The organism is Marinobacter pelagius (assembly GCF_900114925.1).
In the GTDB taxonomy this organism is placed as follows: domain Bacteria; phylum Pseudomonadota; class Gammaproteobacteria; order Pseudomonadales; family Oleiphilaceae; genus Marinobacter; species Marinobacter pelagius.
In genome coordinates this window covers 227,163-284,558 of record NZ_FOUR01000005.1, presented here as the reverse complement: position 1 = coordinate 284,558, position 57,396 = coordinate 227,163, and the positions used below count along the sequence as shown (strand labels likewise).

53 protein-coding genes and 1 other RNA gene (2 of these 54 running past the window's edge) are annotated in these 57,396 nt (G+C 60.3%); 18 read left to right on the top strand and 36 right to left on the bottom strand.

Annotated features, from left to right (window positions below; all coding sequences use genetic code 11):
* The 5 genes from carA to grpE all read right to left on the bottom strand — a co-directional run.
* On the bottom strand, positions 1-683 hold the 5' portion of the coding sequence (gene carA / locus BM254_RS12275; protein ID WP_175497264.1) for a glutamine-hydrolyzing carbamoyl-phosphate synthase small subunit. Its footprint begins 448 nt before the window's first position; 683 of the gene's 1,131 nt are visible here — the first part of the coding sequence; its start codon is at positions 681-683; its stop codon lies off the left edge, out of view.
* 362 nt (positions 684-1,045) lie between these two features.
* Positions 1,046-1,849, bottom strand: a complete 804-nt coding sequence (gene dapB / locus BM254_RS12270) for a 4-hydroxy-tetrahydrodipicolinate reductase (RefSeq protein ID WP_092003878.1) — start codon at positions 1,847-1,849, stop codon at positions 1,046-1,048.
* Between the two features lie 28 nt (positions 1,850-1,877).
* Positions 1,878-3,002, bottom strand: coding sequence for a molecular chaperone DnaJ (dnaJ, locus tag BM254_RS12265; protein ID WP_092003875.1), 1,125 nt, complete (start codon positions 3,000-3,002; stop codon positions 1,878-1,880).
* Positions 3,003-3,080: 78 nt separating this feature from the next.
* Positions 3,081-5,006: a molecular chaperone DnaK gene (gene dnaK / locus BM254_RS12260; RefSeq protein ID WP_092003872.1), complete on the bottom strand. Its 1,926-nt coding sequence runs from the start codon at positions 5,004-5,006 to the stop codon at positions 3,081-3,083.
* A gap of 116 nt (positions 5,007-5,122) precedes the next feature.
* Positions 5,123-5,701 (bottom strand): nucleotide exchange factor GrpE, encoded by a 579-nt coding sequence (grpE, locus tag BM254_RS12255; protein ID WP_092003869.1) that lies wholly within the window; start codon positions 5,699-5,701, stop codon positions 5,123-5,125.
* A 279-nt stretch (positions 5,702-5,980) separates the two neighbouring features.
* Here grpE and recN point away from each other — a divergent pair, with 279 nt between their 5' ends.
* Positions 5,981-7,660 (top strand): DNA repair protein RecN, encoded by a 1,680-nt coding sequence (gene recN, locus BM254_RS12250; protein WP_092003866.1) that lies wholly within the window; start codon positions 5,981-5,983, stop codon positions 7,658-7,660.
* An 87-nt stretch (positions 7,661-7,747) separates the two neighbouring features.
* On the opposite strand, the gene fur is transcribed toward recN, so the two are convergent.
* Positions 7,748-8,170, bottom strand: coding sequence for a ferric iron uptake transcriptional regulator (gene fur, locus BM254_RS12245; RefSeq protein WP_092003863.1), 423 nt, complete (start codon positions 8,168-8,170; stop codon positions 7,748-7,750).
* A 122-nt stretch (positions 8,171-8,292) separates the two neighbouring features.
* Here fur and BM254_RS12240 point away from each other — a divergent pair, with 122 nt between their 5' ends.
* Positions 8,293-8,619 (top strand): outer membrane protein assembly factor BamE, encoded by a 327-nt coding sequence (locus BM254_RS12240; RefSeq protein ID WP_092003860.1) that lies wholly within the window; start codon positions 8,293-8,295, stop codon positions 8,617-8,619.
* A gap of 7 nt (positions 8,620-8,626) precedes the next feature.
* Here the strand turns inward: BM254_RS12240 and BM254_RS12235 are convergent, their stop codons facing one another.
* The 3 genes from BM254_RS12235 to BM254_RS12225 are packed head-to-tail and all read right to left on the bottom strand — an operon-like array spanning position 8,627 to position 11,003.
* Positions 8,627-8,911, bottom strand: coding sequence for an RnfH family protein (locus BM254_RS12235; protein ID WP_175497263.1), 285 nt, complete (start codon positions 8,909-8,911; stop codon positions 8,627-8,629).
* The gene (locus tag BM254_RS12230; protein ID WP_092003857.1) at positions 8,911-9,354 is read right to left on the bottom strand and encodes a type II toxin-antitoxin system RatA family toxin; all 444 of its coding nucleotides are present in this window, start codon (positions 9,352-9,354) and stop codon (positions 8,911-8,913) included. The genes BM254_RS12235 and BM254_RS12230 overlap by 1 nt, the downstream gene beginning before the upstream one ends.
* A gap of 29 nt (positions 9,355-9,383) precedes the next feature.
* Positions 9,384-11,003, bottom strand: coding sequence for a sodium-dependent transporter (locus BM254_RS12225; protein WP_092003854.1), 1,620 nt, complete (start codon positions 11,001-11,003; stop codon positions 9,384-9,386).
* Between BM254_RS12225 and BM254_RS12220 the strand changes: the two genes are divergently transcribed.
* The 7 genes from BM254_RS12220 to BM254_RS12190 all read left to right on the top strand — a co-directional run bounded on the left by BM254_RS12220 (position 11,002) and on the right by BM254_RS12190 (position 15,537).
* Positions 11,002-11,184, top strand: coding sequence for a hypothetical protein (locus BM254_RS12220; RefSeq protein ID WP_092003851.1), 183 nt, complete (start codon positions 11,002-11,004; stop codon positions 11,182-11,184). The genes BM254_RS12225 and BM254_RS12220 overlap by 2 nt on opposite strands.
* Complete coding sequence (gene smpB, locus BM254_RS12215) at positions 11,181-11,660, top strand: SsrA-binding protein SmpB (RefSeq protein ID WP_092003848.1); 480 nt, start codon at positions 11,181-11,183, stop codon at positions 11,658-11,660. Before BM254_RS12220 ends, smpB begins: the two co-directional genes overlap by 4 nt.
* A 140-nt stretch (positions 11,661-11,800) precedes the next feature.
* Positions 11,801-13,219: a wax ester/triacylglycerol synthase family O-acyltransferase gene (locus BM254_RS12210; RefSeq protein WP_092003845.1), complete on the top strand. Its 1,419-nt coding sequence runs from the start codon at positions 11,801-11,803 to the stop codon at positions 13,217-13,219.
* A gap of 73 nt (positions 13,220-13,292) precedes the next feature.
* Positions 13,293-13,657: a transfer-messenger RNA gene (gene ssrA / locus BM254_RS12205) on the top strand.
* Positions 13,658-13,873: 216 nt separating this feature from the next.
* Positions 13,874-14,119, top strand: coding sequence for a hypothetical protein (locus BM254_RS12200; RefSeq protein WP_092003842.1), 246 nt, complete (start codon positions 13,874-13,876; stop codon positions 14,117-14,119).
* A gap of 142 nt (positions 14,120-14,261) precedes the next feature.
* On the top strand, positions 14,262-14,918 hold the full coding sequence (locus BM254_RS12195) for an SDR family NAD(P)-dependent oxidoreductase (protein ID WP_092003839.1): 657 nt from the start codon (positions 14,262-14,264) through the stop codon (positions 14,916-14,918).
* A gap of 22 nt (positions 14,919-14,940) precedes the next feature.
* Positions 14,941-15,537, top strand: coding sequence for an exopolysaccharide biosynthesis protein (locus tag BM254_RS12190; protein WP_092003835.1), 597 nt, complete (start codon positions 14,941-14,943; stop codon positions 15,535-15,537).
* A gap of 42 nt (positions 15,538-15,579) precedes the next feature.
* Here the strand turns inward: BM254_RS12190 and BM254_RS12185 are convergent, their stop codons facing one another.
* The 11 genes from BM254_RS12185 to BM254_RS12135 form a co-directional block, all read right to left on the bottom strand.
* Complete coding sequence (locus tag BM254_RS12185; RefSeq protein ID WP_092003832.1) at positions 15,580-16,257, bottom strand: hypothetical protein; 678 nt, start codon at positions 16,255-16,257, stop codon at positions 15,580-15,582.
* A 19-nt stretch (positions 16,258-16,276) separates the two neighbouring features.
* Positions 16,277-19,195 (bottom strand): PD40 domain-containing protein, encoded by a 2,919-nt coding sequence (locus BM254_RS12180; protein WP_139227069.1) that lies wholly within the window; start codon positions 19,193-19,195, stop codon positions 16,277-16,279.
* Between the two features lie 66 nt (positions 19,196-19,261).
* Positions 19,262-20,209: an AgmX/PglI C-terminal domain-containing protein gene (locus BM254_RS12175; RefSeq protein WP_139227067.1), complete on the bottom strand. Its 948-nt coding sequence runs from the start codon at positions 20,207-20,209 to the stop codon at positions 19,262-19,264.
* A gap of 13 nt (positions 20,210-20,222) precedes the next feature.
* Positions 20,223-20,732 carry an ExbD/TolR family protein gene (locus BM254_RS12170; RefSeq protein ID WP_217647751.1) on the bottom strand — a complete coding sequence of 170 codons (510 nt, stop codon included), beginning with the start codon at positions 20,730-20,732 and terminating at the stop codon, positions 20,223-20,225.
* Positions 20,729-21,259 (bottom strand): ExbD/TolR family protein, encoded by a 531-nt coding sequence (locus BM254_RS12165; RefSeq protein ID WP_092003823.1) that lies wholly within the window; start codon positions 21,257-21,259, stop codon positions 20,729-20,731. Before BM254_RS12165 ends, BM254_RS12170 begins: the two co-directional genes overlap by 4 nt.
* 19 nt (positions 21,260-21,278) lie before the next feature.
* Positions 21,279-21,944, bottom strand: coding sequence for a MotA/TolQ/ExbB proton channel family protein (locus BM254_RS12160; protein ID WP_092003820.1), 666 nt, complete (start codon positions 21,942-21,944; stop codon positions 21,279-21,281).
* 41 nt (positions 21,945-21,985) lie between these two features.
* Positions 21,986-22,306: a hypothetical protein gene (locus BM254_RS12155; RefSeq protein WP_092003818.1), complete on the bottom strand. Its 321-nt coding sequence runs from the start codon at positions 22,304-22,306 to the stop codon at positions 21,986-21,988.
* A 26-nt stretch (positions 22,307-22,332) separates the two neighbouring features.
* A complete protein-coding gene (locus BM254_RS12150) occupies positions 22,333-23,190 on the bottom strand; it encodes a tetratricopeptide repeat protein (protein WP_175497262.1) in 858 nt (285 codons plus the stop codon).
* On the bottom strand, positions 23,177-26,026 hold the full coding sequence (locus tag BM254_RS12145; protein WP_092003812.1) for a tetratricopeptide repeat protein: 2,850 nt from the start codon (positions 26,024-26,026) through the stop codon (positions 23,177-23,179). Before BM254_RS12145 ends, BM254_RS12150 begins: the two co-directional genes overlap by 14 nt.
* The gene (locus BM254_RS12140; protein WP_139227065.1) at positions 26,013-27,791 is read right to left on the bottom strand and encodes a tetratricopeptide repeat protein; all 1,779 of its coding nucleotides are present in this window, start codon (positions 27,789-27,791) and stop codon (positions 26,013-26,015) included. The genes BM254_RS12145 and BM254_RS12140 overlap by 14 nt, the downstream gene beginning before the upstream one ends.
* Positions 27,792-27,794: 3 nt before the next feature.
* Positions 27,795-28,472 carry a hypothetical protein gene (locus tag BM254_RS12135; protein ID WP_217647750.1) on the bottom strand — a complete coding sequence of 226 codons (678 nt, stop codon included), beginning with the start codon at positions 28,470-28,472 and terminating at the stop codon, positions 27,795-27,797.
* Positions 28,473-28,933: 461 nt separating this feature from the next.
* Between BM254_RS12135 and BM254_RS12130 the strand changes: the two genes are divergently transcribed.
* Both BM254_RS12130 and BM254_RS12125 read left to right on the top strand, forming a co-directional pair.
* Positions 28,934-29,662 (top strand): outer membrane beta-barrel protein, encoded by a 729-nt coding sequence (locus tag BM254_RS12130; RefSeq protein WP_175497261.1) that lies wholly within the window; start codon positions 28,934-28,936, stop codon positions 29,660-29,662.
* Positions 29,632-30,315: an outer membrane beta-barrel domain-containing protein gene (locus BM254_RS12125; RefSeq protein WP_092003802.1), complete on the top strand. Its 684-nt coding sequence runs from the start codon at positions 29,632-29,634 to the stop codon at positions 30,313-30,315. Before BM254_RS12130 ends, BM254_RS12125 begins: the two co-directional genes overlap by 31 nt.
* A gap of 32 nt (positions 30,316-30,347) precedes the next feature.
* On the opposite strand, the gene BM254_RS12120 is transcribed toward BM254_RS12125, so the two are convergent.
* The 5 genes from BM254_RS12120 to mqo form a co-directional block, all read right to left on the bottom strand.
* The gene (locus tag BM254_RS12120) at positions 30,348-31,214 is read right to left on the bottom strand and encodes a hypothetical protein (protein WP_092003799.1); all 867 of its coding nucleotides are present in this window, start codon (positions 31,212-31,214) and stop codon (positions 30,348-30,350) included.
* A gap of 41 nt (positions 31,215-31,255) precedes the next feature.
* Complete coding sequence (locus BM254_RS12115; protein ID WP_092003795.1) at positions 31,256-32,926, bottom strand: acetolactate synthase large subunit; 1,671 nt, start codon at positions 32,924-32,926, stop codon at positions 31,256-31,258.
* Positions 32,927-32,990: 64 nt separating this feature from the next.
* Positions 32,991-35,015 (bottom strand): hypothetical protein, encoded by a 2,025-nt coding sequence (locus BM254_RS12110; RefSeq protein WP_092003792.1) that lies wholly within the window; start codon positions 35,013-35,015, stop codon positions 32,991-32,993.
* Between the two features lie 56 nt (positions 35,016-35,071).
* A complete protein-coding gene (locus BM254_RS12105) occupies positions 35,072-36,304 on the bottom strand; it encodes an ATP-grasp domain-containing protein (RefSeq protein WP_092003789.1) in 1,233 nt (410 codons plus the stop codon).
* Between the two features lie 158 nt (positions 36,305-36,462).
* A complete protein-coding gene (mqo, locus tag BM254_RS12100; protein ID WP_092003786.1) occupies positions 36,463-37,944 on the bottom strand; it encodes a malate dehydrogenase (quinone) in 1,482 nt (493 codons plus the stop codon).
* A 321-nt stretch (positions 37,945-38,265) separates the two neighbouring features.
* On the opposite strand from mqo, the gene nhaD reads away from it, so the two are divergent.
* Both nhaD and BM254_RS12090 read left to right on the top strand, forming a co-directional pair.
* On the top strand, positions 38,266-39,516 hold the full coding sequence (gene nhaD, locus BM254_RS12095; protein WP_092003970.1) for a sodium:proton antiporter NhaD: 1,251 nt from the start codon (positions 38,266-38,268) through the stop codon (positions 39,514-39,516).
* 12 nt (positions 39,517-39,528) lie between these two features.
* Positions 39,529-40,518 (top strand): calcium/sodium antiporter, encoded by a 990-nt coding sequence (locus BM254_RS12090; protein WP_175497260.1) that lies wholly within the window; start codon positions 39,529-39,531, stop codon positions 40,516-40,518.
* 17 nt (positions 40,519-40,535) lie between these two features.
* On the opposite strand, the gene BM254_RS12085 is transcribed toward BM254_RS12090, so the two are convergent.
* A complete protein-coding gene (locus BM254_RS12085) occupies positions 40,536-41,300 on the bottom strand; it encodes a lysophospholipid acyltransferase family protein (protein ID WP_092003783.1) in 765 nt (254 codons plus the stop codon).
* 206 nt (positions 41,301-41,506) lie between these two features.
* Between BM254_RS12085 and sorT the strand changes: the two genes are divergently transcribed.
* Positions 41,507-42,733: a SorT family sulfite dehydrogenase catalytic subunit gene (gene sorT, locus BM254_RS12080; protein WP_092003780.1), complete on the top strand. Its 1,227-nt coding sequence runs from the start codon at positions 41,507-41,509 to the stop codon at positions 42,731-42,733.
* 66 nt (positions 42,734-42,799) lie between these two features.
* Positions 42,800-43,120, top strand: coding sequence for a SorU family sulfite dehydrogenase c-type cytochrome subunit (sorU, locus tag BM254_RS12075; protein ID WP_175497259.1), 321 nt, complete (start codon positions 42,800-42,802; stop codon positions 43,118-43,120).
* Positions 43,121-43,170: 50 nt separating this feature from the next.
* Here sorU and msrB read toward each other — a convergent pair whose 3' ends face one another.
* Positions 43,171-43,596, bottom strand: a complete 426-nt coding sequence (msrB, locus tag BM254_RS12070; RefSeq protein ID WP_092003777.1) for a peptide-methionine (R)-S-oxide reductase MsrB — start codon at positions 43,594-43,596, stop codon at positions 43,171-43,173.
* Between the two features lie 11 nt (positions 43,597-43,607).
* On the bottom strand, positions 43,608-44,258 hold the full coding sequence (gene msrA / locus BM254_RS12065) for a peptide-methionine (S)-S-oxide reductase MsrA (protein WP_092003774.1): 651 nt from the start codon (positions 44,256-44,258) through the stop codon (positions 43,608-43,610).
* A 202-nt stretch (positions 44,259-44,460) separates the two neighbouring features.
* On the opposite strand from msrA, the gene BM254_RS12060 reads away from it, so the two are divergent.
* Positions 44,461-45,435, top strand: a complete 975-nt coding sequence (locus tag BM254_RS12060; protein ID WP_092003771.1) for a metallophosphoesterase — start codon at positions 44,461-44,463, stop codon at positions 45,433-45,435.
* 6 nt (positions 45,436-45,441) lie between these two features.
* Here the strand turns inward: BM254_RS12060 and BM254_RS12055 are convergent, their stop codons facing one another.
* The 4 genes from BM254_RS12055 to exaC all read right to left on the bottom strand — a co-directional run bounded on the left by BM254_RS12055 (position 45,442) and on the right by exaC (position 49,324).
* Positions 45,442-45,924, bottom strand: coding sequence for a CDP-archaeol synthase (locus BM254_RS12055; RefSeq protein WP_092003768.1), 483 nt, complete (start codon positions 45,922-45,924; stop codon positions 45,442-45,444).
* Positions 45,925-45,947: 23 nt separating this feature from the next.
* Positions 45,948-47,324: a class II fumarate hydratase gene (locus tag BM254_RS12050; protein ID WP_092003765.1), complete on the bottom strand. Its 1,377-nt coding sequence runs from the start codon at positions 47,322-47,324 to the stop codon at positions 45,948-45,950.
* Between the two features lie 83 nt (positions 47,325-47,407).
* Positions 47,408-47,692: a hypothetical protein gene (locus tag BM254_RS12045; protein ID WP_092003762.1), complete on the bottom strand. Its 285-nt coding sequence runs from the start codon at positions 47,690-47,692 to the stop codon at positions 47,408-47,410.
* Between the two features lie 111 nt (positions 47,693-47,803).
* Entirely contained in the window at positions 47,804-49,324 is a 1,521-nt protein-coding gene (gene exaC / locus BM254_RS12040) for an acetaldehyde dehydrogenase ExaC (protein ID WP_092003759.1), read from the bottom strand.
* Between the two features lie 279 nt (positions 49,325-49,603).
* Between exaC and BM254_RS12035 the strand changes: the two genes are divergently transcribed.
* A complete protein-coding gene (locus tag BM254_RS12035; RefSeq protein WP_092003755.1) occupies positions 49,604-50,713 on the top strand; it encodes a helix-turn-helix transcriptional regulator in 1,110 nt (369 codons plus the stop codon).
* Between the two features lie 93 nt (positions 50,714-50,806).
* Here BM254_RS12035 and BM254_RS12030 read toward each other — a convergent pair whose 3' ends face one another.
* Together BM254_RS12030 and BM254_RS12025 are read right to left on the bottom strand one after the other, a co-directional pair.
* Entirely contained in the window at positions 50,807-52,453 is a 1,647-nt protein-coding gene (locus BM254_RS12030; RefSeq protein ID WP_092003752.1) for a hypothetical protein, read from the bottom strand.
* A 128-nt stretch (positions 52,454-52,581) separates the two neighbouring features.
* A complete protein-coding gene (locus BM254_RS12025; protein WP_092003749.1) occupies positions 52,582-53,451 on the bottom strand; it encodes a bile acid:sodium symporter family protein in 870 nt (289 codons plus the stop codon).
* A gap of 191 nt (positions 53,452-53,642) precedes the next feature.
* Between BM254_RS12025 and BM254_RS12020 the strand changes: the two genes are divergently transcribed.
* Positions 53,643-54,320, top strand: coding sequence for a response regulator (locus BM254_RS12020; RefSeq protein WP_092003745.1), 678 nt, complete (start codon positions 53,643-53,645; stop codon positions 54,318-54,320).
* A 201-nt stretch (positions 54,321-54,521) separates the two neighbouring features.
* Here BM254_RS12020 and BM254_RS12015 read toward each other — a convergent pair whose 3' ends face one another.
* Both BM254_RS12015 and nosP read right to left on the bottom strand, forming a co-directional pair.
* Complete coding sequence (locus tag BM254_RS12015) at positions 54,522-56,783, bottom strand: hybrid sensor histidine kinase/response regulator (RefSeq protein WP_092003957.1); 2,262 nt, start codon at positions 56,781-56,783, stop codon at positions 54,522-54,524.
* Positions 56,761-57,396 carry the 3' portion of a nitric oxide-sensing protein NosP gene (nosP, locus tag BM254_RS12010; protein WP_092003960.1) on the bottom strand. The gene runs 534 nt beyond the window's last position, so the window shows 636 of its 1,170 coding nt (coding positions 535-1,170); the start codon falls outside the window, past its right edge; the stop codon is at positions 56,761-56,763. The genes BM254_RS12015 and nosP overlap by 23 nt, the downstream gene beginning before the upstream one ends.

The window sequence follows — 57,396 nt, the reverse complement described above, 5'->3', positions numbered from 1 at the left end:
ATGGCCAGCACTTCCGAAGCCGGGGTCTGGGCCGGTACTACGGTGATGTCGCAACCGCGGGCGGCGAGCATGCGCAGGATGTTGAGCTTGACGCCGTAATCCCAGGCCACCACCTTGAACTTCGCTTCGGTGCGCTCACCATAGCCGGAGTCGAGGCTCCACTCGGTCTGGCTCCATTGCCAGGTTTTGTCACAGGTGACTTCCTTGGCAAGGTCCATGCCCTTGAGTCCCGGGAACGCCTTGGCCAGCTCCAGGGCGCGCTCGGCGGTGGCATTTTCGCCGGCGACGATGGCACCATTCTGGGAGCCCTTGTCCCGGAGGATGCGGGTCAGGCGGCGGGTGTCGATGTCGGCAATTCCAACAATGTTGTTGCTTCGCAGGTAGTCCTGGAGGCTACCCTGGCTGCGCCAGTTGCTGGCCAACAGGGGCAGGTCCCGGATAATGAGGCCGGCGGCCTGGATGCGGTCGGATTCGATATCCTCTTCGTTGACACCGGTGTTGCCGATGTGCGGATACGTCAGGGTGACGATCTGGCGGGAGTAAGACGGATCGGTCAGGATTTCCTGGTAGCCGGTCATGGCGGTGTTGAATACCACCTCGCCGCTGGTTTCTCCGTCAGCGCCCATGGCGGTGCCGTAGAAGAGGCTTCCGTCTGCGAGTGCAAGGATTGCTGGTGTGCTCAAGGCTTGTATCCTCATCGAGTGGCGGATAAGTTCGTCACGAACAGGAACGCAAGCGCAAATTCAGGTCGCAAAAAAGCGAGAGGGAGTAGAGACTCCGTCCCGCTTTTCATAAAACTCTTTTAGCTTCTCAAAGCTACGCTTGGTGCAGTTAAATCGCCTTATTGTAGGAAATTTGGCGCTTTCTGTCCACGAGAAATGTATTCAATCGGGTTAGGCCGAGAGCCCGGCGGGCGCTTGGTATCTCTTTTCCGGGAACCGCTACGAGCACGTCCATGTGCGCTTGTTTCAGGCCATCCCTGGCCTTCAACATTCCCGGAAAAGAGATACCAATCCCCCGCCTCCGAGCATGCGATCAAACAAAGTCAGCCCTTCAGACTCAGTACGTCCTGCATATCGTACAGACCAGCCGGCTTACCCTCTAGCCACAGCGCCGCCCGCATCGCGCCCTTGGCAAACGTCATGCGACTGCTGGCCTTGTGGGTTACCTCGATGCGCTCGCCTTCGGTGGCGAAGAGGACGGTGTGGTCGCCGACCACGTCACCGGCGCGGATGGTTTCGAAGCCGATTTCCTTGCGGGTGCGCTCGCCGGTGAAGCCTTCGCGGCCGTACACGGCGCATTCTTTCAGGTCGCGACCGAGGGCGTCGGCAACCACTTCGCCCATGCGCAGGGCGGTGCCGGAAGGCGCGTCCTTTTTGTGGCGGTGGTGGGCTTCGATGATTTCGACGTCGTAGTCGTCGCCCAGGGTTGCCGCGGCGGTGCGCAGCAGGTTGAGGACGACGTTGACGCCGACACTCATGTTGGGCGCGAACACCACCGGGATGGATTCTGCGGCCATGGCCAGCTGCTCTTTTTCGGCGTCGGACATGCCGGTGGTGCCGATGATGAGCATTTTGCCGTTGGCCTTGCAGAATTCGGCGTTTTCCAGGGTCAGGTCCGGGAAGGTGAAGTCGATGAGTACATCGAAGTCGTCCTTCGCGTCTGCCAGGCTGCCGACCATTTTCACGCCGGTTTTTCCGATGCCGCTGAGTTCGCCGGCGTCGGCGCCAACGAGGCTGCTGCCGGGCTCGACGATGGCAGCGCCCAGTTCCAGGCCTTCCGTGCCGTCGACGGCTTCGATCAGGACTTTGCCCATGCGCCCGGCGGCGCCGATGATTGCTACCCTCATGTTCGCTTTTCCCTTGTTTGGCTCACGCTCAGAATTTCATTTCGTCGAAGAAGCTTTTCACACCCTCGAACCAGGAGGTTTTCTTCGGAGCATGATGGGTGCCGTTGCTGCCGTCCAGTGTTTGCTGGAATTCTTCCAGCAGCTCTTTCTGGCGCTTGGTGAGGTTGATCGGGGTTTCCACCACCACACGACACAGCAGGTCACCGGCCGGGCCACCACGGACCGGGCTCACGCCTTTGTTGCGCAGGCGGAACAGCTTGCCGGTCTGGGTTTCGGCCGGGATCTTGAGCTTCACGCGGCCATCAAGCGTGGGCACTTCCAGTTCGCCGCCGAGGGTGGCGTCCACGATGCTGATGGGCACTTCGCAATACAGGTTGCGGCCCTCGCGGGTGAAGATGGAGTGTTCACGCACCGCGATCTGGACGTACAGGTCGCCGGGAGGGCCACCGTCGACACCCATTTCCCCTTCACCGGAGAGGCGGATGCGGTCACCGGTATCGACACCGGGCGGCACTTTGACGGAGAGGGTTTTCTCTTTGCGTACCCGGCCCTGGCCATGGCATACCTTGCACGGGTTCTTGATGATCTGGCCGGAACCCCGGCAGGTCGGGCAGGCCTGTTGTACGGCGAAGAAGCCCTGCTGCATGCGTACCTGGCCCATGCCCTTACAGGTACCGCAGGTTTCGACACCGGAACCTTTCTCGGCGCCACTGCCATCACAGGCTTCGCATTCCTCGTGCCCGGGAATGGTGATATTGACGGACTTGCCTTTGACGGCCTCTTCGAGGTCCAGCTCGAGGGTGTAGCGCAGGTCGGCACCGCGGGTGTTGCGGCCGCGACCACCGCCGCCGAAGATGTCTCCGAACACATCGCCGAAGATGTCGGAGAAGCTGGCACCACCACCGCCGAAGCCGCCTCCGGCCTGGCCGTCAACGCCGGCGTGGCCGAACTGGTCATAGGCGGCACGCTTACTGGAATCCGCCAATACGTCGTAGGCTTCGCTGGCCTCTTTGAATTTATTCTCGGCGTCTTCATCGTCCGGGTTACGGTCCGGATGGTATTTCATGGCGAGCTTTCGGTACGCCCGCTTGATGTCCTTCTCGTCCGCGTCCCGGGATACACCGAGAACTTCGTAATAATCGCGCTTGGCCATGCTATAAAACCCTGTATTTATAACGCGGAAAACGCGGGGAAGCCCCCGCGTTTTCCAACTACCTGATGTACGTCAGATTTACTTCTTGTCGTCGTCTTTGACTTCCTCGAACTCGGCGTCGACGGCGTCGTCAGCTGACTGGGACTGGGCACCCTCCTGCCCGCCAGCCTGCTGCGCCTGGTCGGCCTGATCCGCGTACATCTTCTGGGCCAGCTCGGAAGACACTTCGGTCAGCTTCTGGGTCTTGGTCTCGATGGCTTCCTTGTCGGAACCTTCCAGTGCTTCCTCAAGGTCCTTGATGGCAGCCTCGATAGACTCTTTCTCGCTGTCGCTGACCTTGTCACCGGCTTCGCTCAGGGTCTTGCGCACGGCGTGAACCATGGCGTCACCCTGATTGCGGACCTGGACCAGTTCCTCGAACTTGCGATCTTCCTCGGCATTGGCCTCGGCGTCCCGCACCATCTTTTCGATCTCGTCATCGTTCAGACCGGAAGAGGCCTTGATCACGATGGACTGCTCTTTGCCGGTAGCCTTGTCCTTCGCGGACACGTTCAGGATGCCGTTCGCGTCGATGTCGAAGGTAACTTCGATCTGCGGCACACCGCGAGGCGCCGGCGGGATGTCCGCCAGGTCGAAACGGCCCAGGGACTTGTTTCCGGACGCTTGCTTGCGCTCACCCTGAACCACGTGGATGGTCACGGCAGTCTGGTTGTCTTCCGCTGTGGAGAAGGTCTGCGACTTCTTGGTCGGGATCGTGGTGTTCTTCTCGATCAGCGGAGTCGCCACGCCACCCATGGTTTCGATACCCAGGGTCAGCGGGGTTACGTCCAGCAGCAGAACGTCTTTCACATCGCCGGAGAGCACGGCCGCCTGGATAGCAGCACCCATGGCCACGGCTTCGTCCGGGTTAACGTCCTTGCGCGCTTCTTTGCCGAAGAACTCTTTTACCTTCTCCTGCACCAGCGGCATACGGGTCTGACCACCGACCAGGATAACCTCGTCGATTTCAGACGCCTTCATGCCGGCATCCTGCAGAGCCACTTTACAGGGCTCGAGGCTGCGCTGGACCAGGTCTTCGACCAGGGATTCCAGCTTGGCGCGAGTCAGCTTCACGTTCATGTGCTTGGGACCGGAGGCGTCTGCAGTAATGTACGGCAGGTTCACGTCGGTCTGCTGGCTGCTGGACAGCTCGATCTTGGCTTTCTCGCCAGCTTCCTTCAGACGCTGCATCGCCAGGGAATCACCACGCAGGTCGATACCGCTGTCTTTCTTGAACTGGTCCGCCAGGTACTCGATGATCTTCAGGTCGAAGTCTTCACCACCCAGGAAGGTGTCACCGTTGGTGGCCAGTACTTCGAACTGGTGCTCACCGTCCACGTCGGCGATTTCGATGATGGACAGGTCGAAGGTACCACCACCCAGGTCATAGACTGCGACAGTGCGATCGCCGCTCTTCTTGTCCAGGCCATAGGCCAGGGCAGCAGCGGTCGGCTCGTTGATGATCCGCTTCACTTCCAGACCGGCAATCTTGCCGGCGTCCTTGGTGGCCTGGCGCTGGCTGTCGTTGAAGTAGGCCGGCACGGTGATAACCGCTTCGGTCACTTTCTCGCCCAGGTAGTCTTCTGCAGTCTTCTTCATCTTCTTCAGAACTTCTGCAGACACCTGCGGCGGCGCCATCTTCTGGCCCTTCACTTCGACCCAGGCGTCGCCATTGTCGGCCTTGGTGATCTTGTAGGGCACCATCTTGATGTCTTTCTGAACCACGTCGTCTTCAAAGCGACGACCGATCAGACGCTTGATGGCGTAGAGGGTGTTGTTCGGGTTGGTTACCGCCTGACGCTTGGCAGACTGGCCAACCAGGGTTTCGCCATCATCGGTGTAGGCGATGATGGACGGGGTGGTGCGATCACCCTCGGCGTTCTCGATTACCTTTACCTTGTCACCATCCATGATGGCCACACAGGAGTTTGTGGTTCCCAGGTCGATACCAATAATCTTGCTCATCGAATCACTCCAAATCTTCTGAATGCTTTCCCGGAGAATGTCGCCCCGGCTTCTCGCTATTTACTCGCTATATTGGCGCTTTAATCGGCTTTTCAAGCCTGCCGGCGAATTTTTCGTTACTCGGCCTTGGCAACGATGACCATCGCCGGGCGCACCACACGGCCGTTAAGCAGGTAACCCTTCTGGACAACATTGACCACGCTGTTGGGCTCGGCATCCGGCGCCGGCACCATGGACATGGCCTCGTGCTGCTGCGGATCAAACGGCTCACCCACAGGGTTCAGCTGCTCGACATTGAACTTCGCCAGGCTCTTCATGAACAGCTCGAGGGTCATTTCCACACCCTCGCGGATGGAAGCCACCAGTTCACCGGAGTTTTCCTGGCCTTCGGTGCTTTCCACCGCTTTCTCCAGGCTGTCAGCCACCGGCAGCAACTCCTTCACGAACTTCTCGAGAGCGAACTTGTGGGCCTTTTCCACATCGATCTCGGAGCGACGACGCACGTTCTGCATTTCCGCCTGGGTGCGCAGCATCTGGTCCTTGAGCTCCTGGACCTGGGCGTTGAGGGCTTCCACTTCGGAAACCTCCTCGCCTTCCGGGGCAGCTTCCCCGGTTGCCTGCGCTTCCTCGGCAGCCGCCTCAGTCGCTTCCTTCAATTCCTCTGCCTGTTCGTTGCGGTTCTCGTCAGTGCTCATGACTTCTCCTGCTAGATCTCCAGCGGCCTGACAACACGGCCGATTGAAATGTGCTCCCGGCCGAAGCGAGCCGGAAAACTGTATTTGCGAACGGATATGGGGCCCACTTGGCCGGTTTCAACCATTTTGCTCCGTATTCGTGAAGAAATTCCCGCCGGTCAGTTTGCAAACAGGAAAAACCCTGTATATATTCACAGTCACTGTATGTAAAACCAGTATTCCAGACAGGCACCGCCGAGCACTCAACAACGGATTCTGAATCGGGAACGGAGGTTATCCATGCTCACACAACTTACGGTTTCCAATTACGCCATTGCCGAAAGAGTGGAACTCCAGTTCAACAAGGGCATGACGGCCCTGACCGGGGAGACCGGTGCGGGCAAATCCATCGTCCTTGATGCCCTCGGGCTGGCCATGGGTGGCCGCGCGGATGCCGGGGCGGTCCGTCATGGCGCCAAGCGGGCGGATATCACCGCGACTTTCGACGTCAGCGACATTCCCGAAGCCGTGGAGTGGCTCGACCAGCACGAACTGGACGATGACAACGACTGCATCCTGCGCCGGGTAATCAGCAAGGACGGCCGCTCCCGGGCCTATATCAACGGCCAGCCCTGCCCCCTGGCTCACCTGAAGGAACTGGGTGGCTTGCTAATGGATATCCACAGCCAGCACCAGCATCAGTCCCTGCTGCGCAAGGAAACCCACCGCAAACTGCTCGACGAGTTCGCCGGCATCGAAACCCTGGCGGCCGATACCCGCGCGGCCTGGAAAACCTGGCACCAGACCCGTCAGCGCCTGACCGAGCGGCAACAGAACGCCGATGAAGCCGAAGCCCGGCTGCAACTGCTGCGCTACCAGGTGGAAGAACTGGACCGGCTGGCTCTCGAAGACGGCGAACAGGAAGCCCTGGAACAGGAACAGGCGCAACTGAGCCAGGCGGATTCGGTACTGCACAGCAGCCACCAGGCCGCCCTGCTCTGTACCGAGGAGGAGACCAGCGCCTCGGACCTGATCCGCCAGGCCCTGCAACAACTGGAGCAGCTGCCGGTGGAAGTGCCCGCTCTGGCGGACACCATCCAGATGCTGAACGAGGCCCAGATCCAGGTATCCGAAGCCGGCGACAACCTGCGCCGGTTTGTTGAGGATTACGAAGCGGATCCGGCCCGCCTCGCCGAGGTGGAGGAACGCCTGAGCGCCATCTACCAGATGGCGCGCAAACACCGCATCACACCCGAAGAGTTGCCGGAGCTGCACGAGCGCCTGAGCAACGAACTGGCGGAACTCGACGGTGGCGAAGGCAGCCTCGAGCAACTGGAAGCGGAACTGGAGAAACAACGCGCCAGCTTTGACGAACTGGCCAGCCAGCTCACCGAAGCCCGGCAGAAGGCCGCCGTGGAGCTGGACCAGCGCATTGCCGAAGAACTGGCCCAGCTGAGCATGCCGTCAGTGCAGTTCGTCACCCACCTGAACCGTAACAGCGATGAGCAACCCGCCCCCCACGGCATGGAAGACATCGAATTCCTGGTCAGCGCCAACCCGGGCCAGCCGGCACGGTCCCTGGCCAAGGTGGCCTCCGGTGGTGAACTGTCCCGGATCAGCCTGGCTATCCAGGTAGTGGTGGCCCAGACCTCAACCACGCCCACTCTGGTGTTTGATGAAGTGGATGTCGGCATCGGTGGCGGGACCGCGGAAGTGGTCGGCAAGCTGCTGCGCAGCCTTGGCAGCAACGGCCAGGTGCTGTGCGTCACCCATCTGCCGCAGGTGGCAGCACAGTGCCATCAGCATCTGTTTGTCAGCAAATTTACCGAAAAAGACGCGACCTTCTCGAAAATCGAGGCACTCGATGACAAGGGAAGAATCAGTGAAGTGGCGAGAATGCTGGGTGGTGTGGACATGACCGAACAGACCATTGCCCATGCCCGGGAGATGTTTTCCAAGGGGCAGGCGACTCACCACTGACGGCGGACTGGAACCTCTACCCCTCTCGATCCTGAGAGCTGTTTGGGGGCAGGCTGATACCTGCCCCCTTTTTTCATGTTCGTCTGCTTATTCGCCTTCTTTGGCCTTGATCGGCTTCACGTAGAGAATCAGGCTGTGATCCACGATCTCATAGCCATGCTCTGCGGCGATCTTCTTCTGGCGCTCCTCGATCACCTCGTCCACGAATTCGATGACTTCACCCGTCTGGGTGCACACCATATGGTCGTGATGGTCGTCGCCAGCCATCTCGAAGACCGCGTGACCGCCCTCGAAGTTGTGCCGCAGTACCAGGCCAGCCGCCTCGAACTGGGTCAGCACCCGGTAGACGGTTGCCAGCCCCACGTCATCTCCCTGCTCCAGCAGCTTCTTGTAAACGTCTTCGGCACTCAGGTGGTGCTCTTCGGCGTTCTCCAGAATATTGAAGATCTTGACCCGTGGCAGGGTGACCTTCAGACCGACTTTTCGCAATTCGGCGTTTTCAGATGACATGTTACTATTCACTCTTTGGTGTGCCTCACGGCTTCCGGTATGATGAAGCCGCCATTTAACGGTCAACCCGTGTCACACCTGCCTCTGGCAGGCGATTTCAAGATAGAGGATTTCCCCCGGCGATGCAAAAGCTCACAGCTCTCATTCTCACTCTCTTTATGACCGGTTGCGTCTTCCCTGGCGTATACAAGATCAACGTGCAGCAGGGCAACATTGTGACCGATGAAGAGCTGACTTCACTGAACGCCGGCATGCCCCGCAGCCAAGTCCACGCGCTGCTTGGCACACCGCTGGCATTGAACCCGGTGGACGCCTCCCGCGAGTACTACGTGTACACATTCCAGCGCTCCGGCGGGGACATCGAGGAGCAACGCATTATCGTCTACTATGATGGCGATAACTTTTCCCATTACGAAGCGCAGCTGCTTGAGGAAACTCCCGCCTACTGAGGCCGGCTCAGGCGCCCTTCTTCATTGCCCGATTCAGGCGCGCCTGTTTCGGGTCGATCTTCAGCGGCCGGTACAGCTCCACACGATCGCCGTCACGCAATTCGTGGGCGGCCGGATCCTTGATCACCTTTCCGAAGATGCCCATGTCATTTGAGTCCGGATCCACTTCCGGAAAAATGTCGGTAATTCCGGAGAGCTTCACCGCCTCGAGCGCGGTCGTGCCTTCCGGCACCGTCACCGGCACGATTTCCTGCTTGTCCGGCCGGGCGTAGGCCACTTCTACCCGAATCATCAGTGCCCTCCCCGATACAGCTCGTCGGCCCGGCGGCAGAACGCGTCCACCATGGTGTTGGCGGCCTGGGAGAAGACTGGCCCGAATGTCATCCGGGACAGGGAACCGGAGAACTCGAACTCCAGAGTCAGGATGACCTTGCAGGCATTGTCGTCCAGCGCCTTGAAATGCCAGCGACCGGTGAGGTTCCGGAACGGCCCGTCCACCAGGTTCATCTCGATGGCTTCAGGCATCAGCAACTGGTTACGGGTGGTCAGCCGGTGGCGGATGCCGCCCTTGGCGATTTCCAGGGAGGCGGTCACCTGCTCCTCGCCACGATCGTGGACCTCGGCCCCGGCACACCAGGGCAGGAACTCGGGATAGCGGGCAATATCATTGACCAGATGGAACATGCGCTCGGCGGAGTGCATGACAAGTGCGGTTTTATCAATCTGATGGGCCATGGGCTCCTCAGTAAAAAGTACAGCCTGAATCAGACGCTATGATAAAGGATCTCGTCCTCTTTGGGGGCATTTTCAGGCTGTTCCACCCGTTCCGGTGTCGCTTGCTCGTCCCCGTCCGCGGGTTCCGCCCCCTCCGACCGGGGTTCACTGCCCTGCCCGCCGGAAACCGACGGTCCGGGGTCAGCTCCTTGCGTCTCATCCGGGGCAATCTCCAGCACGAGCGGCGCCGGGCGCTCGCACCAGAGCGCGGCACTGCCGTTCTCACAAAGGTTATTGAGGGAAAAGGCGGTGTACATGATGCCAACGTAGGCCACCACCACCGGCAGCACCGTGCGCATATCCCAGTACCAGAGCCGGGCAAACAGGCCGGGGGTCCGACCAAGCAGCTGGTGCGCCAGCCGGCGGGTCAGGCACCAGCCGGTGAACAGGGCAATGAGGATCGCCACCAGGGGAATCAGCAGGCCGCCGGTGAACAGCTCCAGCCAACGGAACAGGGTCGCACCATAAAGCCGGTATTCCGCCCAGATATTGAAAGACAGCAGCGTTACCAGCCCCGCCGCCCAAACCAGCAGCCCCACCAGCACCACGGAAATACCTCTCGGTGCGCCGGTCCATTCCCGCAACCAACCGACCACCGGCTCCAGCAACGCCAACGAGGTGGTCCAGACGATCATCACCACCAGCAGAAACGCACAGGCTATGATCAGCTGGCTACCGGGGAACTGGGCCAGTGAAACCGGAAGGGAAACGAACAGCAGGCTGAAGCCCCGTTCGCCGTCAAAGTCCGTGCCTCCCGTGGCAAGCGCAAAGATCATCAGGCCAGCCAGCACCGCGACCAGAGTATCCATCAGAACAACGGCAAGGATCGACCGCTTGAAGCGGGTATCAGGCGTGGTGTAGGTGCCAAAAACCGTCCATACCCCCATACCCAGCCCCAAGGTAAAGAAAGCGTGAAAAAGCGCAGCCTTGATACTGCCGAGGGACACGTCCTCCGGTCGCATTTCCAGGGTGTGGGCAAATGCACCATCGATCCGGCCCTGCCAGGCCGCCAGTCCGAACAGCACCAGCATCAGTACCAGGGCGCCCGGCACCACCACCCGCATGGTGCGCTCCAGCCCCCGGGCCACGCCCTGAACGGAAACCCAGACCACCAGCAGCAGGAAGAACGCATGCCAGGCCATGAAATTACGGTACTGCCCGGGATCCGACACCAGCCCGGAGAGCACCGAAGCAGCCTCCGCCTCACTACCGGAGGACAACCGCCCCATGGCCCCGAAGAACACGTACGCCAGGGCAATCGACCCGAACACCGCGGTATAGGAGAGCACCACGAACGCTGCCAGCACACTCAGCCGACCGGCCAGCATCCAGGCGCGGGAGCACCGGGTACTGCGGATCAACCCGTCCATGGCCAAAACAATGCCGTGGCGGGAATAACGCCCCAGCGCCGACTCGGTCACCATCAGCGGCAGCGTCACCAGCAGTAGGCAGGCCAGGTATATCAGCACGAACAGGCCACCGCCGTGGAGGCTGGCAAGGTAAGGAAACTGCCACAGGTTGGCCAGCCCCACCGTCGCACCCACGGAGGCCCAGAAGAATGTGGATTTACGGGTGAACACCCCGTTGGCTGTCTGATACGACGTCGACATGCATTTCCCTGAAAGTATCTGCGTCGCCATTGTAGCTGATGCCGGCAAAGTCGCACGCCTGATCGGTCACGATTACGGCGATTTCGTGACCGGTCTGGCACTCCTGGGCTACAATGCGCGTTTTGCCGGGGCAAGCCCGGCCGTTCGTTCATTTATCCGAACCCGGATCACTGATTCATGAGTAAGAAGAAACCCGGAACGCCGAGCAATACTATTGCGCTTAACAAGAAGGCGAAGCACGAATATCACATCGAGGAACGCTTTGAGGCGGGTCTCGCCCTGCTGGGCTGGGAAGTAAAGTCCCTGCGGGCAGGCAAGGCACAGCTGGTGGACGCCTATGTACTGCTCAAGGACGGCGAGGCCTGGTTGCTCGGCTCCCACATCACCCCCCTGAGCACTGTTTCCACCCACGTGATCCCCGATCCGACGCGTACCCGCAAGCTCCTGCTCCACGCCAAGGAGATTGCCAAGATCGTTGGCAAGGTCAACCAGGCCGGTTACACCTGCATTCCGCTGGCTCTCTACTGGAAAAACAACAAGGTGAAGTGCGAGATTGCACTGGTGAAAGGCAAGAAGCTATTCGATAAGCGCGCGACCGAGAAGGAGCGCGACTGGAACCGCCAGAAGCAGCGCATCCTGCGCGAAGCCAACGTCTGATTCCGTTCCCCGCGGATTAACAAATACCTGACGCCGGTCATGGCCGGCGCCAACAGGTATATTGCATACTCACTCTCTTTGTTCAGAAATCCAACAGGCCTATACTCGGGATTTCCGGTGCATGGCAAAGGGAGCCGCTTATGTCACCCAAACAGACGCCCATGTCCTCCGTAGACCGCGCGTGGCTGCGCATGGATACCCCCCAGAACCCCATGATGATCTGCGGGGTATGGGCACTGGAGCGGCCGGTTTCAATGAGCCGGCTTCGGCACACGCTTGAAGAGCGATTTCTGTGCTTCGACCGGTTCCGGCAACGGGTCATAGACACCGGAGACCGGGCTTACTGGCAGGACGACCCCTTGTTCGACCTGGACAACCACCTGCACCGCATTGCACTGCCCGGCAAAGCGGACAAAACCGAGCTCCAGAAACTGGTCAGTGACATGAACAGCACCTCCCTGGATTTCCGGCAACCGCTCTGGCAAATGCATTACATCGACAATTACGGTGACGGCGGTGCACTGCTGATTCGCATTCACCATTGCATCGCCGATGGCATCTCGCTGGTGCGGGTGATGCTGTCATTGACCGATAAAACGCCGGAACCCAGACTGGGCAAAGTGGCTCGCAAGCGTCGCTCCAAATCCCACCAGAGATCGACAATCCAGAACTTCCTGCATCGTGCTGTAGACAGCGCGCAAACGGCGACCAATCAGGCAAGACTGTTCATTCAGTCCGTTCGCAATGAGCCCAACTACCCCCTGAAACTGGCATCCACCGCCAGCGGCGTAGCCTTCGACCTTCTCAAGCTTGGCCTGGCCCCGGTAGAGCCCAGAACCGGTCTGAAGGAACCACTATCCGGACGCAAGCACGTAGCCTGGGCGGATCCTCTGGATCTTGCCGAAGTGAAGGCCTGCGCCAAGGCTTTGGGCGGCACGATCAACGACGCCCTGCTCTGCACCGTCACCGGAGCGTTGCAGCGGCATTTTTCGGCTCACAAGGAGACAATCCCCGAGTGCGGAATTCGCGTGGCCGTGCCATTCAACCTGCGGCCGCTGGATCAGCCCATAGAAACCCTCGGCAACAAGTTCGGCCTGGTACTGGTCACCCTTCCGGTGGAAGTGATGGACCCGCTGATGTGCTTCCGGCAGGTGCAGGAGAACATGAACCGACTCAAGCAGTCCTATCAGGCCCAGGTTACCTACAGCCTGCTTGATATCTTCGGTCGGGGTCCCGATGTTATCGAACGGCGGGCGCTGGATCTGCTCAGCAACAAGGCCTCCGCCGTGCTGACCAACGTGCCCGGCCCCAAAGAGTCCCTGTATCTGGCAGGCAGCAAGCTGACCCAGCCCATGTTCTGGGTGCCCCAGAGCGGCACCATCGGTATCGGCATGAGCATCCTGAGCTATGCCGGCACCGTGCAATTCGGCATCACCGTGGACAAGGCGATTCACGCCGATCCGGATGCCGTGATGGATTACTTCCGGGAGAGCTTCCAGGCCCTGAGCCACGCGGCTCTGGCCGGACGGCCCAAAGCCTTGAAGCGCCACGCAAGCTGAGCCGGGGTAAGTATAAATAGCGCAATTAACCCTTGAAGTCCGGTATTCCGGACACATATACTGAAACAACTAAGGGGACGACATGGCTTCGACGCTGGTGGCGAACCCTTGAGTGCATGTCGAGATGGCAGCCAATCTCGTTAATCCAAAGCTGCAACGCAATAGTCGCAAACGACGAAAACTACGCACTAGCAGCGTAAGCTGCTAGTCGTCCTGACCGGGTCGCCCGTAGCCCGGAAGCAACATCTCAGGACGTCATCGCTTACGGGATGCTCCGTTACCCAGAGTTCACTGGTTAACGGCTAAGATTTAAAGAACTCGGTTCTTGCACCCTGGCTCTCGGGTCGCTTGAACTTAAATCAATAGAGAGACGCTAAACATGTAGACCTCAAGGCTGAGTACTGGCGGACGCGGGTTCAATTCCCGCCGTCTCCACCAAACACCCAAAAGGCTCCCGACCCCGGGAGCCTTTTTCATTTCTGCCCCACCATCCCGATCACCACGCATTGTTTAAAATTTGCACACTACCCTTTCCTGTGCTTCTATTTTTCTGAATGATCGATTTCGTTGTTCGATCTTTCGTACCCAGCGCCTGCACAGGGAGCCTTCGTGCAGTGCGATGCCGCATTGACGTTACATGGAGTAGATTCTGTTATGGCTTACGAAACGATTGATGGTCAGAAGTACGAGAAAGAACTGCTGGACCTGGCCCGCAAGCACACTACGGGGCGCGGGGAAGGCAAGCTTTCCAAGGATGAGGTGGCCGAGCTGTTCAAGTCGGCGCAGGACGGGCCCGGGGTCACCGAGACCGAGAAGAATACCCTTGCCTATATTCGCGATACCTTTGAATTCACGGATGCAGCCGCGGCGGATTTTGATGCCGCCTTTGCCAAGCTCTAGCCATTCGTTCGAAAGGCTCTCAGCGTTGGGAGCCTTGCCCTGCCCCACAACTGTAGCCTCTGACCACTTCCCCTGACCTGACCAAGCTGGTATTCCTAGGCCCTACGCATACCCGTATCTACCAAGCCAAAAGGTCTTCGTCATGACAATACTCATCACAGGCGCCAACCGGGGTATCGGCCAGGCGTTAGCCGAGCAATGGCGCGATGCCGGGCAGACAGTGATCGCAACGGCCCGAAGCGCGCCAGGCATGGAGCCCCTGGATGTTACCGATCCGGCCAGCATCCAGGCGCTCGCCAAACGACTCGAAGGGCAGCCGATCTCGACCCTGGTCTGCAACGCCGGCGTTTCGCTGGACAAGTTCGATGAACTGGAGACCGGCTATGCCGCCGAAGACTGGGCACAGACCTTCGCGGTCAATGTCACCGGGGTTTTTCTGGTGGTTCAGGCGTTGCTGGCCAATCTGAGAGCCAGTAAAGATGCTGGTGAAACCCCAAGGATCGCGATCATCGCCAGCAAGATGGGCTCGCAGCAAACGCCAGCTGGCAACCGGTTCATTTATCGAGCCTCCAAGGCCGCGGCCATCAATCTCGGGCGCAATCTTGCCGTGAGCCTTGAGAGCGACGGCATTGCCGTGGGTATTTACCACCCGGGATGGATTGCCACGGATATGGGTGGCGAGTCGGCGGATCTGACCCTTGAGGATGCGGTACCGGGCTTGCGTAAGCAGATTGACGGGCTGACCTTGTCCGAAACCGGTTGTTTCAGGGACTGGGAAGGCCGGGATTGCGAATTCTGAGTACCGGAGGACACCATACCCCATGAACCAGCCGGACGATCCGGAAAACCTCGAGCAACTGCTGGACCGCCTGCGCACCCGTACCGATGGCCAGGCTGAGGTTTCGGTGGCGGACATCCTGAGTGCGGTCGGGGAGCGTTCCTTCGGCCCGGTCGCCCTGGTGGCGGGTCTGGTTGTGGTTGCACCGCTCATTGGCGACATTCCCGGTGTGCCCACCGTGCTCGGGTTGCTGGTATTGCTGACGCTTGGCCAGCTGCTGTTCCTGCGCCACTCCATCTGGCTGCCAGCGGCCCTTGCCAACCGGAGGGTGGCACAGGCGAAACTGACCAGGGGCCTGGACTGGGTGGAGAAACCCGCGCGCTACCTGGACCGGTACACCAGGCCACGCCTGGTCTGGCTCACCCGAGGCGCGGGGCAATATCTGATGGCCGTGGTGTGTATGTCGGTGGCGCTGGCCATGCCGGCCATGGAGGTGGTGCCGTTCAGTGCCAATGGTGGTGGGCTGGCGCTGATGGCGTTCGGGTTGGCGATGATCGCCCGGGACGGGTTGCTGGCACTATTCGCGACAACCGTCACCCTGGGTACTTTCTGGTTTGTGGTGTCCGGGTTGATGGGGTGAGAGCGGCGGTCCCCGCCGCCCATTACCAACGTCAGTCCCCGATTACATGGCAAACCAGTTGCGCTTGATTTGCTCGTAATCGTCTTTTCCGATCACTCCGGCTTCCGCCAGCCGGCGCATTTCCGCGACAGCCAGGGGAATTCGCCGTTTGCCCTCGGGCAGCTGCCGCTGGCCACGGAGTATGCCTTCCCGGAGCTCGGTCAGGAACAGGTCTACCCGCTCGCGGCTCGGGGTGCGGGCGTCGATGGTGAACAACACCACATCACTGTTGAGGGCCCGGAACTCGAAGACATGCCGGGTGGTGCGAACGGCGAGGGACATGAAGACGACCGCCAGCACCAGCGGTGCGATGAGCCAGGGCAGCGGTGCCGGGAAAACCGAATACAGGGCCGCGGGTACGGTCATGCAGATAGCCCCGACGAGCCAGAGGCCCAACCGGTAATCCCGGATCTCCCTGGGTTCTTCCTGGACGAAGGTCAGGTCAAGCACCTGCTCCGGCAGGTCTTTCTTGCGCCGGTTGATCTGGATCAGCAGGTAATGGCTGTTGAACCGTGTAAACAGTGTGCTGGTTTTGGCGGATACCCGGGTCTGGCGCAGCCGGCGGTCAATCCGCCAGCTGTCCCGGGGCGGGACGCTCCAGCCGTCCCGTTGCATTTCAAGGTCTGGCACGCTCCATCGATCCAGTTCAATTACATCCTCCTGGGTCACAGCAATGGTCACGTTACGTCTCCTTATTCTTTTATTGTGTCGGGAATTCGAACTTGTCCGGGTCGTTGTAGATGTGGGCACCGGTATCCAGCCATTCCGCAATCAAGCGGAGCTCGGCTTCGGTGAGCATGCCCATGTGGCTCTGCCGGATGGCGTCAGTTTCGGCGGTTTCCACCTCATACTCGTCGTCATCCGGATCGTTATCGAACAGACTGAAGAAGCGGGCACTGGCAATGGCCCCGCGGGCACTCATCAGGCGGCGGGCGAAGCAGACGCCCGGGTCTGGCAGGACCGTCATATCGCCCTGGACGCCGTCCGGGCATTCGGTATCAAGGTTGGTCTTGTCCACCTCGATCCAAACACCGCCCTCGGTCTCTCGGATGTAGTAATCCGGTTCGAACAGCTCGACATAGGATTCGAGCTGGCGACCATCCCAGGAAGCATGGCCATCACCCAGCAACAGGCCATTCGAGGCGCCACTGCCCGAGTCTCCGGGGCAGGGCTTTCCACCCTGTTCGGCGGCGGTGTGGCAGTTCTGGCATGAGGTGGTCTTGCCGGTACTCGGGTTGGTCCGGCATTCCCGCCAGATCGGCTGGATGTGCTCCTGGTAGTTGATGGTGGCCTTGCAGTCCGCGGTCCAGTTGGTCAGACAGCTCGGATCCGTGACCGGCTTCGGTGTGGTCAGGCCGCTGTAGCGCACTTCAAAAGCCAGGGATGGATCGGGCGGATTGGTCCAGAAATCCTCGAAATGCATGGTGTCCGCCCAGGTAGCCTGAAGGCCCTGAAGGGAGTCCACCAATGCCTGGGCCATGGTGTCTTTCCACTGCACCGCCCGGATCTGCGGATTGGCATTGGGGAACGGCATGCCGTCGCCTGGCGCACCCGGGTTGGCGGAGGCCAGTTCGACATCGGTGCGGGCGTGGGGAATGTCCACTTCCGGGTCGTGGCAGCCATAACACTTGAGCTTCTCGCCCTCCTCCAGGCGCAGTGGCTGGGGATGCTGCATCAGGTAGTTGTAGTTGTAGTCGGGCGCGGCAATCAGATCCACCCGCTTGCCGTACTTGTTCACCACCTCGAAGCTGAAGTTGGTGTCCGCCGGTACCTTGACCATGGCGGAGCCGTCCGGCTCGACCATCGCGTAAGACAACACATCGTAGAGAATCCGGTTACCGGAACCCACCAGCGGTGTCAGGCCCAGCGGCGGCTGCGGACCATCGGGCGGGTTCAGGATCTCGTCGGTCAGGATCGCCTGCTCCAGTTCCGGGGGAATCTGGCGTACGCCAACCACCCGGATAAAGCGTTCGGAGCGATCGTCCGGATGGGTCAGACTGGGATCCCGGCGGGTCTCGATGCCGCCGTCGTACAGCTCGGCCATGTCGGCGCCGTCCATATCGTAGATGCTGCGAATTTCGAACAGGGCGGTGTTGTCTTCCAGTTGCAGGTCGTGGCGCTCACCGGTGTAGGGCTCAGCCAGCTCGTTACGATCGGCGATGACGATGTCGGTGTAGAGGGCACGCTCGTGGCCCTGAACTACCGGCAACCGGGTGTTCTCGGTGGGGTCTACCATCCAGATACCGTATCGCGGTTCGCCCAGGTCCTCGGTGGTGGCACTGCCCTCACACGGGGTACTGGTGGTGCCATCGGTGGTCAGGCACTGGGCCCAGCTCGCCAGCAGGCGGGCAGAGCCGTCGTTGTAGGGTGCAACGGCGCTGTACCAACCATTTGGAGAGACCTGATCGGGATAGAAATTGACCAGCCCCGGAGTCATGGATTCCTCGGCTTCGCCGATCACGCTCTCGTCCACGGGCTTGCCAACAGCAAAAAAGTTCTTGCTGTTGATTTTCACCACATCACCACCGTAGATCGGGTTGTAGATATGGCGCATGGTGGTCAGCAGGTTGCCGTCATCCAGGGGAATCGGGTCCATGTAATGGATGAAGGAGGCGTCGGAGAACTCCTCGCTCAGGCTGCCGAAGTAACGGTGCACGTTACCGCCGGCTGGGGTAATGCGGTACATGCTCAGCACGTCTTCCACGAACACCCGCTCACCCTCGACCTCACTGGCAAGAGAGGCGCCGCACTTATCCTCTACGGTCCATTCCTTCGGATCTTCCAGGCCAGAAGGGAAGCCGTTGCCGTTGCCCTGGCCGTACCCGCCGCCATGAGGATGCTGGTTGAAGTTCGGGTCGTCGATGTTTTCCAGGGTACAGTCGGTCAGGGTTTCATAGATGCGACCAAACCGGATGAACACCACGTGCCCGTCGTTCATGGTGCTGGGCTCGATATCGTGAAATTCACCGAAGGTGATCTGTACCAGCTCGCTGCCATCCGGTTTAACCGAGTGCAGTAGCGAGGCCGGCTCGTCGAAGTCTTCCAGGTACTCTCGCAGGTCAAGCTTCTGCCAGTCGCCCCGGGAGTGCTGGCGACTGGAGGAGAAAATGATCCGGCCTTCGTTGGTGTAGGTGGGGTTGGTGTCCTCACCGGCGTTGGCCACCAGATCGTCCTCGAAGATCCGGCGCACCTTACCGGTGGCGAAGGTGTACTCGAAAATGTTCCAGGTGAAGTTGTCCGGGCTGTCCGCCGGGCCATGGGCGGCAAACACCATCCGCTCGCCGTCCGGCGAGACATCCAGATCCTTGACGTCATAGTCCCCGCCGAAATACCCCGCCAGCACGTGGCGTTCGTCCGAACTGAGAGCAATCCGGTCCCGCACCATCAGCTTTGCCCCGGGTTTGAACGCATAGGGCGCCCGGGGGTCCAGCGGCGGCCGGGCGTTGACCGAGGCGGTCTCACCCATGTCCGGGTAGTCCCGGACCACATAGGCAAAGGGCTGGTCGGAAAGCATTTCCTCCTGCCCTTCGCTGATCTGTCCCTCAAAACATCCGGTCAGCCCGACCAGTCCGAGGCTGGCCAGGGCCAGGAGGCGCAATCCGCTGCTAAATCCGATCATGATGTCTCTCTCCACCTGCACATCCGTTGCACCGGCACCCGGCAGTGGCCGGGCCCGGTGCCTTCATCAACCAGGCATGAAATCAAACTTGTAATTGACGGGGGTGGCCGCCACGTCTTCCGGGCCAAACGAGATCATCTGGATCCGCGCCAGCAGTTTGAGCTCCAGGCGTTGGTCGCCCAGCTGGCTGTCCACCAGCTCGATGTCCGAGATACTGCCGTCCGGCTCGATCACGATGTGGAAGACAAACTTGCCCTGCAGTCCGGGATCGCTGCGCAATGCCCGGTTGTAGAGCGCGTAGATGGCCCCCTTGTGCTGCTCGAAGACCCGCCGGATGGATTCCATGTCCCGGCCACCGGCCACCGTCGAGCTGCGTGAGCCACCGTTGCCACTGGCACCGCTGCCACCACCACCGGAACCGTCGCCGATGGGGCTTTCCACCGCGGTGGAGCCTTTCCCGGCCAGCTGGGTACCGGAGCCGGTATCGTTCATCACCGAGCTGTTCACCCCACCACTGGTCTTGTTGGCCGAAGTGGCACCCAGTACCGAGCGGGCAGCCTTGGCAGCGGCGCCGGTCTTCACGTTGGTGTTTTCAGCCTGGAGCTTGGCCACGTCAGTGGAGCTGCGCAGGGCTGACAGTTCCTTGGAGAACGCGGCGACGCCCATCGTCGAAACCTTCTCCCGGGCCTTTTTCACTTCCTTGGCCGGCGCCGGCTCCGGAGCCGCCTTCTTGGCCTCGGTGGGCTCGGTTTTCTCTTCCTGCTTCACCGGCTCGGGCGGCGGAGGTGGCGGGGCCACCTTCCGCTGCTCGATCAGGACCTTGGCCAGAGTCGGGGGGACCCGCTCCTTTTCCTCCCGGTCGATTTCCGGCAGCGGCAGCCAGGGAAAAATCACTGCCAGCAGCAGGAGCAGCAGCAACAAACGTTTGAGAATGCGTTTGAAGCGGCTGTCCTCGTCACCGCTGGCGTCCCAGGGCAATGAAAAGTCGTAAGGTGTTGCTGTCATTGCTGTCATCGATTCCCTCCTGTCATGCGCCGCTGCTGCCGGATACCCGTGAAACGGCCATGGAGAGGTCCCGATAGTCCGCCTTGGCGCAGGTCAGCATCACCCGCTTGAGCAGCGCGTAGGGGATTTCGTGGTCACCGAGGATGGTCACGGCACGCCCCAGGCTCTTCTCCCGCTCGGTCAGTTCCGTGCGCTTGCTGGCCTGGAACGTGAGCTCTTCCATCAGGCCATCAATCAGGCCGTCGGAGGCGATCACCTCATCCAGGGTGGCGACCGGGCGGCCATCCACCAGGATGTCGTCCTCGGTGATCGTCACCACGGTGGTCTCCTTCGGGCGTTCCTCTGCGGTCGAGTCCGGCAGGGCAACGTCGTTGACCTTGATCAGCTGGTTGGCACCGGAGTTCAACAGCAGGAAGAACACCAGGATGGTGAAGATATCCATGAGCGAGACCAGGTTGAGCTTGGCCGGCTTCATGAAGGTCTTGGCGCTGCTCTGGAGGCCAAAGGACGTGAACTTGTCGTTCGCGTTCATGACTTACCTCCCTTCTTGGGCGCATCCCCCAGGGAGATCTCCGGGAACAGCTCGACATCCACCGCATCGGTTACCACGACGGTCTTCGCGACCCGAAGGGTATCCATGGTGGACACCAGGGACTGGTAGGTGACGCCCGGCTCGGACAACAACAAGGCATCGTTCTTGGCAATGTTCTTCGCTGCCAGCCGGCGTTTGATCTCCTGCAGCACCTCGGAGAGGGTGCGGAAATCGTGGCGGGCTTCCTCGCCCTCGGCTTCGGGCTCAATCTTGTCGATGGTCTTGACCAGATTACCGCTGGGGTAATACACCTCGATGCCGGACTGCCGCACCACCACTTCCAGCTGCCGGTTCTCTTCGGCACTGGCGGTCTGGGCACCGGTCAGATCGGGCAGATTGAGCTCCAGAATCGAGATATGGTTGAACACCATACTCATCAGCAGTACCGGCACCAGCACGATCATGAGGTTCATGAACGCCGTGATGTCGATATCCGCCTCTTCCTGTTCTCTGCGTTTTGTAAACATAAGGAATTACCCGCTGTGATCAGGCGTCGGACTCACGCGTGTTAACAGCGCGACGGTTGCTGCGAACGATGGTATTCAGGGCCTTCACGCCGGCCATTTCGATGCTCTCAACGATTTCCAGGGTCTTGTTCTGCAGCAGGGAGTGGATCAGCAGCAGCGGAATCGCCGCGATCAGGCCGAAGGCGGTGGTGTTCATGGCCACCGAAATGGACTGGGACAGCAGCGTGGCCTTGTCCGCCGGATCGGCGTTGGCCACGGCGGTAAAGGCGGCGATCAGACCGATGATGGTACCGAGCAGCCCCAGCAGGGTGGAGACGTTGGCCAGGATGGACAGGTAGTTGGTGCGCTTGGACAGGCGCGGAATGCTCTCCATCACGCCTTCCTGCATGGCTGCGTGGATGTCATCCCGACGCGGGGAGGCCCGCATGGTGTCGAGACCCACGGAAATCAGACGGGAGATCGCGGAGTTGCCGGACTGGGCCGCCTGCTCGGCCTGATCGAATTTGTTTTCATTCATCAGCGGCAACAGTTCGCTGTAGGCGGACCGGTTGGATTGGTAGGCCCGCTTGAGGAATACCCAGCGCTCCACCGCAATGGCCAGGCCGATAAACAGCACCAGGGCGATGGGGAACATGAAAGCGCCGCCTTCCTGGAAGAATGAAACAATGCTTGTGTAAACGTTCATGGCAGGTCTCCAGACTTTTCTTTTCGTTCGGTTTCAGATTTTCAGTTAGTGCTTTGCCCCGAGGGCCCGGCTGGGGCCTCCAGGGAAAGTTCGTCGTAGAAGCGCATGGTCCGGGCGTGTATGTCCCGATCCACCACTTCGAATACCCGGCCGGACACCGACGTGATCGAGCGGTACAGGTTGTCCGGTCCCTCTGGTGGCTTCCAGGGGATGAAATAACTCACCGACGGCTGTTCCTTGTCCCCGACAAAGGTACTCTCCAGATCGATGGACTCCTGGGCGCTGGCCGGAGCCACAATCGCCCCACCCAGACACAGGGTCGCCGCAACGAGCCAGCCGGCCCCTGGATTCAGCATTCCCATGGCACTCTCCTAGTCTTGTTCTTCGCCTAGCCTTGTTCTTCGGTTTCCGGGGAGCCCCCGCCGGTGGCATCCGCTGAGACCGCCTCGCCTTCAGCGCCCTGTTCGGCAGGTACCTCCGGCTCCGGGGGTGGGTTATCGATGAAACTGGTTTCAATGCCGGTGCGGCGGCGGATCTCGATGAGCCAGTCCGCCACTTTCGGGTCCGAGCCACCGGTCAGGAAATCGTAGGCCTCGTAATGGGGCTGGGCCTCCTCCGGCCGGTTCATGTACAGGTCATAGAGGATGGCCAGGTTCAGGTGCGCCTCGGGAAAGTCGTTCCAGGTTTTCAGGGCCGCCAGGTACGCGTCCCGGGCCCTGGCAAATTCACCCTGGCGCCGCTCGAACACCGCCTGTTTCAGGTAGGCGTTGACGTTGGCCGGATTCACCTCCAGCGCCTTCTGGTAGTACTCCCGGGCCTTTTCGGGCTTCTTTCGCTGTTCGGCGAGCTCGGCCAGCTTTACCCAGGGCCCGGAAAGCTCCGGAAAGTCCTTGGTCATGGCCCAGAACCCTTTGCGGGCCATCCGCAGATCACCGTCTTCCATCAACGCCATGGCATCGGCAAAAGCCGCCTGAGCGGCCGGCGGGACCGGCGCAGGCTGCTCGGTGTACGGGTTCGGTGCCGGCACATAGGGAATTTTCTTGCCCTCGGCATCGTAGGCCTGTTGCGGCAGGAACACGCCGCCGCTGCTCTCGGCCGGATCCGCCTGCGTTTCTTCCTCGGCGGGCCCGGATTCAACCACTTTCGGCCCGGATTCGGTCTGCTTGACCGGCAGGACTCCGGCGCAACCGGAGAGCAGGGTCAGCACCAGCAACGCGGCCGGAGTGGATGCCTTAACGGATGCCATCGCCATACGCCACCTTTACTTCCTGTTTGTCGAACCGGGCGGGGTTGAGCTTGGCCATCGCCTCGAAACTCCGCTCGATCCAGGGATTGAATGTGCCGCTCCAGGAGCGCTCGATGTTGGCCTGATGCACTTCGATGGCCAGATCCTCAAACGGAATGGCCTGCTCTTCCAGCACCAGCTCGTATTGCATGGCTTCCAGCTGGCTCAGTCCACTGGGCCGCGGCGCGTCCATCAGCTCCCGTGCAAATTGGCCGTAGAGATCGGCAATGTTGAAAGTGGCCCGGGTGGTCTGGTCGAGCACGCCGTAGTCGGCCGCCTGCTGGTAACGGTCCAGGGCGTTCTTGAGCTTCTCGTTCTTGCGCGGAATGCTCTTGTTGAGCGGATGCTTCAGGCGCACGCGATCAAACTCGATGCGCCAGTAGTCGCCGTACTTGTTGTTGGCCCAGGCTGCCAGCCAGGCAGAGCGGTCCGACTGCCAGTTCTCCGGCGCCTTGTTGTGGCCGTCGATGACCCGGCGCAACCAGTACAGGTGGCGGTGGTAGTCGTCCCGGCGCTCGTACAGGTAGGCAACGTGGTAACGGGCTTCCATCCGCGTATCGAAAGGTTCCTCGTAGTCGAAGGCCCACTTCTTGAAGTACTCCAGGGCCTGGTCCTCGTTGCCGGCTTTCTCATACAGTTCTGCCGCCAGGAACAGGGCATCCCGGCGCACGTCGGCGCGGTCGTCGGTCCGGTAAATCTGTTCGTACTCGGTGGCGGCCATCTGCCACTGCTCGTCCTGCTCGTAGGTCCAGGCGATCTTCTGGTCCAGGTCCTTCGCCAGCTTGTGGTTCGGGAACAGGCGGCGCAGTTCGAGCATTTCCGTCAGGGCCGGCTCCCACTCCTCCAGGGTCAGCAGATGGGTGGCAGCGTCAAACTGAGCCACCACGCGGACATCGGTCTTCGGAGCCACCGCCTTGATGCGCAGGAAGTGGTCGATGGCGCCTTCCAGGTCCTTGGCGGCCAGGGCCTGTTCACCCTGTTTGTAGATGGTGACCGCCATACGCTCGGTCACTGCCTTGAACTCCGGATCGTCCAGGTCGATGTAACGCAGCTGGTTGCGGTAGCCTTCCTCGGCCGCGGCAAAATCTGCCAGCTCGTACTGACTGTGGGCGATGACACCCCAGGCGGTGCGGTTGAGCTCGCGATCCACCTCGCCGGCCTTGCTGACGATACTGGTGGCCACTTCCAGGGCTTTTTCGTAACGGCCCAGGGCGAACAGCTCTTCCGACGTCTTGGCCAGCACGGCACCAGAGCGTTCGTCATCACGGAAGGTCTGCACGAATCGCAGCTGGCTCTCCACGCCCTTGCTGCGCCAGTCACGGAGCCGCTCGCTGTCCTTACCCGCTTGAGCCATCAAACGCTCGGCCTCTTTCTGGTAGGCGATGATGGCGGCGTAGCCGGCATCGGCACCGAATTCGGAATTGCCGAACTCATAGGCGGTACGTTCGTAGTGGGTAATGGCGGTGGGGTAATCGCCACCATCGAAGGCGGCTTCGGCGCGCATATAGACCATTTCCGGGACTTTCGGGTCGTTCGGGAAAGTCTGCTCAAACTCGCCGTAGAACTGGGCGGCTTTCAGGAAGCTGGTCTGGCGCGTGGACTCGGTGGCTGCCACGGCAGACGCCTTGATCGCGCCATCCGCCAGTTCCCGGGTCAGGCGCTGGCCAGTGGCGTGGTAGTGCCGGGCCAGTTCGTCGATGAAGGTCTTCAGGTTGGGAATGACCTTGGCTTTCACCTCCGCCGGCTTGGTCTTCCAGAACTCGGAATGAACGCCGTAGTTACGAACGTAGTTCTCTTTCTCCGGCAGCACCTGCTGGGAGAACTCGCCATCGACATAGGCGCGGATCATCTCGGCGTGCATCTCCGGTGCCCGCTCGGAATCCGGGTTCTGCACCACGAAGGCCCGGAAAGAAGATGCGGAATCCTCGTACCGCTCTTTCTCCAGGTAGTGCTGGCCAAGGCTGGAATAGAGAATCCAGGTGTACTTCTTCGCCTCCGGCCGGTTGGCGAACATGCTGTCGATCTTCGAGGAGCCGCCGGCATAGGCCAGGCCCACGCTCATGATGCGCAGGGTGTCGTCCACCAGGGAGCGATTGACCTTGTCCAGCTTCTCGATCTTGCCGTCCTCGGGCACCAGCCGGTCGAGGACGCGGGAGAAGGACATCAGGCTCCGGTCGTAATCGGACAGCTTGTACTGGGACCAGCCGAGCAGATACCAGGAGTTGTTCAGGAACGCGGATTCCTGGCCGATGGCCACCACCGAACGGTAGGCCTGCTCCGCCTGCTCATACTCCTCGTGCCGGAAGTGGATGTCGCCCTTGCGGAAATACACCTCCGCCAGCCGATGTGAATGCGGGTGCTCGGTGATGAACTCTTCCAGCACAGCCTTGGCTTCCTGGTCGCGGCCATCCAGATCGTAGGCCTTGGCCAACTGGTACATGGCCTCGGCATTGCGCTCGGAATCCGGGTACTTGTTGAGCAGCTGGTGATAGGCGGTGATCGCTTCGGGGAAGTAGCCATCCTCGCCCGGCATCACACCGCGAAGCTGGTCGTAGTCGCCCTCCAGCATGTACACGCTGGCAATGCGGCGTTCGATCTGCTCATACAGCCGCCGGTTCTCGATGGTTTCCAGCAGTTCCCGGTATTCCCGGCGCACGTCTTCGTGCATTACCCTCGGCAGGGGCACATCCTCCAGTGGCTTTTGTTCCTTCTGGAGGCTGGCAATGGTCGAGGAATTCTGGAAGGTGCCACAGCCGCTGACCATGACCGCCAGAATGAGGAGACTAGATCGTTTCATCGCCGCTTCCCTCCTCTGGAGACGATTGGCTTTGCGCCTGTTCGGGAGCGGGATCGACAGGCACCTCCTCGTCCGGATTCAGTGTCTGCAGGGACCGGTCCAGAATGCGCACCTTGGCCAGCTGGGCTTCCACCTGGTACTGCCTGAGCCGCTGCTCGTGGATGTCCAGCTCGGTGGTCACCAGCGCCAGCATGACGTCTTCCAGACGGGCGATCAGACCCTCGGTCTGGACCAGCCGGGCATCGACCTCGGCCATCATCCGACTGACCGACTGTTCAAAATAACTGTTGTCCGAGAGCGCCTTGCTACCCTGCAGTGCCGCCAGGGCACTTTCGGCGCGGGTGATTTCAAAGGTGAGGTCCTCGAGCAGCCACTCGATGGACTCGCGCTTGTCTTCCGGCAGTCCGGCCAGGCGGGCCTTCAAGGCCTCGCGGCGATCCCGGGCAACGGTCAGGGAACGGGAGATCAGGCGTACCCGGTCGCCATGGCTCGGGCCATCGGCACTGCCGGCGCGGGCGGCCATGATGGTGTCAAAGTCGGATCGGCGCTCTTTCCAGCGCTCGAGGTTGTTGCGAATGGCGTACAAATCCCGCAGATCCTTCAGTACCGACTGGAAACTGTGATCCGACATCAGTTCCACCAGGAACGGCGAGAGACGGTTGACCGCTACCGCCGGGGCCCTGCCGAACCAGTCGCTCTCATCCAGGACGTCATCGAGGTTGCGGACGAAAAGTTCCAGCACATCGGCGTCCTTCAGGCCCTCCCGAGCGGCTTCAAGCTCCCTCAGGGTGGTCCGGAACTGCCGGTCTGCGGCAATGAAATCCTTGGCCGCGCGACCTTCCAGACCCATGCGCTCGTAGACATGGGGGCGCAGGAGAATGGCTTCCTGTACTTCCGGCAGCGCCAGGGAGCGGGTGGTCAACACGTCCAGCGGGGCCAGAGCCCGTCGGAATTCGCCGGCATTGATGGCCATCCAGCTGGCGCCCAGCAGGCCCCGATTGGAGTAGGCACCGGTGGTGTTGATGCTGGCCAGCTGCAATCCTGCGTTCAGGTTGTCCTCGTGGCTGGCGTAGACATGGGCCAGGGCCATGCGTGCGCGGTCCGCCAGGCGCTGGAGTTCGGCAGACCCGTCGTTAAGTTCCAGGACCCGGCTCAGGGCATCAATGGCGGCGCTGGTGCGGCCCTGCCCTTCCAGGGCAATGGCGAGGTTGAAGTAGAAGTAGGGCGCGTAGGGGCTGTCCTCGCTGATGGTGTCGGCCACCGTCTTGCCGGCGTCCAGGTAGCCCAGCTTCACATTGACCAGCGCGGCCAGGTAGCGGTACTCGGCATCGACGCTGTCGGGCAGCTCGCCACGGATCTGGTTCAGGTTGCGGGCAGCGGTGTCGGCCTCACCGCGCAGATACTGCATCTTGCCCAGGAAAAAACGGGCCCGGTTGCGCACCGGCTCGCTGAGGTTACTCTCCGCGAGGCGGTCAAAGATGGATTCGGCCTGCTCATCCAGACCGTAGGACAGGCTGACGCCGCCCTTGAGTAGTTCAGGGTACGTACCGTGGTTGGCGATGCCGCCATGCTCCTCGGCCCAGGCGTACTCGACCAGGGTTTCAAAATAGTTCTGCTGGTAGTACTGGAACAGGACCGCGCCGTACTTGAGGTCCCGGGCTTCGGTTTCGGACGCCGATACCATCGCTGCCGACGGTAAAGCGAGCATCAGTGCCGCTACCGTCCGGAGGGATTTTGCCTGCTGAAGTGCGCGCCGGAGAATCATGGTTTACCACTCCCGGACCATGAATTCGGGCTGCTGACGGGCTTCGGAGTCAGCCACGGCCAGCTCGACGAACTTGGGGCCCTGCTCCTTGGTGAACCTCAGGCTGCTGCCACGCTTGTACTCGCGGCCATTGGGCCCCTGGCCGACGAAGAAGGCGGACAGGGTGTGCTGACCCGGGCTCAGATTGCCCAGATACAGCTGGTGCTTGCCGCCCTTCGCCAGGGCCTGGCGTTCTTCGGCGCTGTACAGGTAGGTGGACACCACGCGGTTATCCAGGCGCAGCTCGACCCCTTCGAGGCGGAAGTACTCACCGACATTCAGGGAAACGAAAACGTGGAACCGGGTGTTGGCCGGGAACAGCAGATCTTCCTCGAGCACGCGAAGATCCTTGTTCAGGGTGACCACGGTCTGTTTGAGATCCTGGATATCCCGGGACAGTTCGTTCACCGCCCGCTGCGCCCGCTCCCGGCTTTCCCGGACGGACAGCGGAGTCTCAATGATGCGATCCAGGGCTACGCCTGCTGCGGATTCTCCGGATTCTTCCTGGCCTCCGGTTGCCGGCTCGGCGGCATAGACCGGCCCGGCCGAAAGGGCCAGGCACAAAACCACCAGAATCCCAAGACGGCTCCACAACACGGTGCCGGCAGCACCACTCAGTCCATTTTTAAATTGAAAAGCCACCATCCTGCTCCTGTGCCGGCTTGCCTGGGGCGTACGCCGACAACGCTTAATGAACATTCAGGGGACTGACTTTCAGGTTGCCCGACTTTGCTTCCGAAGGCTCTTTTTCGCGGCCTTTTTTTGCGGAGCGGTCAGGTTCTTTTCGGGAATGCTTCAATCGTCAAATTGTGTGAAATACGCTAGCACAGGTTCCCGAAATAAAAACGAATGATTTGACTTCTGATTTAGTTTCTGTGGAGGGCATCTCAAAAAACCGAAGTGACAGTTGCCCAACGCCGGAATGGCGGCCAAAGTTCCCCGCAATTCAAAATTTTTTTGTTTAAAAACATTTATTTACATTGTTTAACGTATTTTTACATTTAACGCGGGTGGTCAATCTGGTGATCAGGATGACGTGCAGAACCACATCTCGATTGAGCCGGTCTTGCCGGGGCGATTTCAGAAATCGGTGGGTACCGGCTTTGTTCACGGCGCTGTTGCTGACCGCCGGAACCTCTCCCGGGGTATCACAGGCTGCGGATCCCGCCCCTGTCCTGGAGGTGGCGGATCCCTTTATCGAGCTGCACACGGCACCCGGCCGGGGTTATCCGGTTTTTCATGTGATTGAGAAGGGCGAACAGGTCGAGCTGCTGAAGCGGAAAACCAACTGGTACAAGGTGAAAGCCGTTTCCGGCGAAACCGGCTGGACCAAGGCCACACAACTGGGCCGAACGCTGCAACCGACAGGCCTTCCCGCTGATCTGCCCGAGGTCAGCCATGGCCAGTACCTGGAATCGAGCTGGCGGGTGGGCTTTACCGCCGGCATGTTCGAGGAGTCCCCGAGTTTCAGCCTGACCGCCGGCTACCGGCCACTAACCTGGCTCGGCGCCGAACTGGAAGCGGGCAAGATCTACAACGAGTCCGTGACCAGCGACTACTACGGCGCCAACCTGGTGATCGAGCCCCTGCACCAGTGGTCCCTCACCCCCTACGTCCTAGCCGGCTACAGCCAGTTCTCCTTTGATGTGCGACAGAAAGTGCTGCTGAGCGAGCTCGGCGATGCCGATGGCGTCACCTTTGGCGGCGGACTGGGTTACTACATTGGCAGGAATTTCCTGATTCGGGCCGAGTACCGGGTGTACTCGGTGTCGTCCAATTCTGACAGCACAGGTCTAAGCGAATGGAAAATCGGTCTCAACACCTTCTTTTGAGCATCCGCAAGCCGCGGGGCATCAGTCTTGCGCTGTTCACCGGACTGCTGGCACTGACTCCGATGACGCAGGCGCAGGAGGGGGGCTCGGCGCCGGTGCAGGTCATCGAGCCTGACATCGAGCCCAGGAGCATCAGCGAAGCGGATATTGATTCGGAGTTCTTCGAGGTTGGCGCCTTTGCCGGGATGCTGACGATCGATAACTTCAGCAGCGAACCACTTGTTGGCGTCAGCGCCGCGTTCCACGCCACCGAGGATTTCTTCCTGCAGTTCAACTACGGCATGAGCGAGGCCGGCCTGACCTCTTTCGAGGAGCTCAGTGGTGCCAACGTCCGCCTGCTGACCGACGATGACCGGGACTACAGCTACTACGATTTCCTGGTGGGCTACAACATCTTTCCCGGGGAGATCTTCTTCAGCGATTCGCTGACCTTCAACTCGGCGTTCTACCTGGTCGGTGGCGTCGGCAACACCGAGTTCGGTGGTGAGAGCAATTTCACCACCACCATCGGGACCGGGTTCCGTATCGTGCTGCTGGACTGGCTGACGGTACACGTCGACTTCCGTGACCACATGTTCAACAGCGACCTGATCCGGGAATCCCAGCTGACCCACAACATCGAACTGTCTTCAGGCATCACCCTGTTCTTCTGATCCCCGGCCAGCCAGGATCAAGGGGCCAGCGCTCAGCGCTGGCCCAGGTCCTCGAAAAAGGCCTTGGTATCAGCCCGGATTTCGTCGAGCCGGGTCTCCCACTGATCCCGGTACTGCGCCCAGGTCTCGCTGCTGAGGCGGGACAGGTTCTCTCCGGCTTCAGCCACCGCCCGGGTGGCCTCGGCCAGATGCTCTGCCGTCGGCTCGTCCAGGGCTTCAGCCTTCTGATCCAGATCCCGTGAGGCCTGCTCCAGGATCACCCGGTCTTCCTGGGGCGCCTGGTCGTTATCATCGAGGGATTCGTTCAGGGATTCCTCCAGGTCTTTCATCGCCTCCTGGAGCGCCTCGGCGAAGTCTTCCATGGCACTCTCAGCCCGGAGCCGGAGCTCGTCGGAGTAGGCTTCCAGATCCCGGGACAGCTCGTTCATGCGAGCTTCGAGGTCTTCGGAAGACCGGGAGAAACTGGCGGAGAGCTTCTCACCCAGACTGTTGATCTGGCCCATCAGGCCACTGAACGGGGAAGGATTGAGAATGGCATCGCCGGTGCGCTGGTAATCCACCAGCCATCCCTCGGCTGTCGACACCAGGTAGGTTTCCAGTTCCAGCCGTTCGCCTTCGGTGCCTTCCTCTGTGGGCAGGCGGGTAACAATGGTGGCTTCCCGCTCCTCGATCACCACCCGGCCGAAGGAAGGTACCGCATTGGTCCAGTCGCGTTTGTAGGCATCAAACTGCGCTTCGTCGGTCAGGGTGGAGAGCTCCACAACATCACCCACATCGTTTTCAGCCATCGCCTGCCAGAAGGCAGCCGCCACTTCCTGCGGAGTTTCGGGTTTACTGCATCCGGCCAGCACCAGCAGAGCCGCCGCCAGTGCCAGCCATCGGAGTCGGGAAAACATCATTGCGTACATCCTTCAGTTGAATCGATCGCAATGATACAACGCTAAAGCTGACGGGTCAGTTCCGCCAGCTCCTCGTCAAACACCCGACGGTTCTCACTGTAATCCACGGGTACATCCACCAGATGCACACCACCGGCGGCGAGGGCACGTTCCAGGGTCAGGCGCAGATCCTCGGTGCGGGCAACCCGGTGACCGGTGGCACCATAGGATTCGGCGTATTTCACGAAGTCCGGATTACGGTAATCCAGCCCGAAATCGGCCAGCCCTTCCTGGGCCTGCTTCCACTTGATCATACCGTAGGCGCTGTCGTTGATGATCAGCACCACCAGGTTGAGGTCCAGCCGGACCGCCGTCTCCAGCTCCTGGCTGTTCATCATGAAGCCGCCATCGCCGCAGATGGCCATCACCTTCAGGTCCTGGTACAGCATGGACGCCATCATGGCACTGGGCAGTCCGGCGCCCATTGAGGCAAGCGCGTTGTCCAACAGCACGGTGTTGTTGTCGTAGGCCGGATAGTTACGGGCGAACCAGAGCTTGTACATGCCGTTATCCAGGGCAATGATGCCGTCCTCCGGCATCACCGCCCGCACATCGTGAACAATGCGCTGGGGAATCACCGGGAAGCGCTCATCCTCGGCCTTGTCCCGGAGGTGCCGGTCGACGGACGCCTTCACTTCCATGAAACGGGTGAAGTCGTGGTTATGGCAGATGCCACAGTTCTCCGCCATATACTCGACACTGTTGGCGATGTCCCCGACCACCTCGTGCTGGGGGAAATACACCGGGTCCACGTCGGCCCCGGAGAAGTTCACGTGGATGACCTTCTTGCCACCCGGCTGCATGAAGAACGGCGGCTTCTCCACCACATCGTGACCGACGTTGATCACCAGGTCGGCATGGTCGATGGCCCGGTGCACAAAGTCTCCGGCCGACAGGGCGGCGTTGCCCAGGTAACGGGGATGGCGCTCGTCGACCACGCCCTTGCCCATCTGAGTGGTAAAGAACGGAATGTTGGTGGTGTTCACCAGGTGAATCAGTGCCTGGGAGACCCGCTTACGGTTGGCACCTGCCCCGATCATGATCAGCGGGTGCTTCGCCTCACGGAGCATGTCGCAGGCAATCTCCAGACTCTTCTGGCTGGCCGAGGGGCGCCGGGCATCGCTGGGCGCGAAGATGTGGGTGTCCGGTGCCGGCACTTCGGCGGCGATGTCCTCCGGCAGTTCCAGGTGCACGGCGCCAGGGCGCTCCTCGGAGGCCAGCCGGAATGCTTCCCGGACCTTGGCGGGAATGGTATTGGCGTTGGAGATCTGGCGGGTGTACTTGGTGAGCGGGCGCATCAGGTCCACCACATCGAGGATCTGGAACAGCCCCTGCTTGGAGGATTTGATCGGCTTCTGCCCGGAAATCATCATCATGGGCATGCCACCGAGCTGGGCATAGGCCGCAGCCGTGACCAGGTTGGTGGCACCCGGCCCCAGAGTGGACAGGCAGACCCCGACCCGGCCGGTCAGACGGCCAAAGGTGGCGGCCATGAAACCTGCCGCCTGTTCATGGCGGTTGAGGATCAACTGGATGTCGCTCTCCCGGAGGGCCTCCAGCAGGTCCAGGTTCTCCTCGCCCGGTACTGCGAAGATGTATTTTACGCCCTCGTTCTCCAGGGCCCGGACGAACAGTTCCGCCCCGTTACGCGGCGTGGCTTGCGCCTTGGTCATACTCTGCTTCCCCGTCAGGCCAATTTGCCTCCGAGCATAGCATTCTTTCCAACGCTGTCGGCAATCAGTCGGTCCGGGGAGGCTCGGCCTGGAGACTGTCCGAGGGCACCCGGTCTACGCCCCAGCTTCGGTAAATCGCATCGAGCACCCGGGTCAGCTCGTCCTGGCTGACGTCCGCCGGTTCCCCACGCTCCAGGGGATCGAAGTGGAAGATGTAAAGCCGGGAGGTGAACTGCTCGAACGGCAGGGACGACTCACCAAAGCGCTCGCCATGGCCGGCCGTGCTCACCCGCACGCCATCGCCCCAGTTCTGGCCGCTGTCGTTGTTGGGGTTGAAGAAATAGACCCGCATCTGGCCCTCCGGGTCCAGCGCCACCCGCAGGATGGTGATGGCATGCCAGCCAATGAACCGGGCCGCACTGTCGGTAACCGCAATGCCGGCGGGCTGGGGATGGATCAGGGGCTGGTTGCCGTTGTAGTACGGGTGGTAACTGGCATAGAAGTGGCGGATGAAACCTTCCGGGTTATCCAACTTGCCGGTACCCACATCCACGTTGATGGCGAAGCCCCGACCGGCGGACCAGCCGTGGAACTCCGGGTTCACCCAGCGATGGGGGTCGCCCTCGCGGCCAGCACAGAGCCGGCCCATTTCGGCATAGATACGGTCCAGGTGCGGCACCACCACCAGGGACACCGGATCGAGATCGAGGGTGACCTCGGAAGCCACACCACCGGCGCTTTGCGCCGAGGACACCGGCTTGCCCTCGAAGTGCATCATGATTTCGTTGTCACGGGCCGCCCAGGCCACCATCTGCAGCAGGTAGTCCGGGTCGTTGTAGGCCCACATGGATAGGGCCCGGGCCGACTGGCAGGTGGGATTGTTGCCCTGGCCCACACCCAGGGGCTGGCCCAGCATGTTCAGCACACCCTGGATCAGCCAGGCAGCAGGCTGCGGCTCGTAGCCATAGGCCAGCTGCAGGCGTTCGCGGGCTTCCGGACACAGGGATAACCGGATCTGACGCCACAGCGCCGGGGCCACCGGGGGCTGGTACAGGATGCCCCGCTCCAGCATCAGCGCCAGACCATACAGGCCCTGGGCGGTCTCCGGGAAAATGCCCTCCTGGATCAGGGTGTGGACCAGTTCCCGGTAGCACAACAGGCAGTCACGGCCGGTACTGGACAGGCCCAGGGCCTCGCTCAGCAGGGCGTCCTGGTCTTCCAGGATAAAACGCACGAAGGCGGCGTGGTACGGCGACACCAGACCGGTGTCATGCATGGACCGGGCAAAGCCGGTGGCCTCATTCTGGAGGGCCTGGGCGTCCATGGATTCCAGCCGTTGTGTGTAGACCACGGTACCGGGATCCTCGCTGCAGGCGCGGGTCGGGCCATAGAGACTGGAGATCAGGCGGTCCGCACCCCGGCCGGAACTGCCCAGGTCGGCGTTCGGATCAGCCCGGCACAGGGCGATCTGGGTAATCATCCGGCGAACATCGGTGACCTGTATCGGCCGCTGCTGCAGGATGCGCCAGATTTCCTCGATCAGGCTGTCGATCACGTGCTCGTAACCGATATGCTCGGCCACGTACTGGACCACCGCCTGGCTGATCAGAGCCAGTTTGCCCTGCTCCCGTTCCGCTTCACCGGTCATGCCGAACAGCAAGCCGAGATTGATGGCAAGGACCTGGGTCAGATAGTGATGGGCCTGCTCTGCGGACACCGACGGGTGCAGGTAGAGCCCCCTGGCCACCGCCAGCAGGCGCAATTCGCTGATCGCCTCAACCACCACGGTATCGGTGTTCGGGCTTTGGAGGGAGTAGGTGGTCAGTGACGGCAGCAGGATCCCCGGCTCGGCCCAGTCGGTGCCGGCAAAGACACCGGCCAGCTCCAGCCGTTGGGCCCGCTCCTCAATCACCTGGCAGCCACCCGGCTGCAACAGCACCCGGCGGGCAATATCAAAGACCCGCGGGAGCTTGCCGGCCCTGGCAAAGGACCGGCTTTCTTCAAGAGCCTGGATCGACTCGTCAAGTCTTTGCACCAGCTTGTCAAAGTTCACTGCCGGTGCTGCACTGCCCGGTTGGTGATCGTTCAAACGACGTTCTCCTGAGGGCCTGCACCAAACCCGTTTGTTATTGATTGCTCTCCCGATTATACATAGAAATCGAGCTCTTCCTGATGTTTCAGCAAATCCCGCATCCGGTAGGGGTCATCACCGAAGAAATAGACCAGGCCCCAGTGGGTGCCGAAAGCAGTCCGCTTGGTGACCGTCTCCTCCACCGGAGGCGTGAGCTCATGGCTTTCAAAGTATTCGTCGTTCTCGGTCTCTTCCGGAATCTCCAGCCGGCTGACCACCCGGCGCCTTGGGTAAACCCCGAAGCATCCGGCATAGCCCTTGGCATCGACCACCTCTTTCGGGAAGAAGGCGGCAATCTCCTCCTCGGTGGTTTTCGGATCAAAGGCCAGGATCAGGCCCTGGTAGGCATTGAAGCCATAGGCACGCTCAAGCAGCTCGAACACCTTGAAGCCGGGGGGACGATAAGCCACCTCACCGAAGTACATGGTGCCGTCGCTGGTGACAAAGTACTCGGGGTGAACAAAACCGAAGTCGATATCGAAAGTCTTGATCAGCTTTTCGATTTCCTTGGTGATCTGCGCCCGGTATTTCTCCAGGTCCGGCGTGGCCGGCACGAACACCGAGTAGCCGAGAGTGACGTACTCGGAAATGTTCAGGAACCGGATCTTCCCGTTATGGATCCAGGCCTCGACGGCGAATTCCCAGCCATCCAGGTGCGATTCCATCAGTACCGGGAATTCCTCGTCCGGGATGGTATCCACCTCGTCCGGTGTACGGATCACCCGGTGACCCAGGCAACCGGCCTTGTCGAAAGCCTTGAGGTGAATCGGGTCGTTGGGGTCACCGTCCAGCTTCAGCAGGGTCTGGTTTACCCGTTTCAGGAACCGGATGACGTCATCCCGGTCGTGGGCTTCCTCGAAAATACCCACGCGAATACCACCGAGCTGTGCACGGCGCTTCATCAGTGCCTTGTCCCGGAGCAGCATGGCCTGACCAAACAGGCGGGGATTGCCCAGCAGAACGGAATTGATGGCGCCCGCCCACTCGACGGTCTCCTCGAACAGGGGGATCGCGACATCGACGCCCATTTCCTTCAGGGTCTGGGCGATTTCAAAGGAGCGGTCGTTGAGCCTCTCGAAGTTCCAGGGCACATAGGGGATATTGTGCTCCTCGCAATAGGCCTCCGCCCAGTCGGGAGCCACCACCACGTACCGGCGATCAAACTTGTCCGCTGCCTCGACGGCATTCAGACTCCAGCCGAGTAACGCGACGTACCCCTTGTCCGGGTCGTACTTGTGTTCACTCATAGGCTCTCTCCTCAATCTACTGGGTGTCTATTTACCCTAGGCTCCCTGAAATAAATCGCAACCGGCGTGGTGCTCGGGGGCATAAAAAAACGCGGCGGACAGCCGGTTAGACCCGTTGTTCGCCGCGTTTTCGGCCCTGTCTATACTGATTAGTTATATCAGGCGAGTTTGAGGGTTGAGAGTGTCCGCTCCCGTACCTTGTTGAGCAGCGCTTCGTCCTCAACCAGGGACTGGCCATAGGACGGTACCAGATCCCGCATACGCTCCTGCCACTGGGCGGATTTCATTTTCTCCGGGAAGCAGCGCTCGAGCACATCGAGCATGGCATTGGCCGCCGTGGACGCACCCGGGGAGGCACCCAGCAGGGCCGCCAGGGTACCGTCTTTGGCGGCGACGATCTCGGTACCGAATTCCAGCTTGCCACCGCCGTCTTCGGTTTCCTTGATGATCTGTACCCGCTGGCCGGCCATCTGCAGGTTCCAGTCTTCCTCCCGGGCGTCCGGGAAGAAGTTGCGTAGGGAGGCTACCCGGTCACTATGGGACTGGAACACCTCGCCGATCAGGTAGCGGGTCAGGTCCATGTTGCTCTTGCTCACCGACAGCATCGGCTTGAGGTTGGTGGTACGCACCGAGCCGATCAGGTCGAAAATGGAGCCCTGCTTCAGGAAGCGGGTGGTGAATCCGGCGAACGGCCCGAACAGCAACGCCGGTTCGCCATTTATGATGCGGGTATCCAGGTGCGGCACAGACATGGGCGGCGCGCCGATCGGGGCCTTGCCGTATACCTTGGAGTTGTGCTGCTGGACGATGTCCGGCTTACCGCATACCAGCCACTGGCCGCTGACCGGGAAGCCGCCGTAACCACGGGCTTCGTCGACGCCGGATTTCTGCAGCAGCGGCAATGCACCGCCACCGGCACCGAGGAACACGAAGCCGGCTTCCAGCTTGGTGAGTTCGCCGGTCTTCTGATTCTTCACCCGGACCTTCCAGCGACCGTTGTCACGCTGGTCGATATAATGCACCGGGCAGCTGAGCATCAGCTCGAAGTTGTCCTGGGTCTCCAGCCATTTCACCATGCTGCGGGTCAGGGAGCCAAAGTCGACATCCGAACCGTGGTTGATCCGGGTGGCGGCCACGCGCTGCATGGGATCGCGGTGGTTGACCACCAGCGGCATCCATTCTTCCAGCACATCCGGAGACTCGGAGTATTCCATTTCCCGGAACAGGTGATGGGCGCTGAGTTTCTCGTGACGACGCTTGAGGAACGCCACGTCCTTCTCACCCCAGACAAAACTCTGGTGTGGCGTACGGTTGATGAAGGACTTCGGCTCGGGCAGAACCCCCTGCTCGACCAGGTAGGACCAGAACTGCAGGGAAACCTCGAACTGGGCGTTGATCTTCAGCGCCCGTTCGATGGCCACGTCGCCATCGTCGGTTTCCGGGGTGTAGTTGAGTTCGCAGTAGCCGGCGTGGCCGGTGCCTGCGTTGTTCCATCCGTCGGTGCTTTCATGGGCAACGTGGTCAAGACGCTCCACCATGACGATGTCCAGCGACGGATCGAGCTGTTTGAGCATCATGCCGAGGGTGGCGCTCATGACGCCACCGCCGACCAGCACTACGTCTGCCTGTCTAACGGCCATTGGTTTTTACCCTGGTTAGTATTGAACCTGTTTGCGCCACCACGATCAGCAGAGGCGCCTCTCGGAAGCCGGTCCCGCGTAAGGTAAAAGACGCTGCCGTGTGCTTCCTGTCTGAATTTGCGCGCGATTATCCCGATTTTCGCCGGAATAATAAATTGCGATTGTCAAACGTTGCGATTCTGCCGCTGTCTGCCGGTCGTTTGACCGATGCTGTGTGTCCGTTACGGACAGTGGCCCGTTCCGGGTCAAAGGTCTACAATCCCGGCGCGTAAACTGTGGCCCGCTCGGGCCTTGTTCAAGTTCACCGCGTTCGGGTGTGCCATGTCCGCTATTGATGCTGTTCTGATTGTTCTCGCTGTCCTGGCGTTGCTGGGCGTGATCTTTGAAGAGGTCATCCATGTCAACAAGGCCAAGGTAACACTGTTTTTCGGCACCCTGGCCTGGATGCTGCTGTTCCTGTCCAGTGATAACGCCCGGGAAACCGAGTCCATCACAACCGGCCTGACCGAAAGCATTGCCGAGATCGCCGGGCTCTGGCTGTTTCTCGTCGCGGCAATGACGTTCGTCGCCTACCTGAACAAAAAGGGAATGATCGAAAACGTGATTTACCTGATCATGCCGAAACAGGTAAGTGAGCGGCGATTGCTCTTCCTGACCGGTCTGTTTTGTTTCATTTTCTCCTCTTTAGCAGACAATATAACTGCCACTTTAGTCTCATGCTCCCTGATTCTGTCCCTGAATCTGGAGCTGAAAAAGCGCCTCCAGTTCATCACTCTGGTGGTCTTTGCGGTGAACTCCGGCGGCGTTTCACTGATCACCGGCGACGTCACCACGCTGATGATTTTCCTCGCGGACAAGGTGGAAATACTGACCTTGCTGACCCTGGCCATCCCCGCCTCCATCACCGTTTTCATTCTCGCGGTTTTCCTCTCAAGGGGACTGACAGGAACGGTGACCCTGCGTTCCAACACCACACCGGTACGGAAAGTGGATGCCGTGATCAGCGCCCTGTTTTTGTTAACAATCCTGAGCACCATTGCCGGTAATGCCCTGTTCAGCATTCCACCGGTTCTGACCTTCCTGTTCGGACTTTCCATCATGTTCCTGGTCTCCCGGTTCATGAGCGATGACTCGGACCTGGACCCGATCCTCGAGTACATCCGGGTCATCGAATTCGAGACCCTGCTGTTCTTCCTCGGCATCCTGCTGCTGGTGGGCATGCTCAAGGAAATTCATGCCCTGGATTCCCTGGTGGCGATCTACGATCTTCTACCCCCGTTGTACGCCAATTACCTGATGGGAATCTTCTCTGCGGTTATCGATAATGTGCCGCTGACCGCAGCGCTCCTGAAGGCGGGCATCACCATGACGCCGGGAGAATGGATGGGACTGACCTACGCCGTCGGCGTCGGCGGCTCACTGCTGATCATCGGCTCAGCCGCCGGAATTGTGGCCATGAGCAAAATTGAAGGGCTGACCTTCGCCGCCTACATGCGGTATCTTGCCCACCTCCTGGCCGCTTACACCCTGGGCTACGCCGGGGTATTCATGCTCGGACGATTCATACACTGAGGCTTTGTTTATATGTTGATGGCTTTTGGCTCAATCATTGCCGGGCTGGTGCTGCTGGTCTGGAGCGCCGACAAATTCGTCGAGGGCGCGGCGGCAACCGCCAAGCACCTGGGCATGCCCACCCTGCTGATCGGCATGGTGATCATCGGCTTCGGCACCTCCGCGCCCGAGCTGGCGGTATCCGCCATGGCGGCCGCCGATGGCAATCCGGGCCTGGCCCTGGGTAACGGTTACGGCTCCAACATCACCAACATCGCCCTGATTGTCGGCCTGACCGCCGTTATCGCTCCCATTGCGGTCCATTCCCAGGTGATTCGCAAGGAGTTACCCCTGCTGGTGATCCTGACCCTGATCGCCGGGTCCCAGCTGATCGACGGCGATCTGACGCGGCTGGACGGCGCCATTCTGCTGCTGGTGTTCGCGGGGGTGATGGGCTGGTCCATTTTCCAGGGCATTCGTGGCAAGGATGATCCGCTCGGCGGAGAGACCGATGCCGAGATCATCGCCCATCCCATGCCACTAAAATCGGCCATCATTTGGCTGGTAATTGGTCTGGTGCTGCTGGTGGTCAGCTCGCGGATGCTGGTCTGGGGTGCGGTGACTATCGCCCAGAGCCTGGGAGTGAGTGACCTGGTGATCGGCCTGACCATCGTCGCGATCGGCACCTCCCTGCCGGAACTGGCCTCAGCCCTGGCTTCGGTGAAAAAGAACGAACATGACCTGATCCTCGGCAACATTCTGGGATCGGGCATCTTCAACACCCTGGCGGTGGTGGGGCTCGCAGCGACCATCGAGCCGCTGCAGGTGGACCCGGAAGTGCTTTACCGGGACTGGACCCTGATGCTTGCCCTGACCGTTGGCCTGCTGATCATGGGCTTCGGCCTCACCGGCTGGCGCAAGCGCATCTCCCGGTTCGATGGCGGTGCTCTGCTGCTGGTTTACGTTGCCTACACCGGCTACCTGCTCACTACGGTAGTGACGGCCGGGACGGTCGCAACCTGATCCGGGGCGGGGTCTGGTTACTCGGCCTCGCCATCACCCAGCAGATCTTCCAGCCTGCCACGCACTTCAATCATGATCTCGGGCAGGTCCTGCTTCGACATGCCGGCCACATCCAGAGGCTTGCCGACGCGCACATCCACCGGCTGCCCGAGGTTGATCTGCCAGGTTCTGGCCGGCAGTACCTGGTGAATACCCCGGATAGCCACCGGCACGATCACCGCTTCGGTATCCAGAGCCAGGTGAAAACAACCCTTCTTGAACGGCAGCAGCTTGCCGTCCGGTGAGCGGGTGCCCTCCGGCGCAGCCCAGAGCACGATCCCGCTTTCCATCATCTCCCGGGCTTTCTCCAGGTCCCGGACCGCGCGGTTGCGGTTGGACCGGTCCACCGACGGAAACTCGGCAGCGCGCATGGCCTGGCCAAGCAACGGAATGCTGAACAGCTCTTTCTTGGCCAGCATCCGGATGGATCCCGGCAGGGAGACGAAACTGACCGGGATGTCGTAGTGACTGGCGTGGGTACACATGATGATGTAGCGCCGGCCATCCCCGAAATCCGGCACCTCTCCCCGGACTGTCAGGTTGGCTCGTACCAGCCGCAACAACGCCGCCGACCATTCCCGGCAATACTGGTCGACAATCCGGCGGTCCAGTTTACCGAACAGGGCCCGGAGCAGGATCAGAAGGGAATAGAGGGCCGTCAGCCCCACTGAACCAAGAACCACACCCGCGCGGCGCAGGAGCGTGGCGGACTCGGTCAGCGGATTGAGTTTCAGTCGGATCATGGGTGCTCTGTCCTTTCCGGGTCATCGTATTGTTCTGGGGCTGTGCCAGTAGCGGCGCATTATAGCGGGTCCCGTTGCCGGTGGATAACGGCGAAAATTTACATTGATCAATTGTCAGAATCGTCCTATAAAGAATAAAGATATAACTGCGGCACATCGGCCGCGTGAGGCACTGCCTTCGCACAAGACCAAAAAGGAGAGGCACCATGAAATACCCGACCGAGATGAAACGGGGACCCAACGACCCCGGTCTCGAGAACCCCGGACGCAGAACCATGCTGCTGGGCAGTGCTGGCGCCATGGCGGCGGTCAGCCTGCTGGGCTTTACTCCGCTGGCCCGGGGCGAAGAACCCAAGACCTTGCCGGATTACGTGGCCTGGAAAGAACGCAACGCACTGATCCTGCACAGCGCCAATACCATGGAAACCCAGCGCGGCGCTATCGGCCAGGGGGTGATCACCTCCAGCGACCGGCTGTTCGTGCGCAACAACCTGCCCGCCCCGTCCGAAGAGATCGTGGCCGACCGGGATGCCTGGGAAGTGAACATCGAGGGCGTAAAGAATCCGCGCGCCCTGACTATCGGCGAACTCAAGTCCATGGGCGTCACCACCGTGGCTTCCGTACTCCAGTGTTCCGGTAACGGCCGCGCCTTCTTCCCGCACGGTGCCAGCGGCACCCAGTGGTCGGTCGGCGCCGCAGGTTGCGTCATGTGGACCGGTGTACCACTGAAAACCGTTGTCGAGGCCCTGGGCGGCCCTGCAGACGGCATGAAATACATCACCAGTACCGGCGGTGAATCCCTGCCGGACGGCATTGATCCCAAGACCATCATGGTGGAGCGGTCCGTGCCGTTACACGCACTGGATACTGCCATGCTGGCCTGGGAGATGAACGACGAGCCCCTGCCGTTGACCCACGGTGGCCCGTTGCGGATGGTGGTTCCGGGCTTCTACGGCGTGAACAACGTCAAGTACGTCAAGAACGTCGCTTTCACTGAAGGCCAGACCGACGCCAAGATCCAGGCCTCCGGCTACCGCGTCCGTGACGTGGGCAAGAAAGGTTCACCGGACCAGCCGTCCATGTGGGAGATGAATGTAAAGTCCTGGGTGACCGCACCACTGGAAACCGGTCGTTCCGGACGCAACATGATCTATGGCGTGGCCTTTGGTGGCACCAAGTCCCTGGACAAGGTGGAAGTCTCCACCGATGGCGGCCAGAGCTGGAAGCAGGCGCAGTTCCTGGGACCGGACCTTGGCCCCTATGCCTGGCGTCCGTTCGTGCTGGCTGCAGATCTCTCAGCCGGCGAGCATCGTATTGTAAGCAGGGCGACTGATGTCGAAGGCAACAGTCAGCCGGAAGGCCGTACCGAGAACGAGCGCGGCTACGGGCACAATGGCTGGAAGGATCACGGAGTGACCGTCACTGTAAGCTGACCATCCGGGGCGGCTGACCAGGGAGAACCAGCCGCCCCGTCATTATCTTTATCGGATCCATACCAGATGAACAAAAAAGCTGTATTGGCCATCGCAGGCCTGATGACCTTTTCTCTCCACGCTTCAGCAGATGACCTGGCCACCCAGGGCAAGAATGTCTTCACCCAGGAAGCCCAACCCTCCTGCACTATCTGCCATACCCTCTCCGATGCCGGTTCTGCCGGTGCGATCGGACCGAACCTGGACGACCTCAAACCCACCGAGGATCAGGTGAGGATGGCCGTGACCCAGGGCGTTGGCGTCATGCCATCGTTCGAGGCAAGCCTGTCGGAAGAACAGATCAAGGCTGTCGCCCATTACGTCTCAACAGTGACTGGCGGCAAGTAACAGAAAACGGGGCCCTACGCCCCGTTTCCTTTTATCCGGATTCCTCCTGCTCAATCCTTCTCTCTGAACACCATGGCAATGGAGTTCAAACAGTAACGCTGCCCGGTCGGTGGCGGGCCATCTGGAAAGACATGCCCCAGGTGACTGTCACAACGCGGGCACCGGATCTCGGTGCGGGTCATGCCCAGACTGTTGTCTTCCAGGTACCGGATATGATCCGGGTCGAAGGGCTGGAAGAAACTCGGCCAGCCGGTGCCGGAGTCGAATTTCGAGTCCGAACTGAACAGGGGCAGATCACACAGCCGGCAGTGGTAGACACCCGCCTTCTTGTTATCCAGCAGGGTGCCACAGAACGGGTGCTCGGTGCCGTGGTCGAGCAACACGCGCCGCTCGTCCGGCGTCAGATCCGCCGCCTTCTCGTCCACCTGAGCCTGCGTTAATGGCGTCAGGTCGTAACCTGATGCGGATACGGTCATAACTTCTCTCCTCAGGCCTGGCCCGGTTCGCTGTCAGTGTATTCAGGTTTGAGGCGGTCGCCATAGCTGTCCACAAGCTTTTCCATCTTGGGGGCAGCCACCGCCATGATGTAGGGCTGGTAGGGGTTCCGGGCGGCAAAGTTCTGGTGATACTCCTCCGCCGGATAGAAGGCCTCCAGCGGTTCCAAGCTGGTCACGATCGGATCGGGATAGACGCCCGCGTCATCCAGCTGGTGGATGTAGGCCTCCGCCACGGCTTTCTGTTCCGGCGTTTCATAGAAAATGGCCGAGCGGTATTGCGTGCCCCGATCGTTGCCCTGGCGGTTGAGCTGGGTCGGATCGTGAGCCACGGAGAAGAACACCTTCAGAAGCTCGCCGAAGCTGACCTTCGCCGGGTCATAGCGGATTTCCACCACCTCGGCGTGGCCGGTGGTGCCGGTGCAGACCGCCTCGTAGTTCGCGGTTTCTTCTTTGCCCCCGGCATAACCGGAAGTCACCTGGCTGACACCGTCCATCGCCAGGAACACCGCCTCGACACACCAGAAACAGCCGCCGGCCAGTACCACGCGCGCCTCACCAGCCCCGGCGGGCAGATCCCGCTCCGGGTCCGGGAAGCGGCTTCGGGGCACGGTCAGGCCCGGTATATTGCATGACTCTGTCATAGTCACCTCTGGATTGAATGTCTTTACGTCTAGCTTAAAGAGTTTTACGAACAAATCCCAAACCGGGACTTCCATTACCGAACATGAACATCGCGCCAGGCCAGTTGCATCCGCCCGGCAGCCAACCATAATGAAAGACAGGGTTTGCCATTGCTTTTCGAAGGCACTCAGCCAGAACCCGCTCGGCATCAAGGAAAGAATAATGACGGCAAGGGCTCGTGCACCTGAAAACCAGAATGAACTGCTGGAGTACCGCCTCAGCCTGCGTCTCGGGCCGGTCCACGCACGCCAGCGGCTTGGCATCGAGGAAGAGTCCGAGGCCCTTGTCTTTGGCAAGGACCACCATTCCTTTCACCTGGAAAACCTCACCAACGCCCCCGGGCTGATCCGTTTCTGCCTGAAGTGCGTTGGCCTGTTTCGCCGGGCCCAGGCCAATACCCTGAAGCTGTCCACCGTTCACAACCAGTTCGTCATTCCCGACCTCCCGGAGGCCTTCGAGGGCTACCGCATCCTGCACCTGACCGATCTGCATGTGGATATGGACGAGGCCAACCTGCAGGCGGTGATTCGCCAGATCGAGCCCCTCGAGTATGACCTGTGCGTACTCACCGGGGATTACCGGCGCCTGACCTGGGGCCCGGTGGATGAGGCCGTGGCGGGCATGGGCCGGTTGCGCGCGGCCATCAAGGGCAAGCCCTATGCGGTACTGGGCAACCACGACAGCATTCGCATGGTGCCGGCCCTGGAGGACATGGGGTACCAGTTGCTGCTCAACGAGATGGCCCCCCTTGAGCGCAATGGCCAGAAGCTGTACCTGGCCGGTGTGGATGATGCCCATTTCTACAAGGTACATAACCTGCACCGGGCCGGGGATGACATCCCCGTCGGAGCCATCAGCATCCTGCTCAGCCACACCCCGGAAATCTGGCGTGAAGCCGCCCACGCCGGCTACGACATTTTCCTTTGCGGCCACACCCACGGTGGCCAGATCTGCCTTCCCGGCGGCATTCCGGTAACCCTGGACTCCGATTGCCCACGGCACCTGGGGCGCGGCTACTGGCGGGTGAACGGCATGCAGGGCTACACCTCCCCCGGCGCTGGTACATCGGTGCTGAATGTCAGGCTGAACTGCCCGCCTGAAGTCACCATTCACACCCTGACCCGGGGGCCGCAGTAACCCGCTTCAGTGTGGCCTGTCCCGAATTCCGAGCTGGTGCAGCAGCGGAGATAGCAGAATGTTGGAGAGCGTGAAAAGGACGACCACCAGCAAGGCACTCCCCCACCCGACCGGCAGCCAGAAGATGGCAAGAATCATGGGCAGGACCGCTTCCGGGATCTGATCCAGGCCCAGCGCCCGGGCACTGGACTGCAAGCCCATCCGGCGTTTGACGAAGCTGCTGATCATGTCACCCAGCAACCCCAGGAACCCGAACAGCGCCCCGAACAGGAAACCCAGCCCGGTGACCAGGGAGAACAGGGCGCAGGCCAGACAGCCGCTGACCAGCCCGCGCCAGGTCTTGCTGCTACCCAGCACCGGCCGGCGATCCGACCAGAGCCGGTTGCCGTCAACCGGCTGATCCCAACGCTCCCCGAGAATCCGGGCCGCCACCACAGGGGCGCCGTTGGCGAGCACCAGCATCACGTACAACTCCAGCGATAACAGCAACTGCCAGTGCTCCCTTCAGGTAGTCAGTCCAGCCCGCCCCGGGTCAGTTTCAGGGGATCCATCAACTGCTCCAGTCGCGCACGACTCAGGCCACTGCGTTCCTCGGCCACATCAATGACCGGTCGACCGGTGCGGTAGGCTTCCTTGGCGATATCCGCCGCCAGGCTGTAGCCGATCTCCGGGTTCAGCGCGGTGACCAGCACCGGGTTACGGCCGACACCGGCGTTCAGGTTATCCGCGTTGACGGAGAAATCCTTTATCGCCTTGTCTGCCAGGACGGTGGCTGCATTGCTCAACAGGCTGACCATATCCAGCAGGTTGCCACCCACCAGCGGCAACATGACATTGAGCTGGAAATTACCGGACTGGCCGGCGATCGCGACGGCACTGTCCAACCCCATCACCTGGGCGCCCACCATGGCCACCGATTCGGGAATGACCGGGTTGACCTTGCCCGGCATGATACTGGAGCCCGGCTGCAGCGCAGGCAGGCTGATTTCCGACAGGCCATGGATTGGCCCGCTGTTCATCCAGCGCAGGTCGTTGGCAATCTTGGTGAGCACGATGGCCACGCCCCGAAGCTGGGATGACAGCGCCACTGGTGCATCCACCGCGCTCTGGCCGACAAACTTGTGCTCCAGGGACCGAAACGGATAACCGGTATTGCTCTTGAGGAACTTCACGAACTGCCCGGCAAACTCCGGCGCGGCATTGACACCGGTGCCCACCGCGGTGCCGCCCTGCGGTACCGCCAGCAGTTCGTCGGTCGCGGCTTCCACTCGCTGCTCGGCCGCCGCCAACTGCTCGCGCCAGGTCCGCAGTTCCTGGCCCAGGGTGACCGGCATGGCATCCATAAGGTGGGTCCGGCCGGTTTTTACCTGCTCGGAGAACAATGCCTCACGTTCATAGATCACTCCACGCAGATGGGTCAGTGCCGGCACCAGGGATTCCTTCACGGCCATCACCGAACTGACGTGGATCGCCGTGGGAATCACATCGTTGGAGCTCTGGCTCATGTTGACGTGATCGTTGGGATGAATGTCCACACCTTCCTTCCGGCACAGGGCGGCAATCACCTCGTTGGCGTTCATGTTGGTACTGGTGCCGGATCCGGTCTGGTATCGATCCACCGGGAACTGGTCGGCGTACTCGCCGCTGATCAGGGCATCACAGGCCTGGACGATGGCATCCCGCCGTGCGTTGTCGAGCAGCCCGAGGCTGGTATTGGCCTCGGCGGCCGCTTTCTTGATCTGTGCCACGGCCTTGATGAACGTGGCCGGCATGGGCTGACCGCTGACCGGGAAGTTGTCGACGGCGCGCTGGGTCTGAGCGCCCCAGAGCGCATCAGCGGGCACATGCACCTCACCCAGGCTGTCTTTCTCCGTTCTGAATTCGCTCATATTCCCTCCTGTCAGTCCGTCTACGTTGAGGTTTTACCCGCAGTTACGAAGCCATCTCGCATCCGTATCATTGCGCAACCCGTTCAGTCGTTGGCGTGGCTCCGCAGGCGGACATGGTCGCAGATCCCCGTCACCTGCTCAAAATTCAGAATCAGGGTGTGCACAGTGTTGGTATAGGTATCGTGCAGATGGAACTTGAAGCGTTGCTGTTTCTCGCCCTGCAGGAAGGCATCGTACTCACGGACCAGTTCGCGGACATCACCGCCTTCGTTTTTGGTCCAGGTGGCATTGAAAGGGCCGAGCACGGCGCCGCCGGCCAGGCAGATGGTGACTTCGTGGTTGGTCAGTCCGGTATCGGAATTGCTCATGGCGCTGGGTCTCCTTTTCCCCGAGGTTGGTGAAATAAGTGTAGACCCAGCAGGCAAGATCGTGAGGGTCAGATGAAAGCCTTCATCTGACCCTGTTATTACATGAGGCTGTCAGAAGAAACCCAGCGGGTTGGTGTCGTAGCTGACCAGCATGTTCTTGGTCTGCTGGTAGTGCTCGAGCGCCATCTTGTGGGTTTCGCGGCCAACACCGGACTTCTTGTAGCCACCGAAAGCGGCGTGGGCCGGGTAGGCGTGGTAGCAATTCATCCAGACCCGACCGGCCTGAATATTGCGACCCATGCGGTAGGCGCGGTTGGTGTCACGGGTCCAGACGCCGGCTCCCAGCCCGAACTCGGTGTCGTTAGCGATGGCCAGGGCTTCTTCCTCGGTCTTGAAGGTGGTGACACCCACTACCGGGCCGAAGATTTCTTCCTGGAACACGCGCATCTTGTTGTCGCCCTTGAACAGGGTCGGCTGGATGTAGAAGCCGTTGTTGAACTCCTCGTCCAGATGCTCACGGTCGCCGCCGGTCAGCACCACGGCGCCTTCCTGCTTGCCGATCTCCAGGTAGGACATGATCTTGTCGAACTGTTCCTTGGAGGCCTGGGCACCCACCTGAACGTCGGTATCCAGCGGGTTGCCGCGTTTGATGGCCTTGGTGCGCTGGATGACCTTCTGCATGAACTCTTCGAACATGTCTTCCTGAACCAGGGCGCGGGACGGGCAGGTGCACACCTCACCCTGGTTGAAGAACGCCAGTACCAGACCTTCGACACACTTGTCGACGAATTCGGGCTCGGCCTGCATGACGTCGGAGAAGTAAATGTTCGGGGACTTGCCGCCCAGCTCGACGGTGGACGGAATGATGTTCTCGGCAGCGCACTTGAGGATATGGGAGCCGACCGGGGTGGAACCGGTGAAGGCAATCTTGGCGATGCGCTTGCTGGTGGCCAGGGCCTGACCGGCTTCGATGCCGTAGCCGTTCACCACGTTGAGCACGCCCGGCGGCAGCAGATCACCGATGATTTCCATCAGCACCAGGATGCTGGCAGGGGTCTGTTCGGCCGGCTTGAGCACGGTGCAGTTACCGGCAGCCAGACACGGGCCCAGTTTCCAGGCCGCCATCAGCAGCGGGAAGTTCCAGGGGATGATCTGGCCGACGACGCCCAGCGGCTCGTGGAAATGGTACGCCACGGTGTTGTGGTCGATCTCGCCCATGTGACCTTCCTGGGCACGGATACAGCCGGCGAAATAACGGAAGTGGTCGGCAGCCAGCGGGATGTCGGCATTCAGGGTTTCACGAACGGCCTTGCCGTTGTCCCAGGTTTCGGCAACCGCCAGTTTTTCCAGGTTGGCTTCGATGCGATCGGCAATTTTCAGCAGGATATTGGAACGCTCGGTTGGCGAGGTCTTGCCCCAGGCCGGCGCGGCTTTATGCGCAGCATCCAGCGCCAGATCGATGTCTTCGGCGGTGGAACGGGGAATCTCGCAGATCATCTCACCGGTCACCGGCGTGATGTTTTCGAAATACTCGCCTTTGACAGGTGCCACCCACTCACCGCCGATGTAGTTCTCGTAGCGGGATTTAAAGGAGACGACAGAACCTTCTTTTCCGGGTTGTGCGTAGATCATGTTATCGACCTCTTGTTGTGTTTATCGCATGGCAACGCGGCCTTTCGCGTTTACTCATACAATGTAGACCCCGATCCGCAATAGTTGAATGATGCGATAGAGGCGAAAAACTCGTTCCTTGGTAGTAGATGACCTTTCCTGACGCTTCAGCGCTGGGACATAGGTGGGACCAGGGAGTTTTTACCTTATTTTACGATTACATGTACCTGACTCGACTAGGATGAGTCCATACAAACTGTTTCTTTTGATGCTGGTGCGGGCCCTGGGGTAATCAAAACGATGACACTGGAACTGCAGAGTGAGCACTCCCTGATTCAGTCCCTGTATGGCGCCTTGACCGATCGGGAAGGTTTTCACGGATTTCTGGAAAAACTGGTTGGCATAGTCAACGGCTGTGCTGCTCAGTTGCTGGTTGTGCGCAAGCACCCCTTGCAGATGGATCACCTTTGGTATCACGGACTCTCCGATGAGTTCCTGGGCTGGTACCTGGAAAACAACATGATTGCCCACGACGTGGTCACCAATCACGCCATTAACCAGCCCCCCGCTCTGTTTCAGTCCGCCCTGCCATTACTCCCGGATTTCCAGCCAGGCGAAGACTATTCGAGGTGGGAAAATGATCAGGATATGCTGGATTCAGCCTGGCTGGTCGTAGATAGCACCCCTACCCATACCTTCGTGTTGACCATCCAGCGTACGGTGGCACAAGGACCATACCGGGAATCAGAGCTTCAATCCCTCAACCGTTTGGTGCCGCATATCCGGCAGGCCGTTCTGCTTCACCGGCAATTGGAATCACGCAGTAAAGCGGCTTCCTCGCTGGCTTCCGTGATAGAAGTATTGCCCGATGCCACCTTTGTACTCGACAGTCTTGCTACAGTTTTGTATTCCAACAAACCTGCCCGCAACCTGATTCAACGGGAACGCTGTTTGAGCATCCGTCATGATCGCTTCAGCTTCGCAGAGAAAGACTTGCAGGCGACCTTCTTCCGGACGTCTGCCCAGGTGGTTCGCTCAAGCATGGGCAGGGAAAGTTATTCCTCTGAGACTCTGTTTCTCAAGCGAGAGGGCCGCACCCCTCTGATTTTTGTCATACGTCCGATTGAAAGCAGTGAATTGCTGGCCGGGGGAGCTCTGGTTACCGTGTATGATCAGGAGAATCGCGTCTTACCAAATGCAGAGCACATCGCCGCTTATTTCAAGCTGACTCCCGCCGAGGCCCAGGTCTGCGAAAACCTGGTTGCAGGGATTGACCCCCAGGGATGTGCCGACCGGTTGGGACGCAGAGTGGCTACAGTACGTTCGCAGATCAAACAGATATTCCAGAAGACCGACTGTTCGCGACAAGGGGAGCTGATCAGCCGGATATTGTCGGCGTTATTGCGTTAGAGGTTTCGATAGACAGGAAGCATGGCTGGCGCACCCTTGTGGGGTAAGCCAGCCATGTTTACCATCCTGAATGGTCAGTGCCCACTGTTGCAGTTACAGTGGTCTCAGCTCACTCACATAAAAGCCCAGCAGGCTCTCAGTTGATCCGTCAGAATGCCGGAAATCCACCAATGCCCACTCGCCGTCGGAGGTCTTGATGGGGGCGAACACCCAGTACCCGGTGGACGAATCTTCAATATTCGTCTCAAGGTACGAAAGCGTACCACCGGCATTCACGGACCACTCATCAATAACAGAATAACCATCAGAATAAGTGACCGAACCCGTACTATTGGCCTGCAAGTCTACCTGGACTGTATCGTCCTCACCCACCAGGTCAAACTCAAATGACTTGTCCGTTCCATTAGCAAAGACACCACCGGTACGCTCGACAAGAATGCTGCTGGTATTGCCGGCGAGATCACTCAGCTCCACGCTGAAGCGACCAACCCGCTGAAGGGAAAACGCGTCACCGATCGCAATTTCAAACTGCAGATCGCCGTAACCTGTAACCGTTGACGAGGCGGTCAGACCACCGCCACTGTTGAAATCGTAAAGTCCGCCCGGACCATCGGTTTCCGTTTCGACGCTGGCAACCTCGAAGATGCCCATGGAGAGGCTGTAATTACCCCATTCTGAGGAAACCGCAACCACATCTTCACCCGTGTAAGACTCACCGTTGGTGTTATGGGCGATCACGTAATGACTGTCATCCAGAATGGTCAGCACATTGAATCCATCTCCTTCTGGCAGATACCAGGCACCCACGTATGGGTTATTGGCATCCTTGATGGCCTGGAAGGGAGTCGCTGCCCCTGCCTCGCTGGCAAAATGCAACTCATCGCCCACCAGTTGCACATTTTCCGTGCAATTCCCTATATCCTCTGCCAATCCCGGACACAGGCCGCCCTCGCCTCCTTCTGACTCACCGAGCACCGAAATAGTCATTTCGCCGGTTGCCGGGTCCCAACTGTAAGTGCCCCATTCAGCCGTTGCCGCTCCCTGATCGTCGTTGCCATATTTGTGGGCAATGATGTAGATGCCATCCTCAAGGAATGTCAGCACATTGATTTCTTCGCCATTCGGTCCCTGGCCATTGCTGCTTTCGCTATCGGGTTCCACAAAAATCCAGCTGCCACGCAGGTCAGCCTGCTGGGAAGCATAGAAATGGGCTTCGGCCTCCTCTGCACTGATCAGCGTTTTGTCGACCGAGCTTGCCACCTCATTCGTGAACTGGGATTCAAAGTCCGCAGCGGGCTGATCCACCACCAACAGTGCATTCTCCAGCGCCGTGTGGGTTTCAGCGGTGATGGTGATGCCGTTATCGGGGTTACCATCCTCGTCCAGGCTTTGCAGCAGCCTCAGGATATTGGTCAGCTGGTCAGGGGAACTCGTATCAGCAGTCATGTCAGCGGGCGTAACACGCCCGGATGCCGGTACCGGGGGCAGCTCAATACCGCCAATGCTGAAGGTTACCGTTTCGCCCTCAACATACTCGTATTCCCCGAGAGCGCTGGTAAAGTCACTCTGGGTCGCCGTCTGATACCGGATGTTCGCGACTGCGCTATCCGTGAAGATGCCCGTTTTGGTGTTTTCCGGTGTCGGGGTGTCTTCAGCCACAGTGCTTGAGGAAGAGCCACCACCGCCACAACCGCTTAGTGCTATTGCCAGAGCCAGGGAGCCGAATTTTATTACTTTCATAATTTTTCCTGTTATTGGAATAACCGAAAGTAATACTTAATAATTTCAACCTCCCCGCGCATCCCCAAAATTGGGTATGCGGCGAGCGATAAGTGCGGCGCAGCTCACAGCCGGCAGTTTTGAGGAACCTAAGGGGTAATCGGAACCAGCCTCCGCCCCATCATGATGAGGATGGCGCCGAAGCCGTACATCATGACGCTATACACTACCGCCGGGATGGACATCTCGGAGGATTCCAGCAGGGTCAGGGTGACCATCAGGGCAATGGTGCCGTTCTTGATGCCCAGCTCCACGGCAACCGCCAGGGATTCCCGTTGTGACAGGCCGAACAGACGGCTGCTGGCCAGACCGATGAGCACACCCACCAGGTTGAGCAGAAAGGCCGCCGGGCCTGCCTGGGCGAGCAGTTCCAGCAGGCGGTCGCGGGAGCCATACATCAACGCGATGATCAGCGCCAGCAGCACCAGACCACCGAAGATGCTCACCATGCCCTCGGCCTTTTTCGCACGCTCTGGCGCCCGGGTCCGGATAAACATGCCGATAGCGACCGGCAACAGCACGATGACCACCAGCATGGCGATGGTCTTGCCGACCGGGAGCGAGATATCCGCCCCTTCACCAAAGTGCATCTGCAGGGCGTAGTTGGTGAAAAACGGCAGGGTCACAATGGTGATCAGGCTGGCGGAGACTGTCAGCAGGATGGAAAGGGCAATATTGCCCCTGGACAGAAGTACGAAAAGATTGGAGGTGGTACCGCCGGGGCAGGCGGCGATAATCACCAGGCCAACCGCCAGCGCGGGACCGAGACCCAGCATCGGAGCGATGGCGAAGGCCACCAGGGGCATCAGGAGTATCTGGGCGATGGTGCCGACGATCATCCCCCTGGGGTTCATGGTCACCTGACCAAAATCCCTGAGGGTAAGGGTCAGGCCGATCCCCACCATAATGATGAAAAGAGAGATCGGAAGGCCGATCGAGATCAGTGGACTCGATTCCACGTTACTACTCCTTCGTTATTGTTGTTCGAATTGGATCATCATAATAATAGAAAATAGAGCGGTACCAACCGCCTTAGACGCAGAGAGCGACATTTACAACGATCCGCGTACCGCACTGTAGTCGGAAAACCGTTATCATCAGGCCTGATTCAGTCCCGATTCCAATAAAAAGTAAACAGACGGAGACCCTCATGGAGCCGGCTTACAAGATCCTGATTGCCGACGACCACCCGCTGTTCCGCGAAGCCATCAGTAGTGTAATTTCTTCCGGTTTCGACGGCAGTGAAATTATCGAAACCGATGACCTCGACAGCACCCTGGAGATCACCCGGGAAAACGACGACCTGGACCTGATCCTGCTGGACCTGAACATGCCAGGCATGCACGGGCTCAATGGCCTGATCACGCTGCGCAATGAGGCGCCCAGTATTCCGGTGGTAATTGTCTCCGCCGAGGAAGACAAGCAGGTGGTCCTGCAGGCCATCACCTATGGGGCCGTGGGATTTATCACCAAGTCTTCGCCCCGGGCCCAGATGACCGAGGCCATCCAGCAGATCCTCAACGGCAACGTCTATCTGCCTTCCGACATCATCCGCACCGGCAAGGAAAGCAGCCATCGCCGCAGCCGCAGCAACGACAACCCGATCTCACCGGAGCTGCTCAACTCCCTGACCCGCCGGCAACTGCTGGTACTGGAGCGGATGTCCAAGGGGGAATCCAACAAGCAGATTGCCTATAACCTGAATATCGCCGAGACGACGGTGAAGGCTCATGTATCCGCCATTCTTCGGAAGCTGGGGGTGCATAATCGGGTGCAGGCGATTCTGTCGGCCAGTGATGTGGATTTCAGTCAGTATCTGAAGCGCTGAGGCTGGAAGGCCGGATCTGAACATAGGGTCAGATGAACAAGTTCATCAGACCCCTGAGTAGGGGATTCTGGCGCCGGGTTTGAACATGGGGTCAGATGAACGAGTTCATCAGACCCCTGAGAAAGGCGAAACCATGGGCTACCCCAATCGGGGTCTGAAGAAAGCCTTCTTCTGACCCCTCTTTCACCCAGGCCCCCGGTCTCACCCCCGAATCACATGATTCAGCACACTCCGCAGTTTCAACGGCTTCACCGGCTTGTTCATCAACAGATATCCCAGCTCCCGGATATGCTGCTTCAGCTCGTTGGTGTAATTGGCGGTGATCATGAGCACCGGCGCCGGAACCGCCCGCCGGCGGTTGATTTCCCCCACCACGTCCACACCGTTTTCATCGTTATCCAGATGGTAATCCGCCAGGATAAGATCCACGGGGCAGGACTCGATCGGCAGCTGCCGTTCCAGATCCTCCAGGGACACCGCCGTTATTACCCGGCAGTCCCAGCCCTCGAGCAGGGTTTTCATGCCCTGGCAGATGGCCTGGTCGTTATCGATGACCCACACACGGGCGCCGCTCAGGCCGTCATCAAGACTGCTCCCCAACCCGTTATCAGCACCTGGCCGGCGGGGTTTCAGCTGGCCCAGGGGGACCTGTACGCTGAACACTGAGCCCTTGCCCTCCACCGAGGACACGGTTACCTCATGGCCGAGCATGCGGGAGATCTTGTCCACGATCGCCAGGCCCAGGCCGAGGCCCTTGTCTGCCTGGGAACCGCCGGGCCGGATACGTTTGAACTCCTGAAAGATTTCGGTGAGCTTGTCCTCGGGAATCCCGGGGCCGGTATCCCAGACCTGCAACAGCACGTGATCCTTCCGCCGCCGGCAACCCAGCAGAATGCGACCCGAGCTGGTGTAGCGGATGGCATTGGTAAGAAAGTTTCGCAGTATCCGGGCCAGCAGCTGGGAATCGGACTCCACCACCACGGACGAGGGCACGAAATCCAGGCTCAAATTCTCCGCCAGCGCCATCTGGCGGAACTCGCGGGCGATGTTGTTAAGCAGATCCCGCAGGTCGAAGGCGGTGACGTCCGGCTTGATCACACCGGCATCGAGCTTGGAGATGTCCACCAGCGTGCCGAGCAGGTTCTCGACGTCGTCCAGAGAGGTACTGACCGACCGCACCAGTCCCTCCGCCTTGGGCCCGAAGGCATGCTCCTGCAGCGCGCTGGTGAACAGGCGGGCGGCATTCAGCGGTTGCAGAAGATCGTGGCTGACCGCAGCCAGGAACTTGGTCTTGGACATGTTGGCGCGCTCGGCTTCCTGCTTCGCCTCCCGCAGTCGGGCCTCCACCGCTGCCCGTTCCGAGATTTCCTCACGCAACTGGCTGTTGAGCCCGCTCAGGGCCGCCGTGCGCTCCTTCACCCGGCGCTCCAGGTTGTCGTAGGCCTGCTCCAGTGCCAGGGCGGTCTTGCGCCGGTCGGTAATGTCACGAATCAGTACGAAGAAGCCGATGATGTCCCCGAACTCGTCGAAGTTGGGCACGTAGGAGCGCAGCATGTAACGGACTTCCCCGCCCTCACCGGTCTCCTCCAGCTCGAAGGTGACGTTTTGACCGTCCAGGACTTCCATGATCTGGGGCAGCAAACGCTGGTAGAACTCGGGGCAGTGGATCTGATCCAGCCGCTGCCCCAACAGGGGCGACCCGCCACGTCCGTACCAGGCCTCGTAGACCTTGTTGCAGAACTGCACGGTCATGTCCGCCCCGACGTAGGCGATCAGGGCCGGCACATGGTCGGTGACCACACGGATCCAGCGCTCGCTCTCTTCCAGGGCCTTGATCCGGCGAGCCATCTCGCTGTTCTTGACGTCGGTAATGTCGGAATACAGCACCACCAGGCCACCTTCGAGGGTTGGCCGCTCGGTCATCTGCACCCACCGGTCGTTGGACAGCAGGAACACGGTGCCTTCGGCGTCCTCGTGGCTGTGTTCCTCGACAATCAGGCCGCAGGCCATCGCCCTCGCCTTCACGTCTTCAATGGCGGTACCCGCTTCGGGTGGGCTGACGCCGGCATGGCTCCAGTAACTGCGAAACCGGCTGTTGCTCTGGATCAGCCGGTGCTGGCGATCGAACAGGACAAAACCGTCGGCGATGCTCTCGATGGCATCACTGAGTCTCTGACGAGTGGTCTCCGCTTCTTCCCTCGCCCGGCTCAGGGCCTTGTTACTGCCCTTGAGCTCCTCCATGGTGAGGTTCAGGGCTTCGGTACGCTCGCGCACCTGTTCGGCCAGGATGACCGAGTGCTCGAACGCCGCATAGGGCTCGGGCTTGTGGGCCACACCGGATTCCACCCGCACGATCAGGGCATCACGGATGCGGCGCAGCCGCTGGTTTTCCGCCTCCAGCTCGGCAATGCGCCGGTCCTTCAGCTCTTCCTTGATTTCCTCAGGATGTTCCCGAGCGGGCATCAGGCTGGCCAATCACCACCCCCGTAAACGTCTGGTTGATGTGCATGCCGTCGAACTGTTCGCCATAGGTGTTGAAGCCGATGACCTTGTGATGCCGCAGGAACTCGGAGACAGCATCCACCTCACCGGTCAGCTCCGCCTCCAGCCGGCGCAGGAAACAGTCGCAGCCGATGGTCACCAGTGGCGCACCCACCACCCGCTCGGAGGCTTCGATCTGCTGGCGGACGCTGTCGAGCAGGCCCTCCGGTTCCATGGCAGTCATCACGATGCCGGTCTCGACGGCGCAATAGAACGTCAGGCTGCCGTCCGGATTGACCCGCTGGATCGAGCGGACGAAGTAGTGGCCCCCGATCTTCACGCCCAACGGCCTGAGGGCGAAGGTCTTGCGGTCCAGATCATCCACGCTGACACCCACCGCCCGGGCATAGGCTTCTGCCGCCGGCTCCGCGTTGAGCTCAAGCACGGTACGGCTTTCCGGGCAGGCATCGGTAACCACCAGTTTCTCGCTGCGGTCCACCATGTGGTGAGTGGAGAACACCCGGAAATCCAGCGGCGTATTCACCAGCATCACCGTGGCCGCTCCGGTGTGGAACTGGCCGTCGAAAAATACATG

Bases quoted from the DNA above. Each gene is read 5' to 3' on its own strand.
- BM254_RS12155 (WP_092003818.1), bottom strand. From the start codon at position 22,306: ATGGGAATGCTGAATCCAGGGGCCGGCTGGCTCGTTGCGGCGACCCTG.
- dnaJ (WP_092003875.1), bottom strand. From the start codon at position 3,002: ATGGCCAAGCGCGATTATTACGAAGTTCTCGGTGTATCCCGGGACGCG.
- BM254_RS12240 (WP_092003860.1), top strand. From the start codon at position 8,293: ATGCAAAAGCTCACAGCTCTCATTCTCACTCTCTTTATGACCGGTTGC.
- BM254_RS12085 (WP_092003783.1), bottom strand. From the start codon at position 41,300: ATGATCCGACTGAAACTCAATCCGCTGACCGAGTCCGCCACGCTCCTG.
- BM254_RS12140 (WP_139227065.1), bottom strand. From the start codon at position 27,791: ATGATTCTCCGGCGCGCACTTCAGCAGGCAAAATCCCTCCGGACGGTA.
- BM254_RS12015 (WP_092003957.1), bottom strand. From the start codon at position 56,783: ATGCCCGCTCGGGAACATCCTGAGGAAATCAAGGAAGAGCTGAAGGAC.
- mqo (WP_092003786.1), bottom strand. From the start codon at position 37,944: ATGGCCGTTAGACAGGCAGACGTAGTGCTGGTCGGCGGTGGCGTCATG.
- msrA (WP_092003774.1), bottom strand. From the start codon at position 44,258: ATGACAGAGTCATGCAATATACCGGGCCTGACCGTGCCCCGAAGCCGC.
- BM254_RS12105 (WP_092003789.1), bottom strand. From the start codon at position 36,304: ATGAGTGAACACAAGTACGACCCGGACAAGGGGTACGTCGCGTTACTC.
- nhaD (WP_092003970.1), top strand. From the start codon at position 38,266: ATGTCCGCTATTGATGCTGTTCTGATTGTTCTCGCTGTCCTGGCGTTG.
- BM254_RS12050 (WP_092003765.1), bottom strand. From the start codon at position 47,324: ATGAGCGAATTCAGAACGGAGAAAGACAGCCTGGGTGAGGTGCATGTG.
- msrB (WP_092003777.1), bottom strand. From the start codon at position 43,596: ATGACCGTATCCGCATCAGGTTACGACCTGACGCCATTAACGCAGGCT.
- BM254_RS12020 (WP_092003745.1), top strand. From the start codon at position 53,643: ATGGAGCCGGCTTACAAGATCCTGATTGCCGACGACCACCCGCTGTTC.
- smpB (WP_092003848.1), top strand. From the start codon at position 11,181: ATGAGTAAGAAGAAACCCGGAACGCCGAGCAATACTATTGCGCTTAAC.
- BM254_RS12230 (WP_092003857.1), bottom strand. From the start codon at position 9,354: ATGGCCCATCAGATTGATAAAACCGCACTTGTCATGCACTCCGCCGAG.
- grpE (WP_092003869.1), bottom strand. From the start codon at position 5,701: ATGAGCACTGACGAGAACCGCAACGAACAGGCAGAGGAATTGAAGGAA.
- BM254_RS12045 (WP_092003762.1), bottom strand. From the start codon at position 47,692: ATGAGCAATTCCGATACCGGACTGACCAACCACGAAGTCACCATCTGC.
- BM254_RS12160 (WP_092003820.1), bottom strand. From the start codon at position 21,944: ATGAACGTTTACACAAGCATTGTTTCATTCTTCCAGGAAGGCGGCGCT.
- BM254_RS12190 (WP_092003835.1), top strand. From the start codon at position 14,941: ATGAACCAGCCGGACGATCCGGAAAACCTCGAGCAACTGCTGGACCGC.
- BM254_RS12035 (WP_092003755.1), top strand. From the start codon at position 49,604: ATGACACTGGAACTGCAGAGTGAGCACTCCCTGATTCAGTCCCTGTAT.
- BM254_RS12165 (WP_092003823.1), bottom strand. From the start codon at position 21,259: ATGTTTACAAAACGCAGAGAACAGGAAGAGGCGGATATCGACATCACG.
- sorU (WP_175497259.1), top strand. From the start codon at position 42,800: ATGAACAAAAAAGCTGTATTGGCCATCGCAGGCCTGATGACCTTTTCT.
- sorT (WP_092003780.1), top strand. From the start codon at position 41,507: ATGAAATACCCGACCGAGATGAAACGGGGACCCAACGACCCCGGTCTC.
- BM254_RS12175 (WP_139227067.1), bottom strand. From the start codon at position 20,209: ATGACAGCAATGACAGCAACACCTTACGACTTTTCATTGCCCTGGGAC.
- BM254_RS12150 (WP_175497262.1), bottom strand. From the start codon at position 23,190: ATGGCATCCGTTAAGGCATCCACTCCGGCCGCGTTGCTGGTGCTGACC.
- BM254_RS12200 (WP_092003842.1), top strand. From the start codon at position 13,874: ATGGCTTACGAAACGATTGATGGTCAGAAGTACGAGAAAGAACTGCTG.
- BM254_RS12115 (WP_092003795.1), bottom strand. From the start codon at position 32,926: ATGACCAAGGCGCAAGCCACGCCGCGTAACGGGGCGGAACTGTTCGTC.
- exaC (WP_092003759.1), bottom strand. From the start codon at position 49,324: ATGATCTACGCACAACCCGGAAAAGAAGGTTCTGTCGTCTCCTTTAAA.
- BM254_RS12120 (WP_092003799.1), bottom strand. From the start codon at position 31,214: ATGATGTTTTCCCGACTCCGATGGCTGGCACTGGCGGCGGCTCTGCTG.
- BM254_RS12125 (WP_092003802.1), top strand. From the start codon at position 29,632: ATGGAAAATCGGTCTCAACACCTTCTTTTGAGCATCCGCAAGCCGCGG.
- BM254_RS12235 (WP_175497263.1), bottom strand. From the start codon at position 8,911: ATGATTCGGGTAGAAGTGGCCTACGCCCGGCCGGACAAGCAGGAAATC.
- recN (WP_092003866.1), top strand. From the start codon at position 5,981: ATGCTCACACAACTTACGGTTTCCAATTACGCCATTGCCGAAAGAGTG.
- fur (WP_092003863.1), bottom strand. From the start codon at position 8,170: ATGTCATCTGAAAACGCCGAATTGCGAAAAGTCGGTCTGAAGGTCACC.
- BM254_RS12210 (WP_092003845.1), top strand. From the start codon at position 11,801: ATGTCACCCAAACAGACGCCCATGTCCTCCGTAGACCGCGCGTGGCTG.
- BM254_RS12030 (WP_092003752.1), bottom strand. From the start codon at position 52,453: ATGAAAGTAATAAAATTCGGCTCCCTGGCTCTGGCAATAGCACTAAGC.
- BM254_RS12170 (WP_217647751.1), bottom strand. From the start codon at position 20,732: ATGAACGCGAACGACAAGTTCACGTCCTTTGGCCTCCAGAGCAGCGCC.
- BM254_RS12145 (WP_092003812.1), bottom strand. From the start codon at position 26,026: ATGAAACGATCTAGTCTCCTCATTCTGGCGGTCATGGTCAGCGGCTGT.
- BM254_RS12090 (WP_175497260.1), top strand. From the start codon at position 39,529: ATGTTGATGGCTTTTGGCTCAATCATTGCCGGGCTGGTGCTGCTGGTC.
- BM254_RS12225 (WP_092003854.1), bottom strand. From the start codon at position 11,003: ATGTCGACGTCGTATCAGACAGCCAACGGGGTGTTCACCCGTAAATCC.
- BM254_RS12220 (WP_092003851.1), top strand. From the start codon at position 11,002: ATGCATTTCCCTGAAAGTATCTGCGTCGCCATTGTAGCTGATGCCGGC.
- dapB (WP_092003878.1), bottom strand. From the start codon at position 1,849: ATGAGGGTAGCAATCATCGGCGCCGCCGGGCGCATGGGCAAAGTCCTG.
- dnaK (WP_092003872.1), bottom strand. From the start codon at position 5,006: ATGAGCAAGATTATTGGTATCGACCTGGGAACCACAAACTCCTGTGTG.
- BM254_RS12180 (WP_139227069.1), bottom strand. From the start codon at position 19,195: ATGATCGGATTTAGCAGCGGATTGCGCCTCCTGGCCCTGGCCAGCCTC.
- BM254_RS12060 (WP_092003771.1), top strand. From the start codon at position 44,461: ATGACGGCAAGGGCTCGTGCACCTGAAAACCAGAATGAACTGCTGGAG.
- BM254_RS12195 (WP_092003839.1), top strand. From the start codon at position 14,262: ATGACAATACTCATCACAGGCGCCAACCGGGGTATCGGCCAGGCGTTA.